Annotated in this window: 57 protein-coding genes and 1 riboswitch; of the genes, 30 read left to right on the forward strand and 27 right to left on the reverse strand. The window is 74.9% G+C overall.

Annotated features, from left to right (window positions below; genetic code table 11):
- Window positions 1-215: 215 nt before the first annotated feature.
- Complete coding sequence (gene purB / locus GSF02_RS02700) at window positions 216-1,652, forward strand: adenylosuccinate lyase (protein ID WP_159792802.1); 1,437 nt, start codon at window positions 216-218, stop codon at window positions 1,650-1,652.
- A 91-nt stretch (window positions 1,653-1,743) separates the two neighbouring features.
- Here the strand turns inward: purB and GSF02_RS02705 are convergent, their stop codons facing one another.
- Entirely contained in the window at window positions 1,744-3,906 is a 2,163-nt protein-coding gene (locus GSF02_RS02705; protein ID WP_159792512.1) for a peptidoglycan DD-metalloendopeptidase family protein, read from the reverse strand.
- Window positions 3,907-4,330: 424 nt separating this feature from the next.
- Between GSF02_RS02705 and GSF02_RS02710 the strand changes: the two genes are divergently transcribed.
- Window positions 4,331-5,653, forward strand: coding sequence for an SGNH/GDSL hydrolase family protein (locus GSF02_RS02710; RefSeq protein ID WP_159792514.1), 1,323 nt, complete (start codon window positions 4,331-4,333; stop codon window positions 5,651-5,653).
- 17 nt (window positions 5,654-5,670) lie between these two features.
- Here the strand turns inward: GSF02_RS02710 and GSF02_RS02715 are convergent, their stop codons facing one another.
- Window positions 5,671-6,006 (reverse strand): rhodanese-like domain-containing protein, encoded by a 336-nt coding sequence (locus tag GSF02_RS02715; RefSeq protein WP_159792516.1) that lies wholly within the window; start codon window positions 6,004-6,006, stop codon window positions 5,671-5,673.
- A gap of 102 nt (window positions 6,007-6,108) precedes the next feature.
- On the opposite strand from GSF02_RS02715, the gene GSF02_RS02720 reads away from it, so the two are divergent.
- The gene (locus GSF02_RS02720; protein WP_235915322.1) at window positions 6,109-6,396 is read left to right on the forward strand and encodes a DUF6480 family protein; all 288 of its coding nucleotides are present in this window, start codon (window positions 6,109-6,111) and stop codon (window positions 6,394-6,396) included.
- Here GSF02_RS02720 and GSF02_RS02725 read toward each other — a convergent pair.
- Window positions 6,372-7,733: an MFS transporter gene (locus GSF02_RS02725; RefSeq protein WP_159792518.1), complete on the reverse strand. Its 1,362-nt coding sequence runs from the start codon at window positions 7,731-7,733 to the stop codon at window positions 6,372-6,374. The two genes, GSF02_RS02720 and GSF02_RS02725, sit on opposite strands and share 25 nt — an antisense overlap.
- A 203-nt stretch (window positions 7,734-7,936) precedes the next feature.
- On the opposite strand from GSF02_RS02725, the gene helR reads away from it, so the two are divergent.
- Window positions 7,937-10,093, forward strand: a complete 2,157-nt coding sequence (helR, locus tag GSF02_RS02730) for an RNA polymerase recycling motor ATPase HelR (RefSeq protein WP_159792520.1) — start codon at window positions 7,937-7,939, stop codon at window positions 10,091-10,093.
- A gap of 48 nt (window positions 10,094-10,141) precedes the next feature.
- Here the strand turns inward: helR and GSF02_RS02735 are convergent, their stop codons facing one another.
- The 7 genes from GSF02_RS02735 to GSF02_RS02765 form a co-directional block, all read right to left on the reverse strand.
- Window positions 10,142-11,389 (reverse strand): acyl-CoA dehydrogenase family protein, encoded by a 1,248-nt coding sequence (locus tag GSF02_RS02735; protein WP_159792522.1) that lies wholly within the window; start codon window positions 11,387-11,389, stop codon window positions 10,142-10,144.
- Entirely contained in the window at window positions 11,386-12,780 is a 1,395-nt protein-coding gene (locus GSF02_RS02740) for an acyl-CoA dehydrogenase family protein (protein WP_159792524.1), read from the reverse strand. Before GSF02_RS02740 ends, GSF02_RS02735 begins: the two co-directional genes overlap by 4 nt.
- A gap of 18 nt (window positions 12,781-12,798) precedes the next feature.
- On the reverse strand, window positions 12,799-14,451 hold the full coding sequence (locus GSF02_RS02745; protein WP_159792526.1) for a dipeptide ABC transporter ATP-binding protein: 1,653 nt from the start codon (window positions 14,449-14,451) through the stop codon (window positions 12,799-12,801).
- Complete coding sequence (locus tag GSF02_RS02750) at window positions 14,448-15,344, reverse strand: ABC transporter permease (RefSeq protein ID WP_159792528.1); 897 nt, start codon at window positions 15,342-15,344, stop codon at window positions 14,448-14,450. The genes GSF02_RS02745 and GSF02_RS02750 overlap by 4 nt, the downstream gene beginning before the upstream one ends.
- Window positions 15,341-16,339, reverse strand: a complete 999-nt coding sequence (locus GSF02_RS02755; protein WP_201308752.1) for an ABC transporter permease — start codon at window positions 16,337-16,339, stop codon at window positions 15,341-15,343. Before GSF02_RS02755 ends, GSF02_RS02750 begins: the two co-directional genes overlap by 4 nt.
- Window positions 16,332-17,978, reverse strand: coding sequence for an ABC transporter substrate-binding protein (locus GSF02_RS02760; protein ID WP_159792530.1), 1,647 nt, complete (start codon window positions 17,976-17,978; stop codon window positions 16,332-16,334). Before GSF02_RS02760 ends, GSF02_RS02755 begins: the two co-directional genes overlap by 8 nt.
- Before the next feature lie 316 nt (window positions 17,979-18,294).
- A complete protein-coding gene (locus tag GSF02_RS02765) occupies window positions 18,295-18,669 on the reverse strand; it encodes a hypothetical protein (protein WP_159792532.1) in 375 nt (124 codons plus the stop codon).
- A 313-nt stretch (window positions 18,670-18,982) separates the two neighbouring features.
- Between GSF02_RS02765 and GSF02_RS02770 the strand changes: the two genes are divergently transcribed.
- The 3 genes from GSF02_RS02770 to GSF02_RS02780 are packed head-to-tail and all read left to right on the forward strand — an operon-like array spanning window position 18,983 to window position 21,565.
- Window positions 18,983-20,395 carry an NtaA/DmoA family FMN-dependent monooxygenase gene (locus tag GSF02_RS02770; protein ID WP_159792534.1) on the forward strand — a complete coding sequence of 471 codons (1,413 nt, stop codon included), beginning with the start codon at window positions 18,983-18,985 and terminating at the stop codon, window positions 20,393-20,395.
- Window positions 20,396-20,450: 55 nt separating this feature from the next.
- A complete protein-coding gene (locus tag GSF02_RS02775) occupies window positions 20,451-21,005 on the forward strand; it encodes an NADPH-dependent FMN reductase (protein WP_159792536.1) in 555 nt (184 codons plus the stop codon).
- A complete protein-coding gene (locus GSF02_RS02780) occupies window positions 21,002-21,565 on the forward strand; it encodes a flavin reductase family protein (protein ID WP_159792538.1) in 564 nt (187 codons plus the stop codon). The genes GSF02_RS02775 and GSF02_RS02780 overlap by 4 nt, the downstream gene beginning before the upstream one ends.
- Here the strand turns inward: GSF02_RS02780 and GSF02_RS02785 are convergent.
- Window positions 21,535-22,863, reverse strand: a complete 1,329-nt coding sequence (locus GSF02_RS02785; protein WP_159792540.1) for an LLM class oxidoreductase — start codon at window positions 22,861-22,863, stop codon at window positions 21,535-21,537. The genes GSF02_RS02780 and GSF02_RS02785 overlap by 31 nt on opposite strands.
- A 312-nt stretch (window positions 22,864-23,175) precedes the next feature.
- Window positions 23,176-23,289: riboswitch (SAM riboswitch) on the reverse strand.
- Between the two features lie 215 nt (window positions 23,290-23,504).
- On the opposite strand from GSF02_RS02785, the gene GSF02_RS18485 reads away from it, so the two are divergent.
- The gene (locus GSF02_RS18485; RefSeq protein ID WP_201308753.1) at window positions 23,505-23,651 is read left to right on the forward strand and encodes a hypothetical protein; all 147 of its coding nucleotides are present in this window, start codon (window positions 23,505-23,507) and stop codon (window positions 23,649-23,651) included.
- A gap of 69 nt (window positions 23,652-23,720) precedes the next feature.
- On the opposite strand, the gene GSF02_RS02790 is transcribed toward GSF02_RS18485, so the two are convergent.
- Window positions 23,721-24,326 (reverse strand): dihydrofolate reductase family protein, encoded by a 606-nt coding sequence (locus tag GSF02_RS02790; RefSeq protein ID WP_159792542.1) that lies wholly within the window; start codon window positions 24,324-24,326, stop codon window positions 23,721-23,723.
- Between the two features lie 77 nt (window positions 24,327-24,403).
- A complete protein-coding gene (locus tag GSF02_RS02795; protein WP_159792544.1) occupies window positions 24,404-24,811 on the reverse strand; it encodes a VOC family protein in 408 nt (135 codons plus the stop codon).
- 163 nt (window positions 24,812-24,974) lie between these two features.
- Between GSF02_RS02795 and GSF02_RS02800 the strand changes: the two genes are divergently transcribed.
- From GSF02_RS02800 to GSF02_RS02815, 4 genes are all read left to right on the forward strand, one after another.
- Complete coding sequence (locus GSF02_RS02800; protein ID WP_159792546.1) at window positions 24,975-25,718, forward strand: Atu4866 domain-containing protein; 744 nt, start codon at window positions 24,975-24,977, stop codon at window positions 25,716-25,718.
- Window positions 25,715-27,106, forward strand: a complete 1,392-nt coding sequence (locus GSF02_RS02805; protein ID WP_159792548.1) for an amidohydrolase family protein — start codon at window positions 25,715-25,717, stop codon at window positions 27,104-27,106. The genes GSF02_RS02800 and GSF02_RS02805 overlap by 4 nt, the downstream gene beginning before the upstream one ends.
- A complete protein-coding gene (locus GSF02_RS18490) occupies window positions 27,103-27,753 on the forward strand; it encodes an Atu4866 domain-containing protein (protein ID WP_201308754.1) in 651 nt (216 codons plus the stop codon). The genes GSF02_RS02805 and GSF02_RS18490 overlap by 4 nt, the downstream gene beginning before the upstream one ends.
- 103 nt (window positions 27,754-27,856) lie before the next feature.
- Window positions 27,857-28,702, forward strand: a complete 846-nt coding sequence (locus tag GSF02_RS02815) for a helix-turn-helix domain-containing protein (protein WP_159792550.1) — start codon at window positions 27,857-27,859, stop codon at window positions 28,700-28,702.
- A gap of 101 nt (window positions 28,703-28,803) precedes the next feature.
- Here GSF02_RS02815 and GSF02_RS02820 read toward each other — a convergent pair whose 3' ends face one another.
- Window positions 28,804-29,562 carry an SDR family oxidoreductase gene (locus GSF02_RS02820; protein ID WP_159792552.1) on the reverse strand — a complete coding sequence of 253 codons (759 nt, stop codon included), beginning with the start codon at window positions 29,560-29,562 and terminating at the stop codon, window positions 28,804-28,806.
- 167 nt (window positions 29,563-29,729) lie between these two features.
- On the opposite strand from GSF02_RS02820, the gene GSF02_RS02825 reads away from it, so the two are divergent.
- Entirely contained in the window at window positions 29,730-30,659 is a 930-nt protein-coding gene (locus GSF02_RS02825) for a LysR family transcriptional regulator (protein ID WP_159792554.1), read from the forward strand.
- Between the two features lie 120 nt (window positions 30,660-30,779).
- On the opposite strand, the gene GSF02_RS02830 is transcribed toward GSF02_RS02825, so the two are convergent.
- A complete protein-coding gene (locus tag GSF02_RS02830) occupies window positions 30,780-31,298 on the reverse strand; it encodes a MarR family winged helix-turn-helix transcriptional regulator (protein WP_159792556.1) in 519 nt (172 codons plus the stop codon).
- Window positions 31,299-31,411: 113 nt separating this feature from the next.
- Between GSF02_RS02830 and GSF02_RS19120 the strand changes: the two genes are divergently transcribed.
- Window positions 31,412-33,196 carry a zinc-binding dehydrogenase gene (locus tag GSF02_RS19120; protein ID WP_159792558.1) on the forward strand — a complete coding sequence of 595 codons (1,785 nt, stop codon included), beginning with the start codon at window positions 31,412-31,414 and terminating at the stop codon, window positions 33,194-33,196.
- Window positions 33,197-33,260: 64 nt separating this feature from the next.
- Here GSF02_RS19120 and gap read toward each other — a convergent pair whose 3' ends face one another.
- From gap to pdxR, 3 genes are all read right to left on the reverse strand, one after another.
- Window positions 33,261-34,265, reverse strand: coding sequence for a type I glyceraldehyde-3-phosphate dehydrogenase (gap, locus tag GSF02_RS02840; RefSeq protein ID WP_159792560.1), 1,005 nt, complete (start codon window positions 34,263-34,265; stop codon window positions 33,261-33,263).
- A 137-nt stretch (window positions 34,266-34,402) separates the two neighbouring features.
- Window positions 34,403-35,359 (reverse strand): GlxA family transcriptional regulator, encoded by a 957-nt coding sequence (locus GSF02_RS02845; protein ID WP_159792562.1) that lies wholly within the window; start codon window positions 35,357-35,359, stop codon window positions 34,403-34,405.
- Between the two features lie 69 nt (window positions 35,360-35,428).
- A complete protein-coding gene (gene pdxR / locus GSF02_RS02850) occupies window positions 35,429-36,877 on the reverse strand; it encodes a MocR-like pyridoxine biosynthesis transcription factor PdxR (RefSeq protein ID WP_159792564.1) in 1,449 nt (482 codons plus the stop codon).
- A gap of 91 nt (window positions 36,878-36,968) precedes the next feature.
- Here pdxR and GSF02_RS02855 point away from each other — a divergent pair, with 91 nt between their 5' ends.
- Together GSF02_RS02855 and GSF02_RS02860 are read left to right on the forward strand one after the other, a co-directional pair.
- A complete protein-coding gene (locus GSF02_RS02855) occupies window positions 36,969-37,952 on the forward strand; it encodes an aldo/keto reductase (protein WP_159792566.1) in 984 nt (327 codons plus the stop codon).
- A gap of 42 nt (window positions 37,953-37,994) precedes the next feature.
- Window positions 37,995-38,516, forward strand: a complete 522-nt coding sequence (locus GSF02_RS02860) for a LacI family DNA-binding transcriptional regulator (RefSeq protein ID WP_159792568.1) — start codon at window positions 37,995-37,997, stop codon at window positions 38,514-38,516.
- Window positions 38,517-38,563: 47 nt separating this feature from the next.
- On the opposite strand, the gene GSF02_RS02865 is transcribed toward GSF02_RS02860, so the two are convergent.
- Both GSF02_RS02865 and GSF02_RS02870 read right to left on the reverse strand, forming a co-directional pair.
- Complete coding sequence (locus GSF02_RS02865; RefSeq protein WP_159792570.1) at window positions 38,564-39,745, reverse strand: acyltransferase family protein; 1,182 nt, start codon at window positions 39,743-39,745, stop codon at window positions 38,564-38,566.
- Window positions 39,746-40,036: 291 nt separating this feature from the next.
- Complete coding sequence (locus GSF02_RS02870; protein WP_159792572.1) at window positions 40,037-40,411, reverse strand: VOC family protein; 375 nt, start codon at window positions 40,409-40,411, stop codon at window positions 40,037-40,039.
- A gap of 55 nt (window positions 40,412-40,466) precedes the next feature.
- On the opposite strand from GSF02_RS02870, the gene GSF02_RS02875 reads away from it, so the two are divergent.
- The 8 genes from GSF02_RS02875 (at window position 40,467) to GSF02_RS02905 (ending at window position 45,251) form a co-directional block, all read left to right on the forward strand.
- Window positions 40,467-40,919 (forward strand): MarR family winged helix-turn-helix transcriptional regulator, encoded by a 453-nt coding sequence (locus GSF02_RS02875; RefSeq protein WP_159792574.1) that lies wholly within the window; start codon window positions 40,467-40,469, stop codon window positions 40,917-40,919.
- 573 nt (window positions 40,920-41,492) lie between these two features.
- Entirely contained in the window at window positions 41,493-41,693 is a 201-nt protein-coding gene (locus tag GSF02_RS02885) for a hypothetical protein (protein ID WP_159792578.1), read from the forward strand.
- On the forward strand, window positions 41,686-41,859 hold the full coding sequence (locus GSF02_RS18705) for a hypothetical protein (protein ID WP_235915323.1): 174 nt from the start codon (window positions 41,686-41,688) through the stop codon (window positions 41,857-41,859). Before GSF02_RS02885 ends, GSF02_RS18705 begins: the two co-directional genes overlap by 8 nt.
- 29 nt (window positions 41,860-41,888) lie before the next feature.
- Window positions 41,889-42,155: a hemerythrin domain-containing protein gene (locus GSF02_RS18710; protein ID WP_235915335.1), complete on the forward strand. Its 267-nt coding sequence runs from the start codon at window positions 41,889-41,891 to the stop codon at window positions 42,153-42,155.
- Between the two features lie 272 nt (window positions 42,156-42,427).
- Window positions 42,428-43,297 carry a CPBP family intramembrane glutamic endopeptidase gene (locus GSF02_RS02895; protein WP_159792580.1) on the forward strand — a complete coding sequence of 290 codons (870 nt, stop codon included), beginning with the start codon at window positions 42,428-42,430 and terminating at the stop codon, window positions 43,295-43,297.
- Window positions 43,298-43,306: 9 nt separating this feature from the next.
- Window positions 43,307-43,564 carry a DUF7134 domain-containing protein gene (locus tag GSF02_RS18495; RefSeq protein WP_201308755.1) on the forward strand — a complete coding sequence of 86 codons (258 nt, stop codon included), beginning with the start codon at window positions 43,307-43,309 and terminating at the stop codon, window positions 43,562-43,564.
- The gene (locus tag GSF02_RS02900) at window positions 43,519-44,547 is read left to right on the forward strand and encodes a sensor histidine kinase (protein ID WP_201308756.1); all 1,029 of its coding nucleotides are present in this window, start codon (window positions 43,519-43,521) and stop codon (window positions 44,545-44,547) included. The genes GSF02_RS18495 and GSF02_RS02900 overlap by 46 nt, the downstream gene beginning before the upstream one ends.
- Window positions 44,544-45,251 (forward strand): response regulator, encoded by a 708-nt coding sequence (locus GSF02_RS02905; RefSeq protein WP_159792582.1) that lies wholly within the window; start codon window positions 44,544-44,546, stop codon window positions 45,249-45,251. Before GSF02_RS02900 ends, GSF02_RS02905 begins: the two co-directional genes overlap by 4 nt.
- A 95-nt stretch (window positions 45,252-45,346) precedes the next feature.
- On the opposite strand, the gene GSF02_RS02910 is transcribed toward GSF02_RS02905, so the two are convergent.
- Window positions 45,347-45,955, reverse strand: a complete 609-nt coding sequence (locus tag GSF02_RS02910) for a GNAT family N-acetyltransferase (RefSeq protein ID WP_159792584.1) — start codon at window positions 45,953-45,955, stop codon at window positions 45,347-45,349.
- Window positions 45,952-47,127 carry a citrate/2-methylcitrate synthase gene (locus GSF02_RS02915; RefSeq protein WP_235915324.1) on the reverse strand — a complete coding sequence of 392 codons (1,176 nt, stop codon included), beginning with the start codon at window positions 47,125-47,127 and terminating at the stop codon, window positions 45,952-45,954. The genes GSF02_RS02910 and GSF02_RS02915 overlap by 4 nt, the downstream gene beginning before the upstream one ends.
- Before the next feature lie 89 nt (window positions 47,128-47,216).
- Between GSF02_RS02915 and GSF02_RS18715 the strand changes: the two genes are divergently transcribed.
- The gene (locus GSF02_RS18715; protein WP_235915325.1) at window positions 47,217-47,477 is read left to right on the forward strand and encodes a helix-turn-helix domain-containing protein; all 261 of its coding nucleotides are present in this window, start codon (window positions 47,217-47,219) and stop codon (window positions 47,475-47,477) included.
- Window positions 47,437-48,447, forward strand: a complete 1,011-nt coding sequence (locus GSF02_RS02920; protein WP_235915326.1) for a citrate/2-methylcitrate synthase — start codon at window positions 47,437-47,439, stop codon at window positions 48,445-48,447. The genes GSF02_RS18715 and GSF02_RS02920 overlap by 41 nt, the downstream gene beginning before the upstream one ends.
- Here GSF02_RS02920 and GSF02_RS02925 read toward each other — a convergent pair.
- Window positions 48,444-48,581: a hypothetical protein gene (locus GSF02_RS02925; RefSeq protein ID WP_159792586.1), complete on the reverse strand. Its 138-nt coding sequence runs from the start codon at window positions 48,579-48,581 to the stop codon at window positions 48,444-48,446. The two genes, GSF02_RS02920 and GSF02_RS02925, sit on opposite strands and share 4 nt — an antisense overlap.
- 51 nt (window positions 48,582-48,632) lie before the next feature.
- Entirely contained in the window at window positions 48,633-49,277 is a 645-nt protein-coding gene (locus GSF02_RS02930; RefSeq protein WP_201308757.1) for a TetR/AcrR family transcriptional regulator, read from the reverse strand.
- Between the two features lie 191 nt (window positions 49,278-49,468).
- On the opposite strand from GSF02_RS02930, the gene GSF02_RS02935 reads away from it, so the two are divergent.
- From GSF02_RS02935 to GSF02_RS02945, 3 genes are read left to right on the forward strand one after another with little or no spacing between them, the layout of a single operon-like run.
- Window positions 49,469-49,768, forward strand: coding sequence for a putative quinol monooxygenase (locus GSF02_RS02935; protein WP_201308758.1), 300 nt, complete (start codon window positions 49,469-49,471; stop codon window positions 49,766-49,768).
- A 38-nt stretch (window positions 49,769-49,806) separates the two neighbouring features.
- On the forward strand, window positions 49,807-50,499 hold the full coding sequence (locus GSF02_RS02940) for an SDR family NAD(P)-dependent oxidoreductase (protein WP_159792590.1): 693 nt from the start codon (window positions 49,807-49,809) through the stop codon (window positions 50,497-50,499).
- The gene (locus GSF02_RS02945) at window positions 50,496-51,677 is read left to right on the forward strand and encodes a low temperature requirement protein A (RefSeq protein ID WP_159792592.1); all 1,182 of its coding nucleotides are present in this window, start codon (window positions 50,496-50,498) and stop codon (window positions 51,675-51,677) included. Before GSF02_RS02940 ends, GSF02_RS02945 begins: the two co-directional genes overlap by 4 nt.
- A gap of 255 nt (window positions 51,678-51,932) precedes the next feature.
- Here GSF02_RS02945 and GSF02_RS02950 read toward each other — a convergent pair whose 3' ends face one another.
- On the reverse strand, window positions 51,933-52,142 hold the full coding sequence (locus GSF02_RS02950; protein WP_235915327.1) for a helix-turn-helix transcriptional regulator: 210 nt from the start codon (window positions 52,140-52,142) through the stop codon (window positions 51,933-51,935).
- Window positions 52,143-52,534: 392 nt separating this feature from the next.
- Between GSF02_RS02950 and GSF02_RS02955 the strand changes: the two genes are divergently transcribed.
- Window positions 52,535-53,089 carry a hypothetical protein gene (locus GSF02_RS02955; RefSeq protein WP_159792594.1) on the forward strand — a complete coding sequence of 185 codons (555 nt, stop codon included), beginning with the start codon at window positions 52,535-52,537 and terminating at the stop codon, window positions 53,087-53,089.
- A gap of 571 nt (window positions 53,090-53,660) precedes the next feature.
- Here GSF02_RS02955 and GSF02_RS02960 read toward each other — a convergent pair.
- Window positions 53,661-54,002: a hypothetical protein gene (locus tag GSF02_RS02960; protein WP_159792596.1), complete on the reverse strand. Its 342-nt coding sequence runs from the start codon at window positions 54,000-54,002 to the stop codon at window positions 53,661-53,663.
- Complete coding sequence (locus GSF02_RS02965; RefSeq protein WP_159792598.1) at window positions 53,999-54,205, reverse strand: hypothetical protein; 207 nt, start codon at window positions 54,203-54,205, stop codon at window positions 53,999-54,001. The genes GSF02_RS02960 and GSF02_RS02965 overlap by 4 nt, the downstream gene beginning before the upstream one ends.
- Window positions 54,206-54,596: the final 391 nt, after the last annotated feature.

Raw genomic sequence — 54,596 nt, forward strand, 5'->3', positions numbered from 1 at the left:
CCGCCCGCTGTGGACGACGGCGCCGCGGCGCCGCTGGGGACACCGCCGGAGGGCCGCGCGGCCCGGCCCCGGCCCCGGCGCGGGCGTCGCCCGCGCGCCGGACGCCCCGCCGCGGCCGACCGGCCGCGTGGGACAATCGCGGCGTGAGTGCTGCCGCCCCCTCCCCCGCGACCCCCACGTCCCCGACGGCCGGCTCGGCCCCCGCGAGCGACCGCGTGAACCTCGCCGACATCACCCCGCCGATCGCGCTCGGGCCGCTGGACGGCCGCTACCGCGCCGCCGTCGCGCCGCTGGTGGACCACCTCAGCGAGGCCGCGCTGAACCGCGCCCGCATCCACGTCGAGGTCGAGTGGCTGGTCACGCTGTGCAACGGCGTCGACGGCGTGGCCACCCCGGTGGTCCCCGGCGCCCCGGCGCTCACGGACGAGGAGGTGGCGTACCTGCGCGCCATCCCCGCGACCTTCGGGGCGGCGGAGATCGCCGAGCTCGCGGAGATCGAGCGGGAGACGGTCCACGACGTCAAGGCTGTCGAGTACTTCATCAAGCGCCGCATCGCCCGCGCGCCGGAGGTCCTGGGGGCCACGAGCCTGCCCGCCGCGAGCGAGCTCGTCCACTTCGCCTGCACGTCCGAGGACATCAACAACCTGTCCTACGCGCTGATGGTGCAGGGCGCCGTGCGCGACGTCTGGCTGCCGGCCGCCACGGCGCTGGCCGACCAGATCGCCGCGATGGCCCACGAGCACGCCGCCGTGCCGATGCTCAGCCGCACCCACGGCCAGCCCGCCACGCCGACCACGATGGGCAAGGAGCTCGCCGTGCTCGCCCACCGGCTGCGCCGCCAGCTGCGCCGCATCGCCGGCGCGGAGTTCCTGGGCAAGCTCAACGGCGCCACCGGCACCTACGGCGCGCACGTCGTGGCCGTGCCCGGCGTGGACTGGCCGGCCGTCTCGCGCGCGTTCGTCGAGGGCCTGGGCCTGACCTGGAATTCGCTGACCACGCAGATCGAGTCGCACGACTGGCAGGCCGAGGTCTACGCCGACGTCGCGCGGTTCAACCGCATCCTGCACAACCTGGCCACCGACGTGTGGACGTACATCTCGCTCGGGTTCTTCACGCAGATCCCCGTCGCGGGCGCCACCGGCTCCTCGACGATGCCGCACAAGGTCAACCCGATCCGGTTCGAGAACGCCGAGGCCAACCTCGAGATCTCCTGCTCGCTGCTGGACACCCTCGCCGCGACGCTGGTCACCAGCCGGCTGCAGCGCGACCTGACCGACTCGACCACGCAGCGCAACGTGGGCCCGGCGTTCGGCCACTCGCTGCTGGCGATCGACAACGTGCGCCGCGGCCTCAAGGCGCTGGCCGTCAACGCCGACCTCATGGCCGCCGACCTCGACGCCAACTGGGAGGTGCTCGGCGAGCCGATCCAGTCGGCCATGCGCGCCGCCTCCGTGGCCGGCGTGCCCGGCATGGAGAACCCCTACGAGCGGCTCAAGGAGCTCACGCGCGGCCAGCGGGTGGACGCCGCGCGCATGCGCGAGTTCGTCGCCGGCCTCGGCCTGCCCGACGACGTCGCGGAGCGCCTGCAGGCGCTGACGCCGGCCTCGTACACGGGCCTGGCCGAGCGCCTCGTGGGCGACCACCTGGCCTGAGCCCGCAGACCGCACCGACGGACGACGCGGCCGGCCGGACCCTGGAGGTCCGACCGGCCGCGTCGTCCGTGGTGGCGGGGCTGCCGACCGCTCAGCGGCGCACGCCGAGGGTGTCCTTGCGGTCGCCGTCCCAGTCGCCCACCAGCACGGCGTCGCCGGCCCTGCCGTACCGGAACGTCACCTCGGCGTCACCGTCCGCCGCCTTGTTGGTCAGCAGGAACTCGGTGCCGCGGCGCATGCCGAGGGTGTCCTTGCGGTCTCCGTCCCAGTCGCCCACGAGCACGACGTCGTCCGCCTTGCCGTAGAAGAACGTCGTGTCGGCCTCGCCGCCGCGGGTCGTGTTCGCGAGGAAGTACTGCTTGCCGCGGCGCACGCCCAGGGTGTCCTTGCCGTCGCCGTCCCAGTCGCCCACGAGCACCACGTCGCCCGCCTTGCCGTAGAAGAACGTCGTGTCGGCCTCGCCGCCGCGGGTGCCGTTGGTGAGGAAGTACTGCTTGCCGCGGCGGACCGCCAGGCTGTCCTTCCCGTCGCCGTCCCAGTCGCCCACGAGCACCACGTCGCCCGGGCGGCCGTACGAGAACACCACGTCCGCCGCGCCGCCCGTGGTGCGGTTCGTCAGGTAGAACGTGTTCCCGCGGCGCACCGCGAGCGTGTCCTTCCCGTCGCCGTCCCAGTCGCCCACGAGCACCACGTCCTGGGGCAGGCCGTAGTCGAACGTGATGTCGGCGTCGCCGGCGCGCAGCGCGTTGGTCAGGTAGTACGTCCGACCCGGGATCCGGCCCGAGACGGTGAGCGTCGCCCTGGCCGTGGCCGCGGACTCGTAGCTCGCCGCCACGCTCGACGGCGTGTACGTGACCGTGACGGTGCGGCTGCCGGCCGTCGTGAGGCGCGGGAGCGTGATCGTCGCCCGGCCGCCCGCAGAGGCGGCGAGGGTGGCCGTGACCTTCTTCCCGTCGACGGTGGCCGTGAGCGTGCCCGAGGAGGACGCCGTGGTCACCGAGCTGACGGTCACCGTGACCGTCGGCGCCTTGGTCGTCGTGGCCGCCGGCACGCTCAGCGCGAGCGACGTCGACGTCGCGACGTAGCCGGTGGTGCTCCCCGTGGCCGAGGCGAGGGCCACGTACATCCAGCCGTCCTGCGCGGGCCGCAGCTGGTAGAGCTTCTGCCCCGCCGCGCGCGTGGCGACGACGGCGGCGCCGGCGGAGGCCGCCTTGCGCACGGTGACCCCGCCCGGCGCGTCCACGGTCCGGGTCGTGTAGGACCAGGTCGGGCCGATGTAGGCGTTGCTCACCCAGCCGGTGCGGCTGCCGGCCGTCACGCGCACCCACAGGCCCGAGTCGTCCGCGTCGCCCGGCTTCGCCGTCAGGCGGGTGTTGGCCGGCAGCACCGTGAGGGAGGAGTAGCCCGTGCCCGGCCCGCTGCGGAGGTTCAGGTTGACGTTGTTGTAGTAGGTGCACGAGGCCGGGACGTCGTTCTCCGCCACGGACGTCGCACCCGTCCTGAGGTCGGCGCCGTACCGGCGCATCCAGTCGTTCGGGTCCTGCACCTTGGCGCCGGACTGGCGCCAGACGCCGGAGTGCACCTCGAAGTGCAGGTGCGGGCCGGTCGCGGTGCCGGTCATCCCGACGTCCGCGATGTGCTGGCCCTTCCTCACCGTCGCCCCGGTGCGCACGTACGCGTCGCCGTCGATCACGTGGCCGTAGACCGTCGTGTACGTGACGCCGTTGAAGTTGTGGCGGACGGCCACCACCTGCCCGAGGCCGCCCCCGGAGCTCCCCGCGAGCACCACCGTGCCGTCCGCGACGGCGAGCACGTCGGTGCCGCTGGCCGCGGACAGGTCCTGGCCCTTGTGGTACGTCGAGGCGCCGCGGGTCGGCATGCAGCGCGGCCCGAACCAGGAGGCGATGCGGTACGACTTGTCGGGCAGCGGTCGCCGGGCCGTGAACGCGGCAGCCACGGCGACGCGCGCGGCGATCCGCGGCTCGACCGGCTCGGGCTCCGCGCTGGGCGCGGGCTCCGGCTCGGCGCTCGGCGCCACCTCCGGCTCTGGCGTCGGCTCCGCGCTCGGCACGGGAACCGCCGTCGGCTCCGTGCTCGATCCAGCGCTCGGCGCGGGGGCCGCGGCGGGGTCCGCGCTCGCCCCCGCCGTCACAGCCGGCTCCGGATCGGTGGTGCCGGTGGCGGCCGCGGCCGGCACGGCGGCGCCGCCCACCACGACGGCCACCGCGAGGACGAGCCCGAGAACCTTGCGCACAGCCACACACCCCTAGGACGACAGGTCGGTCCGCGTCGACGGACCTGCCCATCCACTCGGCCGCCGCGCGGCGATGTTAAGTGCCGCGGGCGTCGATAGCGTCGGGACCCGCCCCACGGGCGGGTGAACCTCGACCACGGGCTGTGGGCGGCCCGGTCGGGCGTGGCGGTGCTCACGCCGTCGGTGGACGACGGAGGACGGCGACGGCGGGGTGCGCGCACCGGGGGGCACGCCGCCGTCGTCGCACGTCAGGGCGGTCGCGTGCCGCCCGTGTCCGCCGCAGTCCCCCCACGCCCGCGGCGCGTGCCGCGCGCCCGCGCCGCGTTCGCCGGGCGCCGGGAGCACCCATGCCGGTGGCATACGCTGTCGCAGCCGCCGGCCGTGGCGTGCCGAGACCCCGCAGCCGTGACAGGAGCAGCGAACGATGACCGCAAACCGTGCCCGGAGCACGGCCGTGGCGCTCGCGGTGGTCGTCGCCTTCGTGGCCGCCGCCGCACTGGGCTGGCTGCTCCTCCCGCGGTTCCTCGGTCAGCCCGACCTGCCGGCCTTCGCCGCGGGTTCGGCCAGCCCCTCCGCGAGCCCGACGACGTCGCCGTCCCCGAGCGGCACCGCGGAGGCCGGTGCCGGAGCCGACGCCGAGACCGACGCCGTCGTCGCCTGGACCGCCAGCCCCGACCGCGTGAGCGGCGACGTCATGGGCCGCACGGTGCGCAACCTCGTGCGGACCACGACCGCCGGCACGCAGGTGCGCGTGGGCCTGTCCAACGTGTTCGGCACGAAGCCGGTGACCTTCCAGGCGGTCCAGGTGGGCGTGTCGGCGGGCGACGCCGGCGTGGTGCCCGGCAGCAGCGCGCAGGTCACCTTCTCCGGCGAGCGGTCGGTCACCGTGCCGGCCGGCGCCCGCGTGCTGAGCGACCCGGTCGCCGTCACCGTGACCGCGCGCTCGACGGTCGCCGTCAGCGTGCTGGCCGCGGGGGACCCGGGCACCACCACCGGGCACCGCCTCGCGCAGACCACCAGCTACGTCTCCGAGCCGGGCGACGCGACCACTGACGTCACCGGCGACGCGTTCACGGGGACCACGACCAGCTGGTACTGGGTGGACTCCCTGGTGGTGGACGCTCCCGCGGAGGGCACCGTGGTCGCCCTGGGCGACTCCATCACCGACGGCAACGGCTCGACGCCGGGCGCCGACGCCCGCTGGCCGGACCGGCTCGCCACGCGCCTGGCCACCGCCGCCGGCGCGCCCCGGCTCGCCGTCGCCAACCAGGGCATCTCCGGCAACCGGCTGCTGGCCGACGGCACCGGGCCCAGCGCCCTGGCGCGGTTCGACCGCGACGTGCTGGCGGTCCCCGGAGTCCGGACCGTCGTCGTGCTGGAGGGCATCAACGACATCGGCACCGGCGTGGTGACCACCGCCGACCAGCTGGTCGCCGGGTACCGCCAGGTCCTGGCGCGGGCGCACGCGGCGGGCGTGTGCGTGGTGCTCGGCACGCTCACGCCGTTCGAGGGCGCGCGGTACTACAGCCCGGAGAAGGACGCGGTGCGCCAGCAGGTCAACGCCTGGATCCGCACCAGCGGCGAGGCCGACGCCCTCGCTGACTTCGACGCCGCGGTGCGCGACCCCGGGCAGCCGACGCGGCTGCTGCCGGCGTACGACCCGGGCGACCACCTGCACCCCAACGACGCGGGCTACCGCGCGATGGCCGAGGCGGTGGACCTGGACGACCTCGCCTGCGCGGACTGACCCCGCTGTCTGAGGCGTCAGCGCTCGACCGGCAGGCCCCGCTGCTCCCAGGCGAGCATGCCGCCGTCGAGGTTCGCCGCCTCGTAGCCGACGCCGTCGACGAGGAACTGCGTGGCGCGCGCCGAGCGGGCCCCGCTGCGGCACACCACGTAGACCGGCGCGTCGGGGTCCAGCTCGCCGTAGCGGACGGGCAGCTCGCCCAGCGGGATGTGCACGGCACCGGGTGCGTGGCCGGCGTCCCACTCGTCCTGCTCGCGCACGTCGAGGAGCGTGGTGCCGTCGGGGATCGGGGCGGCCGGGTCGAGGTCGTGCACGTCGACGGTGGGCACCTCGGGCTGCATGGGCGGGAACATGGCTCCAGCCTAGGCACGGCCGCCGCGTGCTCGGGCACGGGCGGCGCCGTCCGCCGGGGCCGGGGGGGTGCGAGCGGCCGCGGCCTCCGCCACGCTCGACCCATGGCCCCCGAGCACGACGGACAGCACCAGCCCCGCAAGGCGCCCGGTCAGGGCACCGTCCCGGACCCGGACCCGGTGACCTCGCCCACCGGCGGCGGCAGCGGCCCGGGCGGCGGCGTCGAGCCCGGCGAGACGCCGCCCGACTCCGGGCAGGTCAGCGCGCCGCAGGGGCACGAGGAGCACGGGCCGGCCAGGGCCGTGCCGTGGCTGTGGATCGGCGGGATCGGGCTCGTGGCCGTCGTCGTGGCGCTGATCTTCGTCGGCTACGCGTCGGGGCTGTGGTCCTGAGCCGCGCCCGCTGAGGCGCGGGCGCTGAGCACGGCGGCCGCCCCGGCCAGCACCGCGAGCGCCACGAAGACGCTCACGTAGCCGGCGCCGAGGCGCAGCAGCCCGACGGCGACCAGCGGCGCCGCGGCCTGCGTCGCCGTCGTCGCCACGCCCACGACGCCGAGCTCGCGGCCGGCGGTGCGCCGGTCGGGCAGGGCGTCGTACGTCTCGGCCGTCTGCACCGTGAGGAAGGCGCCGTGCGCCAGCCCGCCCACCGCGGCGAACAGCGCCACCGCCGGCAGCGCGGGCCAGACGACCGGCACGAGCGCCACGACGGCGACGGTGCCCGCGGCCGCCGCGGTGAGCCGGTGCTTGGCCGCCAGCCGGTCGGCCACGCGGGCCACGACGACGTTGCCCAGCACGGCGGCGACCAGGTGCACGGGTACGAGGACCGCGGACGCCTGGGCGGCCCGCGCCAGCGGCATCCCGACGTGGTCGGCCAGGATGTAGAGCTGGTAGGTGGACACGCCGTGCTGGCCGAGCACCATCAGCACCCGTGCGGCGACGATGCGCCGCAGGTGCGGGTCGCGGCCCACCGTGCGGAACCCGTCGAGCACGCGGGCGGGCCGGGCGGCCCCGGTCGTGCGGGCGGCGGGCCCGGCGGCACCGGCCCCGCCGGGCGGGTCCGCGACGTAGGCGCCCCGCCCGCGCAGCAGCGGGAACGCCAGCGCGCCCAGCGCCGCGACGGCGCCGGCGGCGGCCACCGCGGCCACCGGGGAGGCCGCCAGGGCGCCCACGAGCACGACGCCGGTCCCCGCGCCGACCCCCGCCCCGAGGGCGAGCGCGCCTGATGCGGTCCCGCGGCGGCGCGCGGGCAGGTCGTCGGCGACGGCGGCACCCACCGCGCCGTCGACGGCGTTGAGCGCGACCTGGGCCAGCACCCACCAGACGGCGAGCCACAGGACCGACTGGACGAGCGGCAGCGCGACGACGGCGAGCCCGCCGACGACGCCGCCGACCACGGCCCACGGCGCGCGGCGCCCCCACGGGGAGCGGGAGCGGTCGGCGAGCGCGCCGAGCGCGGGCAGGCACGCGGCCGTGAGCAGGGCGGACAGCGCCGCCAGCAGCCCGAGCGTGCTCTCCTTGGACGTCGGCGCCGCGGCCGCGACGAGCAGGGGCAGCGCGACGGCGACGACGCCGCCGAGCGCCACGTAGGTGGTGGTCTGGGCGACGAAGATCGCGGCGAGCGGGCGGCCGACGCCCTCGCGGTGAACGCCCTCGCGGCCGACGCCCTCGCGATCGGTGGCTTCCTGTCGCGCGCGCACGGCGCCCGCGTGCCGCTCCCCCTGCTGGCTCACGGCCGCAGCGTAGCGCCGTCGTCGGCGGGGCTGGGGGACGCGGACGAGGAGGGAGGTCGGGGCGGCCGAGGCCTTCCCCGCCACTCTCAACGTATAGCGGGCCGGGGGTCTTGCGGCAAGGCCCCCTCGGACGCGCAGAATCACCGGCCTGAGCGGGTCCGTGCGGGCCCGCCGGCCGCCGCCGCCCGATCGGAGCCGATGCCATGACCTCCCTGACCACCGGTGTCTTCGCCCTGCCCGACCGCCTCGCCCGCAAGGCCGACCCCGCGCTCGTCGCGGACGACGAGCGGCACCTCGCCGCCGTCGCCCGCGCCGTCCGGGAGCAGGTCGACGACCTGACCGACCGTCTCGACGCCGCCCGCCGCGCCCCGGCGCCCCTGGGGCAGGCGGTGCTGGACCGCGACGCGGAGATCCGCCGGCTCGGTGCCCGGCTGCGGACCCTGCGCCGCTTCGGCCTCGACCTGTGCCTGGGCCGTCTGGTGCGGGCCGACGCACCCGAGCCTGTCTACGTCGGGCGCGTCGGGCTCACCGACGCCGCCGGCCGCCAGCTGCTGGTCGACTGGCGCGCGCCGGCGGCGGAGCCGTTCTTCGCCGCGACCCACGCCGACCCCCGAGGCCTGGTCAGCCGCCGCCGGTACCGCTGGACCCGGGGCCGGATCACCGACTACTGGGACGAGGTGTTCACCGCCGAGGGCCTGGTCGGGCACGCCGCCCTGGACGACCAGTCGGCGTTCGTCGCGAGCCTGGCGGAGAGCCGCTCGCCGCGGATGCGCGACGTGCTGGCCACCATCCAGGCGGACCAGGACGCGATCGTCCGCGCGGGGTCGCGGGGCGCGCTGGTGGTCGACGGCGGCCCGGGCACGGGCAAGACGGTCGTCGCCCTGCACCGCACCGCCTACCTGCTGTACTCCGACCCGCGCCTCGGCCACCGCCGCGGCGGCGTGCTGTTCGTCGGCCCGCACCGGCCGTATCTGGCCTACGTCGCCGACGTCCTGCCGAGCCTCGGCGAGGAGGGGGTGCAGACCGCCACCCTGCGCGACCTCGTGCCGGAGGGCGCGACGGCGGCGGCCGAGGCCGACGCGCGGGTCGCGGCGCTCAAGGCCGACGCCCGGATGGTGGCGGCGATCGAGCCCGCCGTCGGCCTCTACGAGGAGCCGCCGGCAGAGGGGACGGAGGTCACCACGCCGTGGGCGGACGTGTGGCTCAGCAGCGCCGACTGGGCCGAGGCGTTCGGCGCGGTCGAGCCCGGCACGCCGCACAACGAGGCGCCCGACCAGGTCTGGGAGGCGCTGACCGAGATCCTCGTCGACAAGCTGCGCGACGAGGCCGGGGACGTCGACGAGGACGTGCTGCGTCGGGCGCTGCGGCAGGACCGGGACCTGGTCCGGGCGGTGCGGCGCGCGTGGCCGGTGCTGGAGCCCACCGACCTGGTCGGCGACCTGTGGACGGTGCCCGCGTACCTGCGCCGGTGCGCGCCGTGGCTCGAGCGCGACGACGTGCAGCGGCTCCAGCGTCCGGACCCGCAGGCCTGGACGGTGGCGGACCTGCCGCTGCTGGACGCCGCCCGCCGCCGGCTCGGCGACGCCGAGGTCTCCCGCCGGCGGCGCCGCCAGGCCGCGGCCGCCGAGGCGGAGCGCGAGCGCCGGGCCGACGTCGCCGCCGACCTCGTCGCGGCCGACGACTCCGAGCTGATGGTGATGTCCATGCTGCGCGGGCAGGACCTGCAGGATGCGCTCGTGGACGACGCCGCCGTCCCCGCCGTCGAGCCGGACGCGCTGGCGGGGCCGTTCGCCCACGTGGTCGTCGATGAGGCGCAGGAGCTGACCGACGCCGAGTGGCAGATGGTCCTGGCCCGCTGCCCGTCGCGCAGCCTGACGATCGTGGGCGACCGCGCGCAGGCCCGCCACGGCTTCCCCGAGCCGTGGGACGCGCGGCTCGCGCGCGTCGGGCTCGACCGGGTCCGGCAGGCCACGCTCACCGTCAACTACCGCACGCCGGCCGAGGTCATGGCGGCGGCCGAGCGGGTCATCCGGGCGGCGGTCCCGGACGCCAACGTGCCGACGTCCGTGCGCCGCACCGGCGTGCCGGTCCGCCGCGGCTCGGTCGCCGAGCTCGGCGCGGTCGTCGACGGCTGGCTCGCCGAGCACGCCGAGGGCACCGCCTGCGTCGTCGGCGAGCCGTCGTTCGCCGGCACCGACCGGGTCGCGTCGCTGACCCCCGCGCTGGCCAAGGGGCTCGAGTTCGACCTCGTGGTGCTGGTCGACCCCGACGCCTTCGGGACCGGCGTCGAGGGGGCGGTGGACCGCTACGTCGCGATGACGCGCGCGACGCAGGAGCTCGTCGTGCTCACGCGGCCCTGAGCCCGCCCGGCCGATGGCGGGGGCGGCACCGGGCGCGGGCGGCGCGCCTCACCCCTCGGCCGGGCGGGCGCGGTGCCCGGACTCGCCGGTGCTCCACCAGCCGGCCACCGGGACGTCGGTGAGCAGCAGCCCGCCCAGCGACCGCGCCTTGTAGCGGGCCGGGTTGTGCGAGGCCACCGTGCGCGCGTTGCGCCAGTGCCGGTCGAGCGCGAGCCCGGTGTCCGTGGCGCTCGCCCCGCCCACCTCGAACAGCTGCGTGGCGGCGTCCAGCACCGACCGCAGCACAATGAGCTGGGCGCGGGCGGTGTCGGCGTCGAGCGCCGCGACGATCCGGGCGAGCTCCTGGTCGTCGACCCCGGCGGCCGCCGCGGCGGCCGAGGCGTCGAGGGAGCGGGCGACGTGCGCGACGGCGGCGTCGGCGGCGAAGCGCAGCGCGTCGAGCTCGCCGACCGTCTCCTGGACGATGGGGTCCTCGCGCGCGGTGGCCGCGCTGCCGTGGCTGTACGCGCGCGTGCGCGCCCGCACGAACGCCGTCGCGTCGTCGACGACGGCGCGCCCGATGCCGGCGGCGACGGCGAGCAGCACGAGCTGCACGAACGCCGAGCCGTGCGAGGGCCGCGCGGCGCGGTGCCGCTGGACGGCGTCCGGCGTGACGGCGACCCCGTCGAAGACCGTGGTGCCGCTGCCGGTGAGCCGCTGGCCGAACCCGGTCCAGTCGTCCACCCGGCGCACGCCGGGCGCGTCGGTCGGCACGAGCACGCTCACCGGCTCGCCGTCCTCGTCCTGGGCCGCGACCGAGACGACGTCGGCGAACAGCGTGCCGGTGCTGTAGTACTTCGTGCCGTCGAGCCGCAGCGCGCCGTCGGCGCCCGTCGTGAGGCGGGTGGCGTAGGACCCGACGATCGCCGCCGACCGCTCGTGCGAGGCGTTGCCGACGATCTTGCCGGCCGCCACGAGGGCCAGGTTCGCCTCCCGGCGCTCCGAGGCCGGCGCCAGGAGCGAGCGGTCGACGAAGGCGAAGTGCGACCGGAAGAGCTGCGCGAGGTTCGGGTCGCGCCGGGCCAGCTCGGCGAGCAGGTCGAACAGCTCGCTGCGGGTCGCCCCCGCGCCGCCGAGCCCGGCCGGCAGCGTGACGCGGGTGAAGCCGGCCTCCCGGAGGGCCTCCACCTCCGCGTACGGCAGGCGGCGGTCCCGCTCGCGCGCGACGGCGTCGGCGCCCACCTCGTCGAAGACCGGGGCGAAGCGGGCGACCAGGTCGCGCTGCCCGGTCGGGGCCCAGGCCGTCCCCGCCGTCATCGCGGCTGCCCCGCGGCCGGTGCGGCGGGGGCGTCGGCAGGGGCGTCAGCCGGGGCGCCGCCGTCGTCGCCGGGCTGGTCGCCGGGTTGGGCGTCGGCCTGGTCCCCGGCCGCGGGCGGCGCCCCCGGCGCCCGCCACTGCGGCAGCGTGCCGTCGAGCTCGAGCTGGCCGATGGCCGCCGCGCGCTGGACCGCCGGGTTGTGCGACGCGACGGTGCGCGCGTTGCGCCAGTGCCGGTCGAGCCCGCGCGCGGTGCTCGTCGCGCTCGCGCCGCCGACCTCGAAGAGCTCCGACGTCGCGTCGAGCACGAGCGGCAGCACGACCTGCTGCGCCCGGAACACGTCGAGCTGCACGGAGCGGGCGGCCCCCTGCGCCGCCCGGCCGTCGCGCACCGCCTCGACGAACCCGTCGAGGGCGCGCGCGTTGTGCAGCACGATCGCGCGTGCGGCGTGGGCGGCGGCGCTGAGCCGGCCGACGACCGCCTGCACCAGCGGGTCCTCCCGGGGCGCGTGCTCGCCGGCGTGGCCGAACGTCCGGCGGCGCCCGCGGGTGTACTCCACCGTGTCGTCGAGGGCGGCCTGCGCGATGCCGGCCACGGTGGCCAGCAGCACGAGCTGGAAGACGGCGCCGAGGTAGGGCCACGTCTCGTCGTCCGGCTCGTGCCGCGTGATGTCCTCGGGGAGGACCGGCACGGCCTCGAACGTCGTCGTGCCGCTGCCGGTGAGCGGCTGCCCGAATCCGTCCCAGTCGTCGACGGAGCGGACGCCGGGCAGCGACGCGTCGAGGGTCACCCCCACCCGCTCGTCGCCGTCGAGCGCGGCGAGGTGGATCCAGTCGGCGTAGATGCTGCCGGTCGTGTAGTACTTCGTGCCGGTGACCCGCCAGCCGCCGTCCTCGCCCCGCTCGAGCCGGGTGCCGAGGTCGCCGAGCTCGCGCCGCTCCGACTGGGCGTTGCCCACGAGGTCGCCGCGGCGCAGCCGCGCCACCCAGCGCTCCTGCGACGCGTCCAGCTCCTGGCCGTCGCGCAGCCCGGTCAGCAGCAGCGTCTCGACGAACGCCACGTGCCCGCGCACCAGGTGCCCCAGGTTCGAGTCGGCCGCCGACAGGTCGACGAGCAGCCCGAACAGCTCCTCGAGCGACACGCCGGCGCCGCCGTGCTCGCGGGGCAGGCGCAGCGCCCCGAAGCCGAGCGACTGCAGCTCGCGGACCTCGTCGAACAGCAGGCGCCGGTGGGCCTCCCGCTCGCGCGCGCCCGGGCGCAGCCGGTCCAGGAACGCGCGGAAGGCCGCGCGGTCGAACGGACCGGCGTCGGAACCGGCGTCGGGACCGGCACCGGGACCGACCTCGGCGTCGGCGTCGGCGGCGGGACGGGACTGGGTGGTGAGGCTCACGGCTTCCCTCTCTGCGTGTCAGACCGGGACGTCCACCCGCGGCACGGCCGCGAGCAGCTCCCGGGTGTAGGCGTGCTGCGGCCGGTGGAACACCGCGTCGGCGTCCCCGGCCTCGACCGCGCGCCCGTCCTTGAGCACGAGGACGCGGTCGGCCACGTGGTGCACGACCCCGAGGTCGTGGCTGATGAAGACCGACGCGACGCCGGTCGCCTCGCGCACGTCCGCCAGCAGGTCGAGCACCTGGGCCTGGACGGAGACGTCGAGCGCGGACACCGGCTCGTCGCACACCAGGACGTCCGGCCGCGGCGCCAGCGCCCGCGCGATCGCGACCCGCTGGCGCTGCCCGCCCGACAGGCGCAGCGGGTGCCGCGCCAGGTGCTGCTCCCCCAGCCCGACCAGCTCCAGCAGCTCGACCGACCGGGCCCGCATGTCGCGGGCCGACGGCCGCTCGCCGTCGTCGGTCGCGCGCAGCGCCTCGGCGAGGATCCGCCCGACGTCGTGCCGGGGGTCGAAGGTGCCCAGGGCGTCCTGCGAGACGGCCTGGACACGCCGGCGCAGCGCCCGGCGCTCGCTCCGGCTCAGGTCGGACCACGCCCGCCCGTCGACGGCGACCCGGCCGGCGTCGGGCCGGTCGAGGCCGAGCAGGAGCCGCGCGACGGTCGACTTGCCCGAGCCGGACTCGCCGACGATGCCGAGCGTCTCGCCGCGGTGCAGCTCGAACGACACGTCGTCCACCGCCCGGCGGACCGACCCGTCGCGGCCGGCGAAGGTGCGCACCAGGCCGCGGGCCTCGACGACGACCTCGGGCGCCCGGTCGCTGCGCCAGGCGCGGCCGATGCGGCTCGCGTACCGCGAGCGCTCGCCGCCCGCGAGCCGCCGGCCGCGCGAGGCGCCCGACGGCACGGCGGCCAGCAGCGCGCGGGTGTACGGGTGCTGGGGGTCGGTGAGCACCTGGCGGGCGGGCCCCTGCTCGACGATCGCGCCGTCCTTCATCACGAGGATCCGGTCGGCGACCCCGGCCACGGCGGCCAGGTCGTGGCTGATCAGCAGCAGCGAGCGGCCGTCGTCCACGAGCCGGCGCAGCAGGGCGAGCACCTGCGCCTGGACGGTGACGTCCAGCGCGGTGGTCGGCTCGTCCGCGACGATCAGGTCCGGGTCGCCCGCCAGCGCGCTCGCGATGAGCGCCCGCTGGCGCAGGCCGCCGGACAGCTCGTGCGGCAGCTGGTCGAGCCGGGCCTCCGGGTCCGGGATACCCGCCTCGCGCAGCAGCGCGGCGGCGCGCTCCCGGCGCCGGGCCCGCGGCGCCGGCGCGTGCCGCACCAGGACGTCGTCGAGCTCGGCGCCGACGGTGCGGACCGGGTCGAAGGACACCAGGGCGTCCTGCAGCACGAGCCCCACGCGCCGGCCCCGCACGGTGCGCCACCGGCCCTCGCGGTAGGCGAGCAGGTCGTCCCCGTCGAGCTCGAGGCGCCGAGCGTGCACGTGCGCCCCGGCCCCCGCCAGCCCCACCAGCGACCGGGCGGTGACGGACTTGCCCGACCCCGACTCCCCGACGATCGCCACGGCCTCGCCGCGGTCGACGGTGAAGGAGATGCCGTGCACCACGCGGTCGTCGGCGGCGTCGCTGCCGAAGCCGACCTCCAGCCCCTCGACGGTGAGCAGGCGGCTCATCGGGCCGCCCCCGTCCCGCGCTGCAGCCGGCGCCCGACCACCGTGACGCTCACGACGAGCAGCGTGATCGCCAGGCCCGGGAAGAGCGCGCCCCACAGGGAGTTGGCCAGGAAGTTGCGGGCGGTCGAGAGCATGACGCCCCACGAGGGAGCGGGCGGCGCCTCCCCCAGGCCGATGAAGCTGAGCCCGGCGCCGGCGACGCTGGCCGTCCCGACGCCGATGGTCGCGAGCACGAGGACCGGGCGCACGGCGTTGGGCAGCACGTGCCGCAGCACCACCGCCCGCTCGGTGAGCCCGAGCCCCCGGGCCGACTCGACGTAGGACGACCGCCGGATCGTGAGCGTCTGCGCGCGCACCAGCCGGGCGAACGTGGGGATGCCGGCGATGCCGATAGCGATGAGCGCGTTGCGCGCCCCGCGCCCGGAGACGGCGATGACGACGAGCGCCAGCAGCATCTCGGGGAAGGCGAGGCCGATGTCGACGAACCGCATGACGACGGTCTCGACGAGCCGGTTGCCGAGCCCCGCGAGGACGCCGAGGAGCGAGCCGCCGACGAGCGAGAGCGTGACCGCGCCGAAGCCGAGCAGCACCGCCTCGCGGGCGCCGCCGACGATCCGGCTGTAGGTGTCACGGCCGTTCTCGTCGGTGCCGAGCCAGTGCTCGGCGCTCGGCGGGGCCAGCAGGTCCGGGGTGATCTCGAGCGGGTCGTGGGTCTGCAGCAGCGACGGCCACGCCGCGGCGACGCCGAGGAACACGAGGAACGCCAGGGCGAGGACCACGCCGACGCCCGGTCCGCGGCGACGGCCGCCGCGGGCGCGGCGCGGGTTGGCCGCCGAGGCGCGCCGGGCGAGGGGCTCCGGCGCCGTGGGGGGACGGTGCAGCACGGTGGTCATGCCTGCCTCCCGAGGCGAGGGTCGATGAGGGGGTAGAGCAGGTCGACGACGAGGTTGACGAGCACGTAGACGGCGGCGGACAGCACCACGAGGCCCACGACGAGCGGCATGTCCTTCGTCGAGACGGCCGACAGGAGGGTCCGCCCGAGCCCTTGGCGGGAGTAGAGCGTCTCGGTGATCACGGCGCCGCCGAGCAGGCCGGCGACGAGGTAGCCGGCCATCGTGGTCAGCGAGATCAGCGAGTGCCGCAGCACGTGCACCAGGCGCACCGCCGTGTCCGACAGCCCGCGGGCCCGGGCACTGATCACGAACGGCTGCTCGAACGTCTCCTCGGCCACGTTCCGCACGACCTGCGCCAGCACCGCGGCCAGCGGCAGCGCGAGCGTCAGGGTGGGCAGCACCAGGGAGGCCAGGCCCTCGTTGCCGATCGCGGGCAACCAGCCGAGCCGGTAGGAGAACACCGACAGCAGCAGGATCCCGAGCCAGAACCCGGGCAGCGACGCGAGCGTGAGGTCCACGACCGAGGCGGTGCCGCGCACCGCCCGGCGACGGTTCGCCGTGAGCAGCGCCCAGACGACGGCGAGGACGACGGCGAGCGCGCCCGCCGCGACGGCGAGCTGGACGGTGGCGCCCGCCTGCTCGGCGATGACCGTCGTGACCGGCAGCCGCCGCTGGTAGGACTCGCCGAAGTCGCCCGTCACGGCCCCGCCGAGGAACGCCAGGTACTGCACCCACCAGGGGCGGTCGAGGCCGTACTGCTCGCGCACGGCCGCGAGCGCCTCCGGCGTCGGGTTCGCGTCGGGGCCGCCGAGGACGGCGTAGGCCGGGTCGCCGGGCGTGAGGTAGACGGCGGCGTAGGTGATGGTCGCGGCGCCCCACAGCACGCCGACGGCGCCGAGGACGCGCGCGGCGGTGCGGCCCAGGGGCCGGGCGGCCGACGACCGCGCGGTGGTGAGGGCCGAGCGCGCCCGCCGCCCCGCGGCGAGCTCACTCACCGCCCACCGTCCAGATGTCGTGCGGCAGCACCGCGGGGTAGGCCACGTCGAGCCGCAGCCCGTGCACCGTCTGCTTGTCGTAGGCGACGACGCGCTGGTCGTCGAAGAGCGGCACGGCGGGCGCGAGCTCGACCAGCCGCTGCTGCGCCTGGGCGTAGAGGTCGGCCTGCTCGGCGGTGTCGGTGGTCTCCCGGGCCCGCTGCACCAGGTCGTCGAACGTCGCGTCGCTGAGGTAGGAGGTGTTCAGGCCGATCCGCTCCGGCGTCGTGATGCCGTCGGTCGAGTACTTCAGGTAGAGGATGTCCGGGGTGTTGGTGCCCCAGATGCCGTTGGAGATGTCGTAGTCGCCGTTGCGGCTGCGGTCGGACAGCTCCTGCGCCGCGGGGTACTCGATGGTGATCTCGAGGCCCAGGTCCCGCTTGGCGGCGGCCTGCACCTGCTCGGCGATCTGCACGCGGTAGGCGATGGTGTTGGACATCGGGAAGACCGCCGTGAGGCGCTCGCCGTCCTTGGTGCGGTACCCGTCGCCGTCGCGGCCGGTCCAGCCGGCCTCGTCGAGCAGCCGGTTCGCCTCGTCGACGTCGTAGTCGACCGGGTTCTCGGAGTACTGGTACGTCGAGGACGTCAGGAAGCCCTTCGATGCCTCGTACTGCCCGAACAGGACGCTGTCGACGATGCCCTGGCGGTCGATGCCGTGCAGCAGCGCCTGGCGCACCCGCACGTCGTCGAACGGCGCCCGGCTCGCGTTGAGGTACCAGGCGAAGGGGTGCCCGGGGGTGGTGACCTGCAGGACGTCGAGCCGCGGGTCGCTCTTGGCGGTCTCGAGGTTCTGCGCGGGCACCCAGTCGATGGCGTCGACCTGGCCGGACTGCAGGGCGCTGAACCGGGTGGCGTCCTCGGCGATGAACAGGACCGTGTAGTCCTTGAGGTACGCCGGGCCCTGGTGGCTGCCGGGCGGGCCCCAGTCGTAGTCGTCGTTGCGGGTGTAGGTGACGGACTGGCCCTTGGTCCACTCGACGATGGAGAACGGGCCGGTGCCGATCGGGTCGGTGCACACCGAGCCCGGGTCCTCGGCGAGCTGCTTCGGGGAGATCACCCCGAAGAAGCCCTGCGCCAGCACGCGCAGGAACGCCGAGTAGGGCGTCGACAGGTGCACCTCGAGCGTGCGGTCGTCGACCACCGTCGAGCCCTCGTACGGGGCGATGTACGAGGCGGCCATCGGCGACTTCGTCTCGGGCTGCACGATCCAGTCGAGGTTCGCCTTGAACGCCGCGGCGTCCCAGGCGCTGCCGTCGGTGAACGTCACGCCGTCCCGGAGGGTGAACGTGTAGGTCTTGCCGTCCGGCGAGATCTCCCAGTCCTCGACGAGCCACGGCTCGATCTCGCCGGACTCCGGGTCCTGCCACACGGGCGAGTCGGTGAAGGCCCGGGCGGCGAGCGCCCCGTTGAGGCTGGAGTTGAGCGCCGGGGCGATGCAGTCGAACTCCTGGCCGTTCGTGGCGATGGTGAACGACCCGTCGCGGACCGGCTCGCCGCTCGCGGCGGCCGCGCCGCCGCCGCCCGACGACGGCGCGCACGCGGCGAGCGCCAGCATGGCCGCGGCGGACACGGCGAGGGCGGTGCGTGGCGTGTGCTTCACGGGGTCTCCCGGGATCGATGGGCTGCGAGGGCCGCCGCGAGGCGGCCGGCCGCTGACCGGCGACGGCCGCGGCGGGCGGGAAAGTAGGCACGGCCGTCGCGGGCGTCAACGCCTTCGTGTGACGTCTCACATGGCGGACGGCGGCGGCCCCCCGCGGGCCCGCGCCACCGGCGCCCGGGCGCCCGTGGCGAGCGGGCCGACGCGAGGAGCGGCACATCGCTGCAGGTCAGGGCGCCGAGATGGGCAGCGGCAACCGCGCGGTCAGACCCACGGTCGACCACATCGCGAGACGGTGACGTCGCCGCGGAGCGGGTGGTCAGCGCGGCGGCGCGCGGAAGTAGTCGGCGGCGAGCTGGCCCAGCACACCCAGCACGAGCAGGCCCACGGCGGGCCACAGCGCCAGCGGACCGAGGCCCGCGCGCACGTCCCACCCCACCGCAGGCCCGAACATCGCGACCATCAGCCAGGCCGCTCCCGCTAGCACGCCGGCGTAGAGGACGGGCCCGGCCTTGCGCGCCTTGCGCGGCCCGGGCACCAGGGCGTCGGCGTACTCCTCGGGGCGGCCGAGCTCCTGCCGGAGCTCGGCGTCGTCCAGGCCGCGCCCGGCGGTCGTGCGCAGGACGTCGGCGATCATCTCCTCGCTGGCGCCGCGCGCCCGCAGCGCCATGGTGAGCCTGCGCGCGTAGGACACGTCAGCCTCCTTCGCCCGTCGTGCCGCGATCCTCCAGCGTCCCCGCCAGGCCGCTCGGACGCCACCCCCTGAGGCCGCGGGCAGGCGCGGGCAGCCGCGGGCCGGCGCGGGGCGGAGCGGGGCGGAGCCGGACAGAGCGGGTGAAACGGTGCGTCTCACATGATGGTCCCACCATGTGAGAACTCCGGCCGGCCTGTTGCCCCGCCGCCGGAGGGCACCTACCTTCCGGGCACCGATCGCCGGCCGCGCCCGCGGCGCGGCCGACCGACCACGCCGAGCGGGACGAGCTCCCGTGCCCGACCGGAGGCCTCCGATGACGAACGAGCCCAAGCAGCTGATCCTCAACCTGTTCGAGATGGCCTGCGTCAGCCACATCACCCACGGCCTCTGGCGCCTGGACGGCAACAACCGCCACCGGTTCGCCGACCTCGACTACTGGACCGAGCTGGCGCAGATCCTCGAGGACGGCGGCTTCGACGCGGTGTTCCTGGCCGACGTGATCGGCACGTACGACGTGTTCCGCGACGGGCCGGAGACGGCGCTGCGCGAGGGCGTCCAGAGCCCGGACCTCGACCCGCTGCTGCTGGTGCCCGCGATGGCTGCCGTGACCGAGCGCCTCGGCTTCGGCGTGACGTTCTCGACCACGTACGAGCCACCGTTCGCGTTCGCCCGCCGCATCTCCACGCTCGACCACCTCACCCGCGGGCGGATCGGCTGGAACATCGTCACCTCCTACCTGCCCAACGCGGCCCGCAACTTCGGCCTCGACGACCAGATCCCGCACGACCGGCGCTACGAGCTCGCCGACGAGTACCTGCACGTGCTCTACAAGCTGTGGGAGGGCTCGTGGGACGACGGCGCCCTGGTCCACGACCGCGAGCGCGGCGTCGTGACCGACCCCGCCAAGGTGCGCTACATCGACCACGTCGGCGAGACGCACCGCGTGGCCGGGCCGCACCTGGTGCACCCGTCGCCGCAGCGCACCCCCGTGCTGTTCCAGGCGACCGGCTCCCCGGCGGGCTCGGCGTTCGCCGGGCGGCACGCCGAGGTGCTGTTCACCGGCGGGCGCACCACCGAGCAGTTCCAGGCCGTCAAGCGCTCGGTCCAGGACGCCGCCGTGGCGCAGGGGCGCACGGAGGGCTCGGTGCGGTTCATCGTCCAGGCCGGCGTCATCGTCGGGCGCACCCAGGAGGAGGCCGAGGACAAGTGGCGCCTGTACCAGGCGTACACCAGCCTCGACGGCATCCTGGCCCACCAGGGGCTGCCGGTGGACCTCACCGCCGCGCCGCGCGACATCACCGTGGCCGAGGCGATCGCCCGCAGCGGCAAGGACCTGGGCCGGGCGCCCCAGCTGCCGCTCGACAGGACCGTCGGCGAGGTGCTCGACCAGGTCCGCGTCGGGCGCGCCGAGCGCTTCTTCGTCGTCGGCACGCCCGACGTCGTCGCCGACGAGATCGAGCGCTGGCTCGACGTGGACGGCATCGACGGCATCAACCTGCGCCAGTACCACTCGTTCGGCACCGCGCAGGACTTCGCCGAGCTGGTGGTGCCGGAGCTGCGGCGCCGCGGGCGCCTGCCCGAGGCCGGCGAGCACGCGGGCGCCACCCTGCGCGAGCGCATCTTCGGCCACCCGCGGCTGCCGTCGGAGCACGTCGGCACGCGGTACCGGGGCGGGGCCCACCTCGGCGCCGGAGCCCTGCCCGCGCCCGAGCCGACCGCCGTCTGACACCGTCCGACGCCGTCCGGCGCCCACCGACCTCCGAGCAGCTCCTGGAGCACCCATGACCTCCCCCCACTCCCCCGCCGGCCCCGTCGTCGTGCTGTCCGGCAACCCCCGCCCGGGGTCGCGGACCCTCGGCGTCGCCGAGGCCGTCGGCGGGCGCGTCGCCGACCTGCTGGGCGCCCCCGACGTCGTCACGGTCGACCTGGCCGGCCTGGCCGGCGAGCTCTTCGCCGCCGACCGTCCAGCGGTCGAGCGGGCGCGCGAGCAGGTCGCCGCCGCAGCCGTCGTGGTCGTCGCGACGCCCGTCTACAAGGCCGCCTACACGGGCCTGCTCAAGTCGTTCCTCGACCTGTACGGCCCGGACGGCCTGGCCGGCGTCGTCGCCGTGCCGCTGGTGGTCTCCGGCAACCCGGCCCACGCGCTCGCGGGCGAGGTGCACCTGCGCCCGGTGCTCGTCGACCTCGGCGCGGTGGTGCCCACGCGGTCGTTCACGGTGACCGAGGCGCAGCTGGCGGACCTCCCGCCGGTGCTGGACGCCTGGCTGGACCGGTGGGCCGACGCGCTCGCCCGCGCCGTCGGGGTGCCCGCCGTCGCGACGGGGGGCGCCCGATGACCGCCGAGCGCACCAGCCTGGCCGCCCTCGAGCTGCTGCTGTCCGAGGACGACGAGCCGCACCTGACGCCCGAGGCGTTCAAGGCCGTGTTCCGCCGGCACCCGGCGGGCGTGGCGGTCGTCGCGCTGCTCGACGACGAGGGTCCGGTCGGCTTCACTGCCACGTCGGTCATCTCGGTGTCGGCAGCGCCGCCGCTGCTGGCCTTCTCGGTCGCCTCGACGTCGTCGTCGTGGCCCGCGCTCGCGCGCGCCCGCACCCTCGCCGTCAACTTCCTCGCCGACGACCAGGACGACGTCTCCGCCCGCTTCGCGACGCACGGCATCGACCGCTTCGCCGCCGGCGGCTGGACCGCGCTCCCCACCGGCGAGCCGGTCATCGACGGTGCCGTGTCCTGGGTGCGGGCCCGCGTCGTGCAGCGCACGCCCGTGGGCGACAGCTACCTGGTGTCGCTGCGCGCGCTGGAGTCGGGGACCGCCGCGCCCGAGGCGGGCGGCGCGGCGTCCCCCCTCGTCTACCTCGACCGCACCTATCACCGGCTGGGCGACGACACCGCGATCTGACCGGCCGCCTCGGGCCGCCGCCGCGCCGTGCCGCGCGGTGCGCGGCCCGCGACGCCCGTCGGGGTGTCCGTGACCCGGGAGCCCGTCGCGCGGACGCCCGACGCGCCGCCGACGGCGGGCAGGCCGAGGGCCGCGCGCAGCGTGGTCGCCGCGACGGGCGCGACCTCCCGGCGCAGGCCCGCGACCTCCAGCGCGGGCAGGGCGTGGTCGACGACGGCGTCGAGGTCCGCCCCCAGGGAGGACGGGCGCAGGACGAAGCCGTCGGCGGCGCCCGAGTCGCGCCAGGCGCCGGCCAGGTCCGCCAGCCCTCCCGCGGTGCCCGCGAAGACCAGCGCCCCGTGCGCCACCTCCGGCCCCTCGAGCGACTCCACGAGCTCGAGCCGCGCCTGGGCGCTCTCCCGGTCCGTCGACAGCACCACGTACGCGTCGACGAGGACGCGCGGCGCCGCGAGGCGGCCCGCGGCGAGGGCGGCCTCCCGCAGCCGCTCGCGCAGCTCCGCCGCCCGCCCGCGGTAGGCCACCGCCACGCGCACGACGTCGGCCACACGCGCCGCGAGCGGCAGGTCCGCCTCGGTGCGCACCCGCACGACGACGGGCGGGCGGCCCTGCGGCGAGGCGGCGACCTCGTCCGCCTCGCGGCGCACCGCGAACCGCACCCCGTCGCGCTCGACGGCGTGGCGACCCTCGCCGTCGAGCCGGACGGCACCGTCCCGCTCGCCGGTCCCCCAGTGGCGCACGACGGCGTCGGCGTCCGCGGCGGCGCGGTGCGCCCAGGCGTCGTCGCTGGTGACGAGCGTGGGCGGCAGGCCCACCTGCCAGCCGGCGCGCCCGGCGCTCTCCCGGTCCACGCTCGTGATGGCGCCGGCCACGTGCGCGGCCTCGACGTGCACCGTCTCGACGGCGGCCACGAGGCCGACCCGCGTGGTGAGCGGGGCGACGCGGGCCGCGGCGACGGCGGCGTCGAGCCGCCCGGTGAGCCGGCTGCGGCCGGGGTGCAGCAGGAAGCTCTCGTCGAGGGTCACCAGGTCGACGCCGCCGGCGTCGGCGCGACGGACGAGGTCGACGAAGCGCCGGCCGTCGAACGACCGCGGCGACTGCAGGCCCCGGGCGCGGTGGGAGCCCGGGCGGGCGCCGGCCGCGCTGAGATCGACGCCGACGACGAGGTGGCGGTCGGTCTGGTCGGCGTGCCGGCGGTGGTGCAGCTGGTCCGGGTGGTCCAGGTGCGGCTGGTGCGACTGGTTCAGGTGCGGGTGGCTCAGGTGCGGGTGGCTCAGGTGCGGCTCGTTCAGGTGCGACATGGAGGGCTCCGGCTCGGCACGCGCCCGGGCACGCGCGCCGCCGGGCCCGGTACGGGCTCGGCGCGCGGCGGTCCGGCGCTGCGGGAAGGTGGGGGCGGCTCGGCGCTCGCGAGCGCCGGGGGCGCGGACGTCGGCGCGTCCGGCGCTGGACGGTCAGGTCGTCAGCAGGGACGACAGCACATTCGCCGCCGGGGCAGGGTGTCGCCGCCCTGCTCGGCGGTGCAGCGGGACCGCAGGACCTGCGCGACCGCTGTGCGGCGCGTCGTGCTCCTGGCCATCGTGGGCTCCTCCTGGCGCCCGCCCGGGGGCGGGCTCGCGTGTTGCCCCACCGCCGGGCGGCGGTGGGCCTGGTCCTCACCCGGGGCACCCGCCCGCGCGGGGGGTTGCCGTCCGACCAGCCGGGGCTTCGCGTCGGAGCTCATGACCTGTCGCGCCCGACGACGCCATCGACGGCGTCACCTGGTGCGACGCGCGGAAAAGTACGGAGGGGCGGCGGCGGTGTCAACGGCTGCCCGGGGAGTTCTCAGATGTCGGGACCTGCGGCCACGTCCCGCCCGGCCCGGCGGTCTCGTCGGCGACCGTGTGCGGCCTCGAGGGCGTCCGGGTAGCGTCGGGCCGACCCCGTCCCGGAGGAGATGACGATGGCACGACTGATCAGCGGTCTCGTGAAGTCCGCCCTGGTGGCGAAGGCGTTCCAGATCGCCCGGCGCGAGATGGCCAAGCCCGAGAACCAGCGGAGGGCCAAGGAGCTCCTCGCGAAGGCCACCCGCCGGCGCACCGCCCGCTGACGCCCGGGTTCGACGAGGCGGCGGCCGGCGACGTCACACAGGGGCGCCGCGTCACGCAGGGGCGCCGCGTCACGCAGGGGCGCCGAGCGGCGGGTGCTCGAGCACGCGTGGCGCGTACTCGACGAGCTGGATGCGGCCGTCGAAGGTGCGGTGCTCGATCATCTCGAGGGCGACGTCCGGATAGCCGTCGTAGATGCGCTCCTGCCCCGTGGCGCCGGTGATGACCGGGAACATCACGACCCGGAAGCGGTCGACGAGCCCGGCCCGCAGCAGGGACCGGCACAGGCTGAGGCTGCCGATCGTGCTGAGGATCCCCGAGCCGCTCGCCTTCATCTCCCGGACCGCTGCGACGGCGTCGTCGCGGACGAGCGTGCAGTTGGCCCACGCCAGCGGCTCCGCGAGGGATGCGGAGAAGACCACCTTGGGCGCCTGCGTGAGCCCGTCGACGGACGCCTCCTCCTCGGCCCTGAGCTCGTCCTGACCGTCCGGGAGCGTGCCCGCGGCGAAGCCCGACATGAGGCGGTAGGTGTTGGCTCCCATGAGGTAGGTGACCTCGGGCTGCTCGCCGAGCCAGGCGAGGTACTCCGGGCCTTCGAGGCCCCAGAACCCGGGCCAGCCCTCTCCCGACGCGTACCCGTCGAGGGAGGTGATGAAGTCGACGAGAAGCTCCGACATGGCGGTGTCCCTTCCTCCGGTGTCAGGAGGTGGGACCGGCCGGGAGCCCCGATCTCATCGGGCGAGGCGGCGACCGCTCAGTCGAGGTCGAACTCGTTGTCCTCGACGTCGCGCATGAGGATGCACGACTCGTTCTCCGCGTCGGCGTACAGCGTCCGCACGTGCGTCGCGCCGAGCGCCACGAGCCGCGCGCACTCGGCCTCCAGGGCGGCGAGGCGCTCCTGCCCCACGAGCCCGGTGCCGACCCGGACGTCGAGGTGCACGCGGTTCTTGACGGCCTTGCCCTCGGGCACGCGCTGGAAGTACAGCCGCGGCCCGACGCCGGTCGGGTTCTCGCAGGCGGACCAGGAGTCCTCGCCCTCGGCGGACGGCGCGATCCGGTACCCGAGCACCTCGCACCAGAAGCGCGCGACCTTCGCGGGCTCGGCGCAGTCGAACGTGACTTGAACCTGCCTGACCTGCGTGACCTGCGTGACCTGCGGCATGGGGGAACCGTAGCGGCGGGCGCGGCCGGCGATCACCCCGTTTTCACGGGGCACCCACCCGCGGCACGCCCTGTCGGCCCGCCGGCCGGCGCTGGCGGGGTGCGCCGCTCCCTGGGTGCGTCCCGGCCTTCTGCACCGGACGGGGCCGCACGAGGGTGGGGGCATGCCAGACACCTTCCCCACCTTCACGGCCGCCGGCCTGGCCGCCGTGCGCGCCGGCGCCGACCGGCCCCTGCTCCTGACCAACGCGACGGTCCACACGCTGGATCCGCTGATCGGCACCATGCGCGGAGCCGACGTGCTGATCGGCGGGGCGCTGGTCGTCGGCGTCGGGCCCGGCATCGTCACCGCGGCCGAGGACGACGGCGCCGTGGTCGTCGATGCCACCGGCACCACCGTCCTGCCGGCCCGCCTCGACGCGAGCGTCGCCCTCGGCAGCGCCCCGCGCGGCACGGGCGCCGGGACGCTCGCCCCCGGCGCCGACGCCAGCCTCGTCGTCGTGCCCGACCAGCACGCCGCCGACCTGCCCGCGGCGCTGCACGCCGCGTTCGCCCGGCCCGGGCGGCTGCTGGCCGTGCTGCACGAGGGGCGGCCCGTGCACTGGGCCGGCGCGCACGTCGGCACGACCCCGACCCGCGAGCGGCTGCAGCCCGACCGGCTCGCAGTCGACCCCGCCCGGGTGGGCGTGTGGGTCGACACCGAGGACTTCCTGCACCAGGAGCTGACCGCCGACGGCCGCTACGACGAGACCCGCGGCGGGCGGCCGCACGCCTTCCAGGGCAGCTACTGGATCGACGGCGACCGCATCGACTACCTCGACGACCTCGGCTTCTGGGCCTTCGGCCGGTTCGCCGGCGACGCCCTGCACCACGCCGGATACACCATGCACCGGAAGGACGCCCGATGAGCACCGACCCCACCCTGGACGCACTGACCCGCTCCGCCGCCGATCCCGACCGCCTCGTCCTGCTGCGCGGCGGCACCGTCGTGACGATGGACCCCACGCTCGGCATCCTCGACGCCGGCGACGTGCTGGTCCGCGGGGCACGCATCGTCGAGGTCGGCCGCCACCTGCCCGACGCCGGGGCGATCGTCGTCGACGCGACCGGCAGCATCGTGGCCCCCGGCATGGTGGACACCCACCGCCACGCCTGGCAGGCCCAGATGCGCCGCACGATCCCCGACGTCGACGACCTGGGCGGCTACCTGCGGTCCACGCTCATGCACGTCGCGCCGGCCTACACCGCCGACGACGTGTACCTCGGCACCCGGCTGGCCGCGCTGACCGCCCTCGACGGCGGCATCACCACGATGCTCGACTTCTCGCACAACTCGCGCACCACCGCCCACTCCGACGCCGCGATCACCGCGCTGATCGACACCGGCATCCGTGGCGTGCACGCCTCCATGGCCCCGCACTTCGGCCACTGGGACGGCCAGTGGCCCGCGGACCTGGCCCGGCTGCGCTCGACCTACGTCCCCACCGATGACCAGCTGGTCACGCTGCGCATGGCAGCGCTGGCCACCGGCGACATCGCCGGGCACCTCGCCTACGGCCCCGAGCTGGCCCGCGTCGCGACCGACCTGGACATCGGCGTGAGCCTGGACGTGATGTTCGGCCAAGCCGCCTCGGCGGCCATCCTCGACTGGCGCAGGCAGGGGCTGCTCGGCCCGCACCTGGAGTCGATCCACTCCACCGCGCTGTCCGCAGACGCCTGGGCGGCGATGCGCGACCACGGCGTCACCGTGTCCCTGGCCCCCACCTCCGACGCCCAGATCGGGCTCGAGGACGCCGTCCCGCCGGTCGACGAGGCCCTCGCCCACGGGATCCGCCCCGGACTGTCGGTGGACGTGGAGGTCGCGCTGGCCTCCGACATGTTCACGCAGATGCGCGCGCTGCTGACGATCCAGCGCATGCGCGCGGTCAACGCCGCCTACGGCACCGAGGCGGAGCCCACCCGCATCACCACCCGCGACGTGCTGGACTTCGCCACCCTGTCCGGGGCGCGCACGCTGCGCCTCGACGACCGCACCGGCTCGATCACCCCCGGCAAGCAGGCCGACCTGATCGTCGTGGACGCCGAGGCGATCAACACCATGCCGCTGCACGACGCCGTCGGGACCCTCGTGCTGGGCGCCGACCGTTCCAACATCACCTCCGTGTGGGTGGCCGGCCAGGTGCGCAAGTGGGCCGGCGCGCTCGTCGGCGTGGACGTCGACGCCCTGCGCACCCAGGTGCACGACTCGGTCGCCGCCATCACCGAGCGCCTCGCGACCACCGGGGCGCGCCGGTGACCCCGCCGGCGACCCCGCCGAGCAGCAGCACGTTCGTCCTCACGGGCGCCCAGGTCAGGACACGGCCCGACGCGGTGGCGCCCGGCGAGCTGCACGTCGTCGGCGAGCACCTGGCCGCGGAATCCACCGGCCTCGGCCGGGAGGCGATCGACGTGGACGGCGCGCACGTGGTCCCGCTGCTGGTGGACAGCGCGGTCGCACAGCTGCCGCCGGCCCGGCGCGGCGCCTACGACCTGGTGCCCGGCAACCCGGCCACCTTCGCCGTGGTGCGCCGCCCGGTCACCGCGACGCAGGTGCGCCGCATGCTCGTCGTCTCCCCGCGCGACCTGCTGGCCGTCTGGGTCGCCGGGCGCCTCGAAGCCTGGGACGGCGCCCCAACCCGGCCCGCGGGCCAGGACGTCGCCGACCCGACCGTCCGACGGGCGTGGGTGGGCACCTGGCACGACCCTGGCCGCGGCCTGCAGCAGCACCTGCGGCCCGACGGCCGCTACTCGGAGACCCGGGGCGGGCGCGCCGACGCCTACACCGGCCGCTACTGGGTCCACGTCGACCGGATCACCTATCTCGACGACTCCGGCTTCTGGGCGTTCGGCCAGCTGCTGGACGGCGTGCTGCACCACGCCGGGTTCGTGATGACGCGACGCTGAGCAGGCGGTGCGCCGGGCCGTCGGGCCCGGCGCGCCGCGTCCGACGGCTGCCAGGGAGCACCACGTCCTGGTTGCCGCCGGGCGCGGCCCCTACGGTCTGATCGTGAGCACCTCCGACCTCGGCCCGTTCCTCAAGGCCCGCCGCGGCCACGTCCAACCCGACGACGTCGGGCTGCCCGGGCACACCACCCGCCGCGTGCCCGGGCTGCGGCGCGAGGAGGTCGCGATGCTCGCCGGCGTGAGCGTGGACTACTACGCCCGCCTGGAGCAGGGCCGCGAGCGCAACCCGTCGCCGTCGGTGCTCAACGCGATCGCCAGCGCCCTGTGCCTCGACCCCGACCAGCGCGAGCACCTGTTCCGCCTGGCCGACCTGGCGCCCACCGCCCTGGCGTCGCCCAGCGAGGCACCGTCGCAGTCCCTGCTGGACCTGCTGGAGGCGTGGCCGCACACCCCCGCGCTGATCATCGACCGGCAGCTCGACGTGCTGGCGCACAACGCCCTGGCCGGCGCCCTGTACGGCGAGTTCGAGCGCATCGACAACCTGGCGCGCATGACGTTCCTCGACCCGGTCGGCGCGCGCTTCTACGCCCACTGGGACCGCGCCGCGGAGTCCTGCGTGGCCAACCTGCGCCTGGCCCAGGGACACGTGGGCTCCGCCGACGCCGTCCGCCGGCTGGTGGTCGAGCTCTCCGGGGCCAGCGCCGCGTTCCGCCACCTGTGGGCCCGGCACGACGTCCGCGGCAAGACGCACGACGCCAAGGCGCTGCGCCACCGCGACGTCGGCGACCTGGTCCTCGACTACCACGCGTTCGACGTCAAGGGCTCCCCCGGCCGCCAGCTGATCGTCTACCAGGCGGCGCCCGGGTCGCCGAGCGCCGACAAGCTGCGGCTGCTGGCCTCGTTGCACGCGACGGCCGCCGCGGCCCCCGCGGCGCCGGACGTCACGTAGGAGCGCCGCGCGTGGCCGCCGGCGGACGGACGACGAAGGCGTCCCCGGCCGACGGCCGGGGACGCCTTCGTGTCACGCAGGGGCCGTGTACTGGAGCGGAGTCAGAGCTGCGAGCCGCCGCCGTCGACGACCAGCTCCGCCCCCGTCGTGTACGTGGCGTCGAACATCAGGAACGCGACGGCCTTCGCGATCTCGTCGACCGTGCCCATGCGCCGCATCGGGTTGTCGGCGGCCATCGCGGTCTTCGTCTGCTCTGCGGCCTCGGCCGGCATCGACTTGGCCAGGATGCCCGAGTCGATCGGGCCCGGGCTGATCGCGTTCACCCGCACGGCGTTCGGCAGCAGCTCCCGCGCGAGTCCTCGCGCCATCGCGCGCACCGCCGCCTTGCTCGCCGCATAGGCGCTGAGCGTCGGCAGCCCCAGCGTGGCGGCCACCGACGTCGTGAGCACGACACCGCTGCCCGGCGCCAGCAGCGGCGCGAGCCGTTGCACCGTGAAGTACGGCCCTCGCGTGTTGATGGCGAAGACGTCGTCGAACTGCTCGGGCGTCGTGTCGGCGACGGGCGCGAAGGAGTTCACGCCGGCATTCGCGAACAGCCCGTCGATCGTGCCGAGCTCCTCGCGCACCCGCGCGGCGAGCGCGTCGATGTCGTCGATCAAGCCCGCGTCGCTGCGCACCGCGACGACCCGCTCCCCCAGCGTGACGCGCGCGGCATCGAGGGCCTCCTTGTTGCGCCCCGTGAGCAGCACGCGCGCCCCGCCGTCGGTCAGCAGACGCGCGGTGGCGAGCCCGAAGCCGGTGCTCCCACCCGTGATGACGATCCTCTTGCCTGCGTAGGGACCTTCCGTCAGGTCGGTCATCGTTCCTCCGATGTGATGTGGGACGGACCGCGGCGCGGGCCGCGATCCCGTTCTGCGGGCCCAGTCGACCTCCGCCGAACCCCCGCCGTCCAAGACCTGTCTCGCACCCGGCCATGCCTCGGATGCATGTCCGGCACCACCCCTCCCGGCCGCCATAGGCTGGTGGGATGACGGTCGGAACGGACGATCGGGAGCAGGCCGGGCCGGACCTCGACCTGCGACTGATCCGCTACTTCGTCGCGGTCGCCGAGCACGGCAACTTCGGCCGGGCGGCCGACGCGCTGCTGATCGCGCAGCCTTCGCTCAGCCGGCAGATCCGCCGGCTGGAGGCCCAGGTCGGGGCGCGCCTGCTCGACCGCACGCCGCGCGGCAGCCGGCTCACCGCCGCCGGCACCGCCTTCCTGCCGCAGGCCCGCGCGCTGCTGCGCCAGGCGCGGAGCGCCACCGACGCCGCGCGCGCGGCGGCTGGCGTCCGGACGTTCACGATCGGGTACACGGGCGGGATCGTCGTCTCGCCGATCTCCCGCCATCTCTCCGAGCGCTTCCCCGGCGTCGCGATCGCGACCCGCCGGCTGCCCGAGGAGAAGCCCGCCGACGCCCTGCGGGAGGGCCTCGTCGACGGCCTCGTCGCTCGGCTGCCACTGGAGACCGACGGCCTTCAGGTGACCATGATCGGCGCCGACCCGCGCGCCCTGGTCGTCTCGGTCGACCACCCCCTCGCGGCCCGCGCGTCGGTGGCGCCCGAGGACTTCGAGGGGGACCCGCGCGTGTCCTGCGCCTCGGCCGACGCCGACTGGACGTCGTTCTGGAGGCTCGAGGACGACTCCCCCGTGCCGCTCTCCCGCCTCTCGGCCGACAGCTTCGACGACAAGCTCGAGCTCGTCGCCACCCGCCAGGCCGTCGCCGTGCTTCCCGAGCACGATCCGCGGCTCGCGATCCGGCCCGACATCGTGGCGATCCCGATCGACGGTGCCCCACCGGCGCTGGTGGCCGCGGCGACGCGCGACGACGACGAGATCGCACGCGAGTTCCACGCGGCCGCGCAGACCTACCGGTGGACGCCCGCGGGCGCCGCCGCGGCGTTGCCGCGCGGCTAGACCACGACGGAACCTCGCGCTGCGCCGCCCGAGGGCGACGTCGAGGCGCTCGGCGGTCGGCTGCACCGCTGGGGGGCGCCGACGGTCTTCGGGCTGGGGCCCTGCGTGCCCCTGGAGCCGTCAGGCCCTGGCCGCCCTGGCCGCCTTCCGGCGTCGTCGCGGCGCTGCCGACCGCGGCGGCGCCTGACGCATGTGGTCCCTCGCCCGGGTCAGGATCTCGGCGAGCGTCTCGACGTCGGACGGTGACAGCGCGGCGAACAGCAGCTCCTCGAGGACGGCGACGTGGCCCGGGAAGACCTGGGCGAGCACGGCACGGCCCTCGTCGGTGATGGTGACGGTGATGCTGCGCTCGTCGTCGCGCGACGGCGCGCGGCTCACGAGCCCTCGCTTCTCCAGGGTCTGGGCCTGGTACGTCAGCCCGCTGCGGCTGTAGACGACCCCGTCGGCCAGGTCGGTCATCCGTCGGCTCCCGCCCGGGGCGTCGCCCAGCGTGGCCAGCAGCTGGAACTGGACGTAGCTGAGGTCCCCGGCCTCGTGCAGCTGCTGGTCGACCGCATGCCGCAGCAGGCTGCTGGCCTCGATGAGGGCGAAGTACGCACCGAGCTGCACGGCGTCGAGAGAGCGAGGGGCGGAGGACATGCCCCGATCCTACCGGTGCTTCGAATGCGAAGGGGTTGCTTCTGATTCGAAGCACTGCTAGCGTCCTCCTCAGTTGCTTCGAACCCGAAGCACCTGAGGAGCGGAGAGACATCATGAAGGCAGTTCGGTTCCATGAGACTGGCGGCCCCGAGGTCCTGCGGTACGAGGACGTCGACCAGCCGGCGCCCGGCGCCGGCCAGGTCCGCGTGCGGGTCGCCGGCTCGGCGTTCAACCCCGCCGACGGCGGGATGCGCGGCGGGTTCCTCCCGATCCCGATCACGCTGCCGCACACGCCCGGCTACGACGTCTCCGGCACGGTCGACGCGCTCGGCGAGGGGGTGGAGGGCCTCGCGGTGGGCGACGAGGTCATCGGGTTCATCCCGATGGCCGCGGACGGCTCGGCGGCGCAGTACGTCGTCGCTCCGGCGGACGCGCTGGTCGAGGCGCCGACGCGCATCCCGCTCGCCGACGCGGCCGGGCTGCCGTCGGTCGGGCTCACCGCCTGGCAGGCGCTGTTCGAGGCGGGCGGCCTCCAGTCCGGGCAGCGCGTGCTCGTCAACGGGGCCGGCGGTCCGGTCGGCGGGTACGCCGTCCAGCTGGCCAAGCGTGCCGGCGCGCACGTCGTCGCCACCGCGAGCCCGCGCAGCCGCGAGAGCGTCGTGGCGTCGGGCGCGGACCAGGTCGTCGACCACACGACGACCTCCGTGCTCGATGCCGTGGACGAGCCCGTCGACGTCCTGCTCAACCTGGCTCCCCTCACCCCGGAGGGGTTCGTCGCCCTGGCGGCGCGGGTCCGCGACGGTGGCGTGGTCGTCTCCACCACCCCGACCGTGCCGACCCCGAGCGACGAGGACCGCGGCGTGCGCGCCGCCACGATCTTCGTCCACCCGGACGCCGAGGTGCTCTCCCGGCTCGTCGCCCTGGTCGACAGCGGCGACCTGCACGTGGAGATCGCCCGCCGCGTGCCGCTGAGCGAGCTGCCCACGATCCACGAGCAGGCCGACGCCGGCCAGGTCCGCGGCATGGTCGGGGTCGTCCCGCCCGCCGCCTCACGGAGCCCGGCGCGCGCCACCCGCGCCCCGCGGCGCCGCAGCCGGCCCCGAGACGGGCCGGCTGCGGCGCGGCGAGGTCCTTCTGCACGCCCGGGCGGGGCGTGCGACGCTGGTCGGACATGCTCCGCGAGTGGGGAGGGCCGCGTGGACCGCTCCGACGGACAGGCGACCGACGGCATCGTGCTCGGCCTGGTCGACGAGCACCTGGAGCACTTCGCCGCGCACGCGGCGGTCACCCTCGGCAACGGCGCGTCGTGCAGCATCACGATGCGGTTCGGGCAGGACGTCCGCCGCTCCGCCAGCACCGACCCGGCGGCGGCCGGCTGCGACGAGGTGGAGATCGCGTCGGGGACCGGCCCCTGCATCGATGCGATGGACGGCGGCGGCGTCATCGTGGTCGACGACGTGCGGGCCAGCCCCCGCTGGCCCGAGTGGACCGACGCCTCCCTCCGGGCCGGGCTGCTGTCCTCGGGCGCGTTCCCCGGCCATGCCCGCACCGGCACGGGGGTGTCGATGAACGTCTACCGCCCCTGGCCCGGGCCCTGGAGCACCGACGACCTGCTGCGCGCCGACGTCTACGCCCAGGAGATGGCCCGGGTGCTGGACCTGTGCACCACCGTCGGCGCGGTGGAGGCTCAACGCCGGGCGCTGCAGGAGGCGCTGGCCGCGCAGGCCGCGATCGACCGTGCCGTCGGCGCCGTCATGGTGACCAACCGGTGCGACGCGGCCACCGCGCTGACCATCCTCAAGAGCGGAGCCGGCAACCGGAACGTGGACCTGCCCGACGTCGCGCTCAGCGTGCTCGAAGGGCTGGTCGCACGACCGTCGGCCGCCGACGAGGCATGATCCCGCGGGACGGCGGCCCGGCGTCGACGTCGCGTCCCGGGCCGTCCCGTCCCGCGGGCAGGCCTCAGCGCCGCGACCGGGCGATCAGCTCCAGCGTGTCCACCACGCGGTTCGAGAAGCCCCACTCGTTGTCGTACCAGGCGACCACCTTGACGTGCCGCCCCTCCACCCGGGTCAGCAGCGAGTCGAAGATCGACGACGCCGGGTTGCCGACGATGTCCGACGACACGAGCGGGTCCTCCGAGTACTCGAGCACGCCCTTCAGCGGCCCGGCGGCCGCGGCCCGGTAGGCGGCCAGCACGTCGTCGCGGGTGACGTCGCGCGCCACGGTCGTGTTGAGCTCCACCAGCGACCCCACCGGCACGGGGACCCGGATCGAGTCGCCGGACAGCCGGCCGTCGAGCTGCGGGAGCACCAGCCCGATCGCCTTGGCGGCGCCCGTCGTCGTCGGCGCGATGTTCAGGGCGGCGGCGCGGGCCCGGCGCGGGTCGCGGTGCGGGCCGTCCTGCAGGTTCTGCTCCTGCGTGTAGGCGTGCACGGTCGTCATGAAGCCGTGCTCGATGCCGGCCAGCTCGTGCAGCACGAGCGCCAGGGGCGCGAGCGCGTTGGTGGTGCACGAGGCGTTGGAGACGATCGTGTGGGCGGCCGGGTCGTAGGCGTCGGTGTTGACGCCGTAGGCGACCGTGACGTCGGCGCCGTCCGACGGCGCACCGACCAGGACGGTGCGCGCGCCGGCCTCGAGGTGGGCGCGGGCGGCGGACGCCTTCGTGAAGCGCCCGGTCGCCTCCAGCACGACGTCGACGCCGAGGTCCGCCCACGGCAGGCTCGCGGGCTCGCGCTCGGCGAGCACCGCGATGCGGCGGCCGTCGACGACGAGGGCGTCGCCGTCCACGTCCACCGGGCGCCCGAGCCGCCCGGCCGTCGAGTCGAAGGCCAGCAGCCGTGCCAGCGCGGCCGGCTCGGTGAGGTCGTTGACGGCGACGACGTCCAGGTCGCTGCCCCGCTCCAGGAGCGCGCGCAGCACGTTGCGGCCGATGCGGCCGAAGCCGTTGATGGCGATGCGGGTCATGGGTCCCTCCCGGTGGTTCCTGTCGGACGCCACGAGGATGTCCGGGACCGACCCGGCGCGGACAGCGGCGCGAGCGCCACGGTCCGCAAGGATCTCGCCAGCCGCCCCGCGCTCCGTCCCGGCGCCGGGCGCGCGTGCTACCCGCCGCGCGCGAAGGTGCGCCGGTACTCGCTCGGCGTCGTCCCCAGGACGCGCTGGAAGTGGCGCCGCAGGTTGGCGCCCGTGCCGAGCCCGACGTCGGCCGCCACCTGCTCGACGGAGCGCTCCGAGCGCTCGAGGAGCGCGCGGGCCACGTCGACACGGGCGCGCAGGACCCACTGCATCGGCGTGTAGCCGGTGTCCTCGACGAAGCGGCGCGAGAACGTGCGCGGCGACACCGCGGCGTGCCGCGCGAGCACCTCCAGGGTCAGCGGCTTGTCGAGCCGGTGCAGCGCCCACTCGCGGGTCGCGGCGAACCGCTCGCCCAGCGGCTCGGGCACGCTGCGCGGCACGTACTGCGCCTGGCCGCCGCTGCGGTACGGCGCGGCGACCAGGCGCCGGGCGGCGTGGTTCGACGCCGCCACGCCGAGGTCGCGCCGGACCATGTGCAGGCACAGGTCGATGCCGGACGCCGCGCCGGCCGAGGTGAGCACGCGCCCCTCGTCCACGAACAGGACGTTCTCGTCCACCGTGACGCGGGGGTACCGCGCCGCGAACGCCCGCGTGTAGTGCCAGTGCGTGGTGGCGCGGCGCCCGTCGAGCAGGCCCGTGGCCGCCAGGGCGAAGGCCCCGGTCGAGATGGCGGCGAGGTCCGCGCCGCGGTCGTGCGCCGCCACGAGCGCCTCGACGACTGGCGTCGGGGGGTCCTCGCGGTCGGGGAAGCGGTAGCCGGGCACGAAGACGACGTCGGCCCACCCGAGCGCGTCGAGCCCGTCGGCGACGTGGTACGACAGGCCGTCGCCGCCGCGCACCAGGCCCGGCGCGGGGCCGCAGACGCGGACCTCGTACGGCATGCTCGGGCGGGTCGTGAAGACCTGCGCGGGGATGCCGACGTCGAGCGGCTTGGCGCCCTCGAGCACCAGGACGGCGACGCGGCGCAGGCGGGTGGCTGCCACGGCGCCAGCGTAGGGCCCGGCGCCGGCTCGTCGGACGGACCGGCCGGGCGTGCACGGCGCCCCGGTCCGTCAGCGCCCCGCCGCGGACACCGCCTCCGCGAGCCGCGTCACGGCCTCGTCGACGCGGGCGTCGGCGAGGTTGCCGTAGCCGAGCACGAGGGTGCCCGAACGGGGGGCCGGGCGGGCCTGGTAGCGGCGCAGGTCGGCGACGGCGACCTCGCGGTCGGCCGCCGCGCGCACGACTGCCGCAGTGTCCGGGGCGCCCGCGCCCAGGTCGAGCAGCAGGTGCAGCCCCGCCGGCAGCCCGCGGACCCGCGCCTCGGGCAGGGCGCGGCCGAGGGCCGCCACCAGCGCGTCCCGCCGCCGGCGGTACCGGACGCGCGTCGCGCGCAGGTGCCGGTCGTACGCGCCGCCGTCCAGCAGCCGCGCGAACGTCAGCTGGTCGACCGTCGAGGGACCGTCCGCGACGTCCCGCGCCGCCCGCTCCAGGGGCGTGCGCCACCGCGGCGGCACCACGGCCCAGCCGGTCCCGAACGCGGGCGCGAGCGTCTTGCTCAGCGAGCCGAGCAGCAGCACGTGCTGGGGGGCGAGGCGCTGCAGGGCTGCCACGGGGCGCCGGTCGTACCGGAACTCCGCGTCGTAGTCGTCCTCCACGACCAGGCCGTCGACCGCCCGGGCCCACGCCACCACGCGTTGACGGCGCTCCGGCGCGAGCGCCGAGCCGGTCGGGAACTGGTGCGCCGGGGTCAGCAGCGCGGCGCGCGCCCCGGTGCGCGCCGCGGCGGCGGCGAGGGCGTCGGCGTCCACCCCGTCGTCGTCGACCGGCACGGGGACGGGCTCCAGCCCGGCCCGGCGTGCCACCTCCCGCAGCACCGGCCAGCTCGGGTCCTCCACGAGCAGGTGCCGGTGCCCGGCGGCGGCGAGCGCCGCGGCGACCAGCGCCATGCCGCGGGTGGCGCCGTGGGTCAGGACGACGGCCTCGTCCGGCGCGGCGACCATCCGGGCGCGCCGCAGGTGGGCGGCGAGCGCGGCGCGGGCCCGCGGGTGCCCGCCCCACGGGACGCCGCCGAGGTCGTCGCCCGCCGCGACCGCGAGCGCCTCGCGCGCCGCCCGCAGCCAGGCGTCGCGCGGCACGTGCCGCAGGTCGGGGACGCCGGGTGCGAGGTCGAACCGGGGCCGGCGGGCGAGCTGCGGGCCGCCTCCGGCCTCTGGGCCGCGCGCCGGGCGGCCGACCTCGGGGAGCGCGACCTGCGCCGCCACCCGGGTGGCCGACCCGGTGCGCGCCTCGAGCACGCCCTCGGCCACGAGCTGGCCGTACACCTCGGTGACCACCCAGCGGGAGACGCCGAGCACCTCCGCCAGCCGCCGGCTCGCGGGCAGCGCCGCGCCGGCCGGCGCACGGCCCGTGCGGACGGCGTCCCGCACCGCCCGCTCCAGCTGCGCGACGCGGCTGCCCGCGCCGTCGAGCTCGAGGAGCGTCTCCCACGCGAGCCGCGAATTGGTCTGGTCGGCGGCCATCGAAACGGACCGTACACCCGGACCACCACGCCCGTAGCGTCGCTCGCACGGCCCGGCGCCTGCCGCGCCCACCCCGCCCCGAGGAGGACCCATGCAGTACCGCACCGTCGGCGACGGCGAGCACGCCGTCGAGGTCTCGACCCTGTGCCTGGGCACGATGTTCTTCGGCACGCGGACCGACGAGGAGACGACCTTCGCGATCCTCGACCGGTTCGTGGAGGCCGGCGGCACGTTCCTCGACACCGCGAACAACTACAACGCCTGGGTGGGCGGCCACGGCCGGGACAGCGAGGACCTCATCGGCCGCTGGCTCGCGGACCGCGGCGTGCGCGACCACGTCCGGATCGCCACCAAGCTCGGCGCGGCGAAGAAGGACCCCGCGCTGCCCCTGTCCAACACCCCGCCCACGAACTTCCAGGGCCTGTCCGGCGAGGTCGTCGACCGCGAGGCGCGCGAGAGCCTGCGCCACCTCGGCGTCGAGCGGATCGACGTGCTCTACGGCCACGTCGACGACCGGGAGACGCCCCTGGCCGAGACCGTCGCCGCGTTCGGCAAGCTCCAGGCCGAGGGGATCGTGGGGCTCACCGGCATCTCCAACGCCGCGCTGTGGCGCGTCGTCGAGGCGCGCGAGGAGGCGCGCCGCCAGGGCGTCGCGCCCTACAGCCTGGTGCAGCAGAACCTCACCTACGCCTACCCCGCCCCGGACCCCGGGCGGCACGGCTGGGCGTCGCCGGAGCTGCTCGACTACGCCCGCTCCACGGGCGCGCCGGGCCGGCCGTCGCTGGCCGTCGTCGCGTACTCGCCCCTGCTGCAGGGCGCCTACGTGCGGCCGGACAAGCCGCTCTTCGCGGGCTTCGACCACCCGACCACGCACGCGCGGGTCCGCGCGCTCCGCGAGGTGGCCGCCGAGCTGGGCGCCACGCCGCACCAGGTGGTGCTGGCCTGGTTGCTCGGCGGCGAGGTCCCCGTGATCCCGGTCGTGGGCGCCAGCAGCGTGGAGCAGCTCGACGAGCTCCTCGGGGCGGTCGACCTCGAGCTGCCAGCCGAGCTGCGCGCCCGGCTCGACGCCGTCTGAGGTCGTGGCGGGCCATGACGGGTGCGGCACCTCGGGTGCAGCATGACGGCGAGGCGTGACCACGGGGTGCGGCGGGCGCCCACGCTGGGCGACGTCGCGCGCCGGTCCGGCTACTCGACATCCACCGTGTCGCGGGTCCTCAACGACGACGAGCGTGCGAGCCCGGTGGCGCGCGCGGCGGTCCCGGCGGCGATCGCCGAGCTCGCCTACGTCCCGTCCGCCGCCGCACGGGGCCTGGCGTCCCAGCGCACCGGCATGGTCGGCGTGGTGCTCGGGCCCGCGGCGGTCGGCGCGCTGCCGGACCTCGAGCTGGCCGCCTGGGAGGCCGGCCTCGCGGTCACGGTGGCGGTGGCTCGCGGACCCGGTCGCGAGGAGCGCGTGCGCTCCATGGTCGGTCGGGTCGACGGCATCGTCGTCGTCGGCGACGCCCTTCCCCGTCGGGTGCTGCGCCAGGTCGCCGCGCGGGTCCCCGTGGCGCCCCTGGCGCCCGGCCCGGACGGGCGCCTCCCCGCCGCCCGGGTCCGTCGCGCCATGGCCCTCGCCGCGGGGACCGGGACGTCGTGAGCCGAGGGGGCGGGCTGGCGGCAGGCGGCGCATCCGTGCGACGCGCATCAGGTGCGGTGGCGCTCGAACCGCCCGAACAGCGCCACCAGGCCGACCAGCACGAGCCCGTAGGCGGCGAACCACGTGGGCAGGCTCGCCCACCAGTCGGCGCTCCAGGGCTCGGGCAGCCGGTGGCCCATGCCGACCAGCACCACCCCGACCACGGTGAACATCGCCGTCAGGTGCCACAGGTAGACGGTCATGGCGCGGCGGGCGAGCCCCCGCACCACGGCGCCGCCGCGAGCCGAGCGCGCCCAGCGCACAAGGACCGGCCGCAGCAGGACGACGGCGCAGACCTGCGCGACGGCCTGGGCGACCACCGGGGCCGTGGGCGGGCCGAGGTTGGAGATCGCGTCGCCCGGCATGCCGACCATGCTCGGCGGGTACGGACCGAGCAGGACCAGCAGCACCATCGCCGCCAGCCCGGCGAGGACGCCGAGCGCGAGGACTGCGCGCCCGCCGCCGGCCGCGGGGCGGCGAGCCGCCCGGTCGGTGGCGTAGGCGATGCCCGCCAGGAACGGCACGGTCCACACGAGCAGCAGGTTCGCCCACGCCAGCCGGTCGGCGCCGGCGGTGAAGCGCAGCAGGTCGACGCCGAGCGGGAGGGCCACCGCGACGGCCAGCGCCCGCCAGCGCCACCGCCGCCAGGCCGCCTGCAGCATCGGCACGACCGCGAGGAGCACGACCCACAGGCCCAGGAACCACAGCAGCTGCGGCGCCATCCGCGCCAGCCGCAGCACGGCGTCGTGCGGCACACCGGCGGCGAGCAGGGCGCCCACAGCCACGGCCCACGCCACCGCGAACGCCGCGACGGGCCGGACGACCGCCCGCACCCGCCGCCCCACGACCACGGGCCACCGGGGCGCGACGCCCGGCACGCCGGCCGCCCGCTCGTAGGCGGCTGCGGCGCCGGCCGCGAAGAACAGCAGCGGCAGGGCCTGCCCCACCCAGGTGAGCACCCACGCCCACCCGTGCCCGAGGGCGTTGCCGACCTGCAGCGTCCGCCCGTCCCAGGCGGCCTCGGCCATCAGCCAGTGCAGCACGACGACGCACGTGGTGCCGATGGCGCGCACGGCGTCGACGAACACGTCGCGGCGAGGCTGCAGCCGGGCGGTGGTGGGCGCGGGACCGACGGCCCGGCCGGGCGGCGCGACGGTCGACGTGCTGGGCGGTGGGGCGAGGCTGACCACGGGAGGCCTCCGGGGTGGGGGACGCTGACGTGTCCAGCCTCGTGACCTGGCACGACGCGTCCCATGGGCGGCTCCCCCGAGCCTGCCGCCGCCCTCCCCCGCCCGGCTCGGGGGACATCCCCCGCCGCAGCGGTCCGCTCGTGGTCCCCCGGCTGCGCCACGCCGTCGTCGACGGCCGGCTCGGGTTCGCCGAGGCCAGCCGCCCGCACATCCCTGCGATCGATCGTCCCGGGGCAGAGTGTGGCGCCCACCCTGCGCCGGCTCACGGTCGCCGGGCGGACGGCCACGCTGTCATCGCTGGTCGTGGACCGTGATCGCGTACCCGTCGGGGTCGGCGAAGGTGAAGGTTAGGCCGAAGGGGCCGTCGGTCGGTGCCGCGAGGATCACCACCCCGGCCGCCGCGAGCTCGTCGTGCAGCCCCTGGGCGTCACTGGCGTGCAGCCACAGAGCGACACCGGCGCCGGGGCGCGGGTCGATCGCCTCCAGATCCGTCCCGGGCAACGGGGCCCGGACCGCGAAGGCGATCGGGGTGGTGGTGAAGACGACGGCGCCCGGCGGACTCATGGGCGCGCGCCGCAACCCCAGGCGGGTCTCGTAGAACCTTGCGGCGGCGTCGACGTCGCGCACCTGCAGGGCGATGAAGTCGGGACCGGTGACGGTAGGCATGGACACTCCTTGATGTCAGGACTTTGACATGCCGACTGTATGTCAGACTCCTGACATGAGCGAACCGCAGGTAGACCTCGACACCTCGGTCGGCTACACCCTCAAGCGCGCCGCCGCGGCGCTGCGGGCATCGATGGACGTCGCGCTGCGCCCCCTCTCGCTGACCGTGCCGCAGTACGCGTGCCTCGAGCTGCTCGGTCAGCGGCCGGGGCTGTCCGCCGCCGAGCTCGCCCGGGGGGCTTTCGTCACCCGGCAGTCCATGCACTCGGTGCTGCACGGGCTGGAGCAGCGCGGGCTGCTGGCCCGCCCCGCCGAGGCCAGGCGGGGGCGGGCGATGCCCTCGCAGCTCACCCCGGCCGGCCGCGAGCTGCTGACTGCGGCTAGTCAGGCGGTCGCACAGGTGGAGCAGACCATGCTGGCAGGACTGGCCGCGGCCGAACGGCAGCGCTTGCAGTCCAGTCTCTCCGCGTGCGCCGACGCCCTTCGCCCCCTGACCGAACCGGCCTGAGGCCACGCAGACCACGCCGACCACGCCTCGATCGAGCGCCGTCCTCGCCGCCTACCGGGAGATCGGTCTCGGCCTGGACGACATCCGGGCCGTGCTGGACGGCCCGGACGTCGACGTGCCGACGCTCGACGCCCACGAGCGTTGGCTGCTGCTGACGGTCGAGCAGCAGGCGGCGATCTTCGGGCCCGACTGGGACCCGGGCTGGTCCACGGGAGCCCGCCGCCTCTACGGGGACACGGTGCAGCGGCGGCAGCACGCCGAACGCTCGGCCTCCCGCAGCCCGGAGAAGTGGCAAGCAGTCACGGACGCCGTCACCGACCGCGAGCGCGCCCTCGCGGACGCGATGGAGACCCGTGTCGGCCCCCGGCAGCCCGGAGGTCGACGCGCTCGTCGAGCGACACCGCGCGGTGTACAGCTCGTCGTCCTCCCCCTTCACGCGGCAGCTGCAGGTGTGGCGGTAGCCGTCACGCTGCGTCGACGCCTGTCCGTGGTGCAGGCCCGGTCAGGTCGGCTCGGGAGCGACGTCGCGCGCGCTCGGCGATGCGTGCCGAGCCGGCGGTCACGGGTGGACCCGTGACGCTCGGCCGACCCGAGGGCGTCGCCCGGACGATCGTCTCCGGGCACGGTCGGGAGGCCCTGGCGCGGCTCGTCGCGGTGGTGCGCTACCGTGACGGCAGCGTCGCGTGCCGGTGGCAGACCGTGCCAGGCATGGAGGCGTGGGACACGAAGGACTGCGACATGATGACGTCGTCGCCTTCGCCCTCGCGTGACTGAGGGCGAGAAGACCAGGCTGATCGCCTGGAGCCACGAGCTGCGCGGGGTGCACGCACGCCTGCGTGAGGCGCTGCAGGTCACCCGAGCCGCGCTCGGCCGTGGAGCACCGGCCGAGCAGGCGAGCCGAGACCTGCTGCTGTTCTGCCACGGTTCTGCACCGCCCTGACGGGGCACCACGAGGGCGAGGACCGTGAGCTGTTCCCGGCGATCGCGGCCGCCCACCCCCACCTGGGCCCGACGCTGCGCCTGCTGGAGCAGGACCACTCGATGATCGCCCACCTGCTGTCCGGGCTGCAGGCGGCGGTCGAGGCGGCCGCCTCGCCCCCGCAGCTGGACCAGCACCTGGAAGGCATCGCAGCGATCATGGAGAACCACTTCCGCTACGAAGAGCACGCACTGTCTCAGGTGCTCGAGACTCTCGCTCTCGACACCGACCCCGGGCGGGCGCTGGGGCCGCTGTGACCGCGGCGGACACCTGCACGCCAGGTTGCGGTCCCCAGTGCATCCCTTCGAACGAGCCGCCGACGCCGGCCCTGACCGGTGCGGGTTCGACGACGTGGCCGCACGTGCGGCCGCCCTGCCGCACGTGCGGGTCCTCTCCGGCCGGCTCGGCCTGTTCTCCCCCGAGAGAGCCACGCGGGCTGCCCACCTCGGGGTGATTCGCCGTTGCCCGGGTGTTCCTAGCGTTGCTGCTGGTCGCCGGTCCGAGCGGCCACCGAGCGACGGAGGCCCTGATGAGCACGACGACCACGACATCCCGACCGGACGCCTCGAGGGCCGCCGGCGGCGGCCGGGTAGCCCGCTTCTTCCGGTACCCGCTGACGTGGGCGCTGACGGGCGCGGTCGGCGTCGGCGCGGTCGCGGGTCTGACCGCGCAGCGCGAACCGCTCACCGTGGTCCCCGTGCTGGGCGCGGTGCTGGCGGTCATCGTCTACCGCGTCGTCATGCGATTCGTCGCCCGGCGCCCGACTCCCGAGATCGCCGCCCGCCGTGCCGTCTCCGAGGCGCTGCTGGGTGCCGTGCTCGGTCTGGGCTTCGTGGCGGCATCGGCCTCCATCGTCACCGCTCTCGGCGGTTACACGTTCCGCGGCGCCGGCACAGACGTCCCTGCCGTGGTGGCCCCGGTGCTCACCGTCATGCTCGGCGTCGCGGTCACCGAGGAGCTCATGTTCCGCGGCTTCGGGCTGCAGGCCGTCGAGCGTCTCGCCGGCAGCTGGGGCGCGCTGCTGGTCACCGCCCTGTTCTTCGGTCTGGTGCACCTGCTCAACCCGGGCGCCACCCCGTGGACCGCGCTGGCGATCACGATCGAGGCCGGTGGCCTGCTCGGCGCCGCGTTCCTCTGGCGTCGCAACCTGTGGTTCGTCATCGGGCTGCACCTCGCCTGGAACGCCACCGTCGCGCTGCTCGGCCTGCCCGTCTCGGGCCACGCGGGACAGGGTCTGCTGGTCGCGGACGTCTCCGGCCCGGCCCTGCTCACGGGCGGCGCCTTCGGGATCGAGGGCTCGCTGGTGACCGTGACGGTGGGGGTGCTGCTGGCCGTCCCGATGCTCGTGCTGGCCCGCCGACGTGGCACGCTCGTCCCGGCGGCACGCCGTCGCCCGTAGGCTCGGGCGGTGCCTGCCACCTCCGCCGCCGACCGGGTCACGCGCCCCGGTCCACCGCCCGGACGATGGCTCGCGAGCCGGCCGGGCGTCCAGGACACGGTGTTGGCGGTCGTCCTCGGCGGGCTCGGTTTCGTCCCGACGCTCTCGACGATCGGCGTCGAGCTCGGCGACCTGCCCGAGCGGCCGCGGGACGCGCTCGCGGTGACGCTGCTCCTGCTCCAGTGCGCACCCCTTGCGGTCCGCCGTCGTCGCCCCGGGCGTGCCTGACGGTCGTCGGCGGCGCCTTCGCCCTCAACCAGGTTCTGGCCTACCCGCCGACGTTCGCGAGCGTCGGCCTCTACGTCGCGGTGTACAGCGCCGGGGCGCACCTGGCGAGGCTCCGCCGCAGCAGGGCCGCGCTGGCGACTGTCGGCTATGCCGTCCTCGTGGCCACGCTGTCTGGACTGGGCTCGCCCACCCGGATCCCAGCCTTCCTCGCCTTCTACCTCGTCCTGGTGGTGATCTGGATGGCCGGCACCGGGGTGCGCCGCTGGCGGGCCGAAGAGCTCGAGCGCCGGCGCCTGGCTGCCGCCGTGGCGAGGTCGGACGAGCGGGCTCGGATCGCGCGGGAGCTGCACGACGTGGTGACGCACCACGTGACGGCGATGGTGGTGCAGGCCGACGCCACGCAGTACCTCGTGTCCGTCCGACCGGATCGCGCCGTCGACGGGCTCGTCGCGATCAGCGACACCGGACGGCTCGCGCTGACCGAGCTGCGGCACCTGCTGGGTGTGCTGGAGGCGACCGGCGAGTCGGCGTCCTCGGGGCGGGCGCCCGTCCTCGGCCGTGTGGGCGACCTCGTCGAGCAGGCCCGCCGGTCGGGCCAGCCGGTGGAGTGGAGCGAGGAGGGTAGACGGCGGACCGTGCCGGACGCCGTCGGGCTCGCCGCCTACCGGGTGATGCAGGAGGGCCTCACCAACGCGCTCCGACACGCCCCCGGGCGACCGACCACGGTCCCCCTGCGGCACAGCCCCGAGCACCTCGAGATCGAGGTGACCTGCTACCCCGCCTCGTCGGCGGCCACCTCCGGCACCCCTTCGCCGGCGCGGCCCGCCGCGACGGCGGTGTCACCACCTGCCGGGCGCGGCATCGCCGGTCTCCGCGAGCGCGTCCGCCTCCTCGACGGTGACCTGGAGGCCGGCCCGACGCCCGAGGGCGGGTTCCGCCTGCGCGCCGTGATCCCCACGATCCCGACCAGGAGCAGCCCATGACCGCTTCGTCGACGACGCGAGAGCCCCCGATCCGGGTCCTGGTGTGCGAGGACCAGGAGCTGGTTCGGGTCGGTTACGTCACGATCTTCTCCGCGCAGGCGGACATGGAGGTCGTCGGTGAGGCGGAGGACGGGCGTGCAGCCGTCGAGGCCGCGCGCAGGCTGCGCCCCGACGTCGTGGTCATGGACATCCGGATGCCCGTGCTGGACGGCATCGAGGCGACACGGCAGATCGCGGGACCGGACGCCCCACGGCCGGTCAAGGTGCTGATGGTGACCACCTTCAACGTCGACGAGTACGTCTATGAGGCGCTGCGCGCCGGGGCGAGCGGGTTCCTGCTCAAGGACGCGCCTCCCGCCGATCTGGTCGATGCCGTCCGGACGATCGCTCGGGGCGAGTCTCTGCTGGCCCCGACCGTGACCCGCACCCTCATCGGCCGCTTCGCCGAGCGGGTGCGGCCGACGCACTCGTCCCGCCCCGCGAGGGACGAGGTCCTCCGCCACCTGACCCCGCGCGAGCTGGAGGTGTTCCAGCATCTCGCCGCCGGGCTGTCGAACGCGGAGATCGCGACAGAGCTCGTCATCACGCCAGAGACGGTCAAGACGTACGTGTCCCGGATACTCGCCAAGCTCCACCTGCGCGACAGGGTGCAGGCGGTCGTGCTCGCCTACCGGGTCGGCCTGGTCTCGGCGACGGACGACTGACCGGTGGCGCGCGACGACGTCCCCCTGCTTCCTGACGCGGCGGATGTGCCGCCTGCCGCCCTGCGAACGTGCACGAACGACGTCGTCCAGGCTCGTCACCGTCGGCCGGGGTCCACCGCCTCCGGACGGAACATGCACACCAGACCGGGCCGGGGATCCCAGGACGGAACGACAGCGAACTGCCGTGACAGGTACAGCCGCTGCGCCTGCGTCCGCCAGCTCCACACGGTGAGGCGGACGGCGCCCGGCGCCTCGCGCAGCACCGCGTCGATCAGCGCAGACCCGACGCCCCGACCGCGCACCTGCGGATCTGCCCACAGCCGCTTGATCTCGGTTGCACCCGCCTCGGGCTTCGCGACGGCAACTCCCACGGCCGCCCCGTTCAGCTCAGCCAGGAACACCACGGCGTCGACGAACGCGCTTTCGGGTCGCGCGATCTCCGCCCGGTAGCTCTTCGGAAGCTGGCCGCTGGTCGGTGGCGTAACCCCCAGATGGTCGGCCTTCTCGCGCTCGGTCTGCCACAGGTACGCCTCGAGCAGACGCGCAACATGGTTCCGGTCGGCGCCCGAAAGGTCCGCGCGTCGGACGGTCACCTCGTCCGCGTGGTCGGGTCTTTCCCTTGCGGGCGGCACTGAGCGCCGCCTGCCGACGGCTGCGCCGGCGACCGTTCGATTCGGCGGGATGGAACCTGACGGCTTGGTCATCGCGGCGCTGTCGCTGGAGCCGTCGCGGGGCTGGCGAGCGCTGGTCCGACGTACCGGGCGGAGGGGCGGATGATCTTCGGGTCGTCGGCCTGTTCGAGTACGTGTGCCGCCCATCCGATAGTGCGGGCGAGCGCGAACGTGGGGGTGAACATGTCTCGCGGCACACCGACGCGTTCGAGCACGACCGCGGCGTAGAACTCGACGTTGGCGTGCAGCGCTCGGCCCGGCTTCGAGCGGGCGAGCGCCTGTTCCGCCTGCTCCTCAAGATGCAGCGCGAGGTCGACCCGGTCGCCGCCGAGGCCGATCGCGATCTCCTTGAGCAGCTCCGATCGGGGGTCCCGGGTTCGGTAGATCGCGTGCCCGAACCCCATGAGCCGTCGCCCAGCCGCCAGCTCCCCCCTGATCCACGCCTCGACGTCGGCTGGCGACGAGAGCTGGTCCAGCGCGTCGAGGACCCGGGAGGGTGCTCCGCCGTGGAGCGGACCCGAGAGCGCGCCGAGCGCGCCGGCGAGGGCCGACGCGACATCTGCGGCCGTGGAGGCGATGACGCGGGCGGTGAACGTCGACGCGTTCAGGCCGTGGTCGATCACCGCGACCAGGTACGCGGTGAGCGCTCGTTCCTCCGCTGCAGTGGGGACCCTACCTGTGAGCTGGTGCAGATAGTTCGCGACGACGCCACGCTCCGGGAGCGGCTCGGCCGCCCCCGCGCCGTGGCCACGTTGCCAGAGACTGGTGAGGATCAGTGGGAGCACCGCAACCAAGGCAAGCGCGTCGGCGCGGCGTTGGTCACGCGTGAGGTCGTAGAGCGGTCGCATCCGTCGCCGCCCGGCGAGCAGCGGCCACGCCGCCTTTGCCCCGGAGAGGACGTCGGTGCCCGCGGACGCGACGGCATCGATGACCGCCGCCAGGTCGTCGCCGCGCTGAGCTGCCGTGAGGTCCTGCGTGAACCGGGCCAGGGCGTCACGGTCCGGCAACGCGCCGTAGAGGAAGAGGTGTGAGACCTCCTCGAGCGTCCGCGTTCGCGCCAGCTCAGTCGCGGAGTGCTCTCGGTACTGGTAGTACCCCTCGAGTCCGCGCACATCGCTGATCGCGGTCTCGGTCACCGCGACGTTGGTCAGGCCGCGCGGCACTGCGATGAGGTCGTCGTTCATCCGGTCGATCTGCACGCCCATGGTCGCCCCTTCCTCGGGTCGGCATCAGTGTGGATACTTGATCGAAAGGCGTCAACGTTGATCGGATCAATGTGGAAGCACCACTCGGGATGCCCCTGCTCACCGCGCAGCAGGCCGCGGCACGCCTCGGCGTGAAACCGGAGACGCTCTACGCATACGTGTCCCGCGGGCTGCTCGAACGCACCCGCACGGCGAACGGGTCCCTCTTCGACCCGCTCGAGATCGAGGCGTTCGCGACGCGACGAACACGTGCCGCCACGCCCCGGCCCTCCGACGGCACCCGTCGCGGTGGGGGGCGGGCGACCGCTCATGGTCCTCGACACCGACATCGCGAACATCGACGACGGTGACCTCTTCTACCGCGGCCGGCTCGCGTCGGAGCTCGCCGCCAGCACCGCCTTCGACGCGGTCGCCGCCTGGCTCTGGGGCAACCCGCTCGACCCCTCGCGGCGACTGACCGCCCCAGCGGAGTTCATCACGCCCGCCCGCCGGGCCACCGAGGCGCTCCCACCGGGAGCGTCCTGGATCGATCGAGCGGTCGTCGCGGTGCGCGGGCTCGCCGCCGCAGACCCCCTCCGCGACGACGTCGCACCGGGCGCGCTGCGGCGTGTCGGTGCGATCATCACCGCCGCGCTGCCGCAGGTCGTCGGCAGCCCCGTCCCCATGGTCCCGGACCAAACCGTGCCGGGCGCGCTCTGGGTCGCGCTACAGGGGTCAGCGCCGTCGAAGCGGGAACTTGCGGCCGTCAACACCGCGATGATCCTTGCCATCGACCACGACCTCCCGGTATCCACGATGGCCGCGCGGGTCGCCGCATCAGCGCGGGCCTCCGGCTACGCGATCGTCACAGCAGCCCTCGGCGCGTTCGACTCGCCGCTGCACGGGATCGCGAGCCACCGCGCCGCCCAGCTCCTCCGCGACGTCCTCGACGGCACGGCCGCCGACGTCGCGGTCCGGCGCCAGCTACGACTGCTCGGCGGGCACGTGCCGGGCTTCGGACAGCCGCTCTACCCGCGCACCGACGCACGAGCCGCCCATCTGTTCACGGTGACGGACGAGATCGCCCCCGCACTCGCAGACGCGGTGACTGCGCTGCGCGAGGTGATGGCGCCCACCGGGCTGCATCCGAACTTCGATCTGGCACTCGCCGCGCTCACCATCGCCACGGGCATGGACGACGACGCCGGGTCCCTCCTCTTCGCCGCCGGACGGACCGTCGGCTGGATAGCCCATGCCATCGCCGAGTATGACGAGAAGCCGTTGCGGCTTCGCCCCCGTGGCCGTTACGTCGGCCCGGAACCCGACAGGAGCGAGCCCTAGCAGCGGACGCCGAAGTGCACCCCCGCGAAGTCCTGGTACGACCCGGTGTCGAACGTCGCGTCGGTGACCGGGTAGGGCAGGACTGCACCCTTGAACCACGTCGCCGCCCTCTTCGCCGCCGCCGGCGCGGCCAAGACCGCGAGGACATGGCGCGCCTATCGGCCGGCTCCGCGACTGGCCGTGCGCTACGCCTGGCCCGCCTCGTCCTGCGCGGCGATAGCCGGCCACAGCGAGGCGACGACTCGCTCGGCGAAGTCGGCGGGGACCTCGCGTCCATACCGGTTGAAGTCGGCGAAGTAGCTACCGAAGCAGAGCGTCGCGACCATGTCGACGTCGACTTCTGAGCGGACAGCGCCACGGGCCTGGAGGTTCGCCAGAACGTCCGCGAGCTCTTGGCAGCGCGGCTGATTGGCGAGCTCCCTCATCTGCGCATGCAGACCCGGTGCGCGTTCCGCTTCCGCCATGAAGTTGCCGTGCAGCGTCATGGCGCGCGGGTTGTGGTACCGCGGATCGAGCCGACGCACCGCCTCGACCATCGCATCTCGAGGGCCGAGCTGCTCGAGGTCGAGCGGCGGATACGCCTCGCGCTGCTTGCGCAGGCCGTACCGCAGGGCGTCGAGGACGAGCGCGTACTTGTCGGACCAGCGTCGGTAGAGCGTCGGGCGGGTGACGCCGGCGTCCGTGACGATGTCCCGGATGGTCATCGACGAGTAACCCTTGGTCGCAAGGAGCTTGCGGGTCGACGCGATGATCGCCTCTTCGATTGCTGGGTCGCGGGGGCGCCCGGTGGTCGGCGCCGGCTCCTCGCCCCTCGGGTCCTCGCTCAGCACGATCACTCCTCCCGCCTCTCGGCGCGCCTTAGTTTACAGATATTGACTGTAACGCTGTCGTCCCCTACCGTCCACACTGGCCGTTCCGTTACAGGTGGTATCTGTAACGGAAGGCGCGTCGAGCCTGGTATCCGCCTCTCGACGATCTCCGGCGTAGGGAAAGCTGAATGACCGCGACATCTGATGGATACGTGACCGTCCTCTGGGACGCCAAGGCGAAGCCCGGTCGGGAGGAAGAGCTCAAGGCGTTCATCACGGCGGCAGTCACGCCGTCGCGTGACGATCCCGGCAACATCGACTACGAGGCCCACGAGGTGGATGGGCAGCCCGGCGTGTTCGTCATCTACGAGCGCTGGGAGAGCAGGGCGCTTCTGGAAGCCCACCTTCAGGCGCCGCGGATGGCCGCTCTCGTGCCGAAGATGCTCGAGCTGATCCAAGGTTCCGTGGAGGACGGCATTCGCCTGCTCCGTCCGTTCCGACCCGCCGCCTGAGCGCAGCGGCTCCGACACCATCGAAAGGAAGCTGTGCGATGACGACGACACTGATCACCGGGGGAAACCGGGGGCTCGGCTACGAGATCGCCCGTCGACTGGTCGAGGCGGGGCAGGACGTCTGGATCGGCGCCCGCAACCCTGCTGACGGGCAGGAAGCCGCTGATCACCTCGGCGCCCGCCACGTCCCGCTCGACGTCACGGACGACGCATCGGTCGAAGCCGCCGCGGCCGTGATGCGCGAGCACGTAGGTCGCCTGGACATCCTCATCAACAACGCCGGCATCCTCGGCGAGGTGGCAGCGCCGGAGGACATGACGGCGGAGCAGCTTCGGCCTGTGTATGAGACCAACGTGTTCGGAGTCGTGCGGGTCACCCACGCGTTCCTGCCACTGCTGCGGCGGGGGACGGATCCGTCGGTGATCAACATCACGAGCGGCATGGGGTCGTTCGCGTTGACGCAGGACCCGGCTCGCGTCGAGTCGCAGTACACGCTCGCCGCCTACGGATCCTCGAAGAGCGCCGTCACCATGCTCACCACGCAGTACGCCAAGACGATCCCGGACGTCCACTTCAACGCTGTCGACCCCGGGCAGACCGCGACGGACTTCACCGGCCATGTCGGGCAGAGCATCGAAGAAGGTGCCGAGGCGGCAGTGCGGATGGCCATGCTGGGTGCGAACGCACCCACCGGAACGGCCACTGACCGCGAGGGCATCCTGCCGTGGTGACCGGACAGCTCCAGCGCCGCGACGATGCTGAGACCCAGCGCGCCGCGACGCTGGAGCTGTTCTACGACCTCGTCTTCGTCTTCTCGATCACCCAGATCTCGCACCTCGTGCTCGATCGCCTCACATGGGTCGGAGCGGGTCAGGCCGCGATCGTCCTGCTCGCAGTCTGGTGGTCGTGGAACTACACCACCTGGGCGACGAACGAGCTGAATCCGAACACCAACCCAGTCCGCTTCCTCCTGATCGCGCTGATGGCGGGGAGCTTGCTGATGGCGATCGCCATCCCCGACGCCTTCGGTGACCGCGGACTGCTCTTCGCCGCCGCATATCTCGCCATCCAGGTCGGACGCCACGCGTTCCTCACGTTGGTGGCGGCGCGGCGCGGGACGATCGAACGAGAGCACGCTGCGCGCATCCTCGTCTGGTTCTTGATAGCTGGGTCGTTCTGGGTTGCCGGTGGCCTTGCAGAGGGCGGCCCAAGAACATGGCTCTGGATCCTGGCGCTCGCTCTGGACTATGTCGCTCCGCTCGCCATGTTCCCTCTTCCGCGTCGGCCTCGCCTGGCGGCAGGCTCCTGGCGTATCGCCTCCGGACACTTCACCGAACGGTTCGGACTGTTCGTGATCGCGGCGCTCGGCGAGACGATCGTGCTGACCGGAGTGACCACCGGCGCACATCACCTGGACATCGCCACCATCGCCGCTCTTGCGAGTGCATTCGCCGGCACCGCTGCTCTCTGGTGGCTCTACTTCGTCTCGACCAGCCGAGTCGGAGAGCAGTCACTCGAGGCCGAATCGACTCGTACCGGGCGTGCCCGCGACATCTACACGTACGGCCATGTGTTGATCGTCGGGGGGATCATCCTGACCGCTGTGGGCGATGAGATCGTCATTGCCCACCCATTGCATTCCCTCGAAGGACCGCGATTGCTCGCGGTGGCCGCTGGCCCCACCCTCTTCCTCGTAGCGCAGCTCGCTCTGCACCTGCGGGCCACGGGGCGGGTGGCCTACAGCCGGGTGGCAGGAATTGCCGGCTGTGCGGCTATCGGCCTGGTCGGGTCCTTGCTTCCATCGATAGTGGTCGGCGCGGCGCTGGTAGCGACGCTGGTTGCGGTAGCGGTGCTGGACGGCGTCGAGTCTTCCCACCTCCGCACCAAGCACAGCTGGGCTCGCACCTGATGGCAGAGAGGATCGAGCACGCTCCAGCCGTTCTGGCGGGAGCGTGCTCGAGTCCTGCAGTCCGTGGACTCAGCAGTGGTCACCATGTGCTGCCGCTGCGGGTGAGCGCGTCGTAGGCGCCGTCAACGAAGGTGACCTGTCCACCGGGACGACGGCACCGTCGCCACCCTGCGTGTGCGTGACCACGCCAACGGCCTTGGGGCAGCGCGTCGAACCCGATGGCCCCGAACGTGCCGATCGGGGTGCGCGGCCGGCTCATGGCCGGGCCATACCGTCGGGCAGCAGGCCGGGCACGGTCTCGCGCCCGGTGGCGACCCAGTCCCACACGTCCGATCGCAGGAACTTCAGGTGCCGGCCGATGCGGACCGCGCGCGGGCCCTTGCCGTCCACGCGCCAGTCGTCGATGGTCGCCACCGGCACGCCGAGGTAGGCGGCCACGGTGTCGATGCTCAGCAGCGGCTCCACGCCGTCGAGGTCCGGGTCGTCAGCGGGGGTACGTGCGTGCCATGCCTCCTACGTGGGGCGCTGCTACCAGGGGCTCCGAGCAGGGTTCGCGACCCGGTCGCAGGAGTCGCCGTGTCGCCGCGTGCACCAGGCGCCGCGTGTCCGCACTGGTCACGCATCCCCGCTGCCGCTAGGGCACCGAGTCGGCGCACTCCCCCTGGTGGGTGCCGAAGCCGCGGGCATCAACGCGCCTACCCGGCGTGCTCGAGCCAGAGCCGTCATGCCCTCATCCCGGCGCGCGTGAGGTGGATCGCTTCGGATCGCGATCCGGCCAGGTCGGTAGCATCGCCGTCGGCGCAGCCGGCCAGACCATTCGGGTGCGCGGACAAGGTCATGGACATAGGGGGATGCGGATGCGCGCAGGAACGCTCGTCGCGACGGCGGCGATGGCGGTCATGGCTCTGAGCGGATGCTCCGGCGGCGACACGTCGGTCCCCGCGGCAACGCAGCCCGCCGCGGAGACCACCTCGTCCGCTCCCGCCGAAACACCCACCCCCCAGACGTCCACGCCCGAGCAGCTGGCATCGATCATCGCCGGGCAGGAGAGCGACTGGCGGGAGACCATCGACGGCTCCGGCGAGTGCCGGATACTGTGGGTGCTCGAGTCGGACGACCCGGTCGACCAGGCCAACGCCTACTCCTGCTACCTGCGCGAGCAGACCATCGTGATGAGCGCCAGCAACGCTGGCCGAGACCTGCGCGCGCTGACCCCGCCGGCCGAGATGAGCTCGCTGTACAACAGTACGCTCGGCCAGCTGGACGCTATCAGCGCCGTCGATCTCACCGGCGCCTGCGGTCAGGACTCGTCGCCTGCGAAGTCGGACGGGTGCAACGCGTCGCTCGGTGAGCTTTACGCCCACTACAACCTGCTCGAGGACGTGCTCGACCAGTGGAAGCCGTACATGTAGCGGCGACCAGCGCGGCCCGGCGCTACGGCACGGTGCGGGTGCGGTGTGAAGCGAGGCGAGTCGTTCAGCCGCCGCTGCGCATTCTCCTGGAGTCGCGGGGAACATGTCAGGAACCGTCTGGGGCCAGCATCTTCGTACACAACGCGCCGTTCACCCGCCAGGCGGATGCAGTCCAGTACGGCGACGACTACGGCGACGACCTGGCTCGTCGTCGTCGGCCGAACTGAGGCGCTGAGCTCGCCGTCATCGAGTCGGTGACCATGGCGCTCCTTTCGGTCCCGACCTGCCAGCGCGCTTCGGGTACGTTCCAGCAGGGCATGCGCTAGTCGAGGTAGGTATGGGTGTCTTCGTCGAGGTCGGCTGCGTCGTAGGGGTGGTGCTGCTGCCTTACGAAGGCAGCCATCTCAGCCTCGGTGTGCTAGCTGCGGCGCTCCTCGCGGTTGTCCACGGCGCAAACGGTCCCGTTGCCTAACTGAGGCGCAGTGGCCGCGCCGTGTCGTCCCTGGCCGGCGTGGGACCGCCCGGCAGAGCGGATGGGAGGAGTGCGTGACGTTACCTGGTGGCCGCGGCTTCATCGCTGTGGTCGACGAATACGACGGCCGCGTCGGCGAGCTGGGGCAGGCCGCGCGAGTCGGGTGACCAGCCGGTGCCGCCGGCGAGGAAGGCTCGCGGCCAGGGCGACCAGCCAGAGGTCGTCCGTGGATTCCCGACGCTTGCGCGGGTTGGCGTGCGCAGGGGTGCGCCAGCGCACCTCCAGTGCGCTGACGGCGGGCGGCCCGAGGTCGGCGACGGTCAGCCCGTCGGGGTGCGCGCTGGCTCCGGGGTCGAAGGGCAGCGGGTCGGGCAGCTGCCGGGCGACCGGCTGGCCGGTGGCGTCGCGGACGGTGACGTAGGGCTTGGACCAGTTGCTCATGCGTGGGCTCCGGAGCCGGCGGCTGCGCCGACGGGGGTGGTGGGGTCGAAATTGGGGGCGCCGTCGATCACGACGTGCGGCGGCAGCTGCTCGGGTCGGGTGCTCGCCCAGCGCACGAGCAGCGCCACCGGCCGGTCGAGCACGGCGGCCGCGGCCGCGGAATCGACGTATCCAGCCGGCTCCGGGCGGGCAGGTCCGGGCATCGGGGCGGCCGGAGCGACAGTGTGTCGACGCGGGGTGATCGGGCGTTAGGTGCTGCGGCGGATGCCGACCAGGCGGGGATGCGCGGCAGCGGCTCCTGCAGGCGCCCGTGGCTGGCGGCGGGCCGCAGGGACGGGGCGGGAAGGCGGGGCATGCACCGGACTGGTGCGGTGTCCGCCGGGCCCGACCCACAATGCGCCGGGGCGCCGCACGGTGGTCCCCGCCGGACACGGCGTCGTGTGCCCGCCGCTGTGTCCTGCCCCTGCCCCGGTGTGTCCCCGCCGCGGCGGGAGCGTCCGTCGACGGACTTGGATCGAGGCCGCGCACGGCCCCGGCTGGCGGCGCCGACGGGATCGTCAGCGCCGAGGGAATGCCGTCCGACCTGGGCGAGCG

Origin of the sequence: Puerhibacterium puerhi, from assembly GCF_009846865.1 — a bacterium.
Classification (GTDB): Bacteria; Actinomycetota; Actinomycetes; order Actinomycetales; family Cellulomonadaceae; genus Puerhibacterium; species Puerhibacterium puerhi.

Bases quoted from the DNA above. Each gene is read 5' to 3' on its own strand.
- GSF02_RS02710 (WP_159792514.1), top strand. From the start codon at position 4,331: ATGACCGCAAACCGTGCCCGGAGCACGGCCGTGGCGCTCGCGGTGGTC.
- GSF02_RS02715 (WP_159792516.1), bottom strand. From the start codon at position 6,006: ATGTTCCCGCCCATGCAGCCCGAGGTGCCCACCGTCGACGTGCACGAC.
- GSF02_RS02720 (WP_235915322.1), top strand. From the start codon at position 6,109: ATGGCCCCCGAGCACGACGGACAGCACCAGCCCCGCAAGGCGCCCGGT.
- helR (WP_159792520.1), top strand. From the start codon at position 7,937: ATGACCTCCCTGACCACCGGTGTCTTCGCCCTGCCCGACCGCCTCGCC.
- GSF02_RS02735 (WP_159792522.1), bottom strand. From the start codon at position 11,389: ATGACGGCGGGGACGGCCTGGGCCCCGACCGGGCAGCGCGACCTGGTC.
- GSF02_RS02745 (WP_159792526.1), bottom strand. From the start codon at position 14,451: ATGAGCCGCCTGCTCACCGTCGAGGGGCTGGAGGTCGGCTTCGGCAGC.
- GSF02_RS02750 (WP_159792528.1), bottom strand. From the start codon at position 15,344: ATGACCACCGTGCTGCACCGTCCCCCCACGGCGCCGGAGCCCCTCGCC.
- GSF02_RS02770 (WP_159792534.1), top strand. From the start codon at position 18,983: ATGACGAACGAGCCCAAGCAGCTGATCCTCAACCTGTTCGAGATGGCC.
- GSF02_RS02775 (WP_159792536.1), top strand. From the start codon at position 20,451: ATGACCTCCCCCCACTCCCCCGCCGGCCCCGTCGTCGTGCTGTCCGGC.
- GSF02_RS02780 (WP_159792538.1), top strand. From the start codon at position 21,002: ATGACCGCCGAGCGCACCAGCCTGGCCGCCCTCGAGCTGCTGCTGTCC.
- GSF02_RS02785 (WP_159792540.1), bottom strand. From the start codon at position 22,863: ATGTCGCACCTGAACGAGCCGCACCTGAGCCACCCGCACCTGAGCCAC.
- GSF02_RS18485 (WP_201308753.1), top strand. From the start codon at position 23,505: ATGGCACGACTGATCAGCGGTCTCGTGAAGTCCGCCCTGGTGGCGAAG.
- GSF02_RS02790 (WP_159792542.1), bottom strand. From the start codon at position 24,326: ATGTCGGAGCTTCTCGTCGACTTCATCACCTCCCTCGACGGGTACGCG.
- GSF02_RS02795 (WP_159792544.1), bottom strand. From the start codon at position 24,811: ATGCCGCAGGTCACGCAGGTCACGCAGGTCAGGCAGGTTCAAGTCACG.
- GSF02_RS02800 (WP_159792546.1), top strand. From the start codon at position 24,975: ATGCCAGACACCTTCCCCACCTTCACGGCCGCCGGCCTGGCCGCCGTG.
- GSF02_RS02805 (WP_159792548.1), top strand. From the start codon at position 25,715: ATGAGCACCGACCCCACCCTGGACGCACTGACCCGCTCCGCCGCCGAT.
- GSF02_RS02820 (WP_159792552.1), bottom strand. From the start codon at position 29,562: ATGACCGACCTGACGGAAGGTCCCTACGCAGGCAAGAGGATCGTCATC.
- GSF02_RS02825 (WP_159792554.1), top strand. From the start codon at position 29,730: ATGACGGTCGGAACGGACGATCGGGAGCAGGCCGGGCCGGACCTCGAC.
- GSF02_RS02830 (WP_159792556.1), bottom strand. From the start codon at position 31,298: ATGTCCTCCGCCCCTCGCTCTCTCGACGCCGTGCAGCTCGGTGCGTAC.
- GSF02_RS19120 (WP_159792558.1), top strand. From the start codon at position 31,412: ATGAAGGCAGTTCGGTTCCATGAGACTGGCGGCCCCGAGGTCCTGCGG.
- gap (WP_159792560.1), bottom strand. From the start codon at position 34,265: ATGACCCGCATCGCCATCAACGGCTTCGGCCGCATCGGCCGCAACGTG.
- pdxR (WP_159792564.1), bottom strand. From the start codon at position 36,877: ATGGCCGCCGACCAGACCAATTCGCGGCTCGCGTGGGAGACGCTCCTC.
- GSF02_RS02855 (WP_159792566.1), top strand. From the start codon at position 36,969: ATGCAGTACCGCACCGTCGGCGACGGCGAGCACGCCGTCGAGGTCTCG.
- GSF02_RS02860 (WP_159792568.1), top strand. From the start codon at position 37,995: ATGACGGCGAGGCGTGACCACGGGGTGCGGCGGGCGCCCACGCTGGGC.
- GSF02_RS02870 (WP_159792572.1), bottom strand. From the start codon at position 40,411: ATGCCTACCGTCACCGGTCCCGACTTCATCGCCCTGCAGGTGCGCGAC.
- GSF02_RS02875 (WP_159792574.1), top strand. From the start codon at position 40,467: ATGAGCGAACCGCAGGTAGACCTCGACACCTCGGTCGGCTACACCCTC.
- GSF02_RS02895 (WP_159792580.1), top strand. From the start codon at position 42,428: ATGAGCACGACGACCACGACATCCCGACCGGACGCCTCGAGGGCCGCC.
- GSF02_RS02905 (WP_159792582.1), top strand. From the start codon at position 44,544: ATGACCGCTTCGTCGACGACGCGAGAGCCCCCGATCCGGGTCCTGGTG.
- GSF02_RS02910 (WP_159792584.1), bottom strand. From the start codon at position 45,955: ATGACCAAGCCGTCAGGTTCCATCCCGCCGAATCGAACGGTCGCCGGC.
- GSF02_RS02915 (WP_235915324.1), bottom strand. From the start codon at position 47,127: ATGGGCGTGCAGATCGACCGGATGAACGACGACCTCATCGCAGTGCCG.
- GSF02_RS18715 (WP_235915325.1), top strand. From the start codon at position 47,217: ATGCCCCTGCTCACCGCGCAGCAGGCCGCGGCACGCCTCGGCGTGAAA.
- GSF02_RS02920 (WP_235915326.1), top strand. From the start codon at position 47,437: ATGGTCCTCGACACCGACATCGCGAACATCGACGACGGTGACCTCTTC.
- GSF02_RS02940 (WP_159792590.1), top strand. From the start codon at position 49,807: ATGACGACGACACTGATCACCGGGGGAAACCGGGGGCTCGGCTACGAG.
- GSF02_RS02955 (WP_159792594.1), top strand. From the start codon at position 52,535: ATGCGCGCAGGAACGCTCGTCGCGACGGCGGCGATGGCGGTCATGGCT.
- GSF02_RS02960 (WP_159792596.1), bottom strand. From the start codon at position 54,002: ATGAGCAACTGGTCCAAGCCCTACGTCACCGTCCGCGACGCCACCGGC.
- GSF02_RS02965 (WP_159792598.1), bottom strand. From the start codon at position 54,205: ATGCCCGGACCTGCCCGCCCGGAGCCGGCTGGATACGTCGATTCCGCG.